This window comes from Intrasporangium sp. (assembly GCF_039812505.1).
Taxonomy (GTDB): domain Bacteria; phylum Actinomycetota; class Actinomycetes; order Actinomycetales; family Dermatophilaceae; genus Intrasporangium_A.
Window position 1 is genome coordinate 1 of record NZ_JBDIAQ010000016.1, and the last position, 41,691, is coordinate 41,691.

33 protein-coding genes are annotated in these 41,691 nt (G+C 72.0%); 12 read left to right on the forward strand and 21 right to left on the reverse strand.

Going from position 1 to position 41,691, the window contains the following annotated elements; all coding sequences use genetic code 11:
- Positions 1 to 186 precede the first annotated feature (186 nt).
- On the reverse strand, positions 187 to 945 hold the full coding sequence (locus tag WMI84_RS04025; protein WP_347350724.1) for an SDR family oxidoreductase: 759 nt from the start codon (positions 943 to 945) through the stop codon (positions 187 to 189).
- 43 nt (positions 946 to 988) lie between these two features.
- Here WMI84_RS04025 and WMI84_RS04030 point away from each other — a divergent pair, with 43 nt between their 5' ends.
- Positions 989 to 1,777: an exodeoxyribonuclease III gene (locus WMI84_RS04030; RefSeq protein WP_347350725.1), complete on the forward strand. Its 789-nt coding sequence runs from the start codon at positions 989 to 991 to the stop codon at positions 1,775 to 1,777.
- 25 nt (positions 1,778 to 1,802) lie between these two features.
- On the opposite strand, the gene cynS is transcribed toward WMI84_RS04030, so the two are convergent.
- The gene (gene cynS / locus WMI84_RS04035) at positions 1,803 to 2,252 is read right to left on the reverse strand and encodes a cyanase (RefSeq protein ID WP_347350726.1); all 450 of its coding nucleotides are present in this window, start codon (positions 2,250 to 2,252) and stop codon (positions 1,803 to 1,805) included.
- Between the two features lie 115 nt (positions 2,253 to 2,367).
- On the opposite strand from cynS, the gene WMI84_RS04040 reads away from it, so the two are divergent.
- Positions 2,368 to 4,425 (forward strand): transglycosylase domain-containing protein, encoded by a 2,058-nt coding sequence (locus tag WMI84_RS04040; protein ID WP_347350727.1) that lies wholly within the window; start codon positions 2,368 to 2,370, stop codon positions 4,423 to 4,425.
- Here the strand turns inward: WMI84_RS04040 and WMI84_RS04045 are convergent.
- Positions 4,379 to 6,088 carry an MFS transporter gene (locus tag WMI84_RS04045; protein WP_347350728.1) on the reverse strand — a complete coding sequence of 570 codons (1,710 nt, stop codon included), beginning with the start codon at positions 6,086 to 6,088 and terminating at the stop codon, positions 4,379 to 4,381. The genes WMI84_RS04040 and WMI84_RS04045 overlap by 47 nt on opposite strands.
- Before the next feature lie 12 nt (positions 6,089 to 6,100).
- A complete protein-coding gene (locus WMI84_RS04050) occupies positions 6,101 to 6,814 on the reverse strand; it encodes an LppX_LprAFG lipoprotein (RefSeq protein WP_347350729.1) in 714 nt (237 codons plus the stop codon).
- Between the two features lie 102 nt (positions 6,815 to 6,916).
- On the opposite strand from WMI84_RS04050, the gene WMI84_RS04055 reads away from it, so the two are divergent.
- The 3 genes from WMI84_RS04055 to WMI84_RS04065 are packed head-to-tail and all read left to right on the forward strand — an operon-like array spanning position 6,917 to position 9,970.
- Entirely contained in the window at positions 6,917 to 8,107 is a 1,191-nt protein-coding gene (locus WMI84_RS04055) for a hypothetical protein (protein WP_347350730.1), read from the forward strand.
- Positions 8,104 to 9,060, forward strand: a complete 957-nt coding sequence (locus tag WMI84_RS04060) for an ABC transporter ATP-binding protein (protein WP_347350731.1) — start codon at positions 8,104 to 8,106, stop codon at positions 9,058 to 9,060. The genes WMI84_RS04055 and WMI84_RS04060 overlap by 4 nt, the downstream gene beginning before the upstream one ends.
- Positions 9,047 to 9,970, forward strand: coding sequence for an ABC transporter permease subunit (locus WMI84_RS04065; RefSeq protein ID WP_347350732.1), 924 nt, complete (start codon positions 9,047 to 9,049; stop codon positions 9,968 to 9,970). The genes WMI84_RS04060 and WMI84_RS04065 overlap by 14 nt, the downstream gene beginning before the upstream one ends.
- Positions 9,971 to 10,050: 80 nt before the next feature.
- Here WMI84_RS04065 and WMI84_RS04070 read toward each other — a convergent pair whose 3' ends face one another.
- Entirely contained in the window at positions 10,051 to 11,679 is a 1,629-nt protein-coding gene (locus WMI84_RS04070) for a long-chain-fatty-acid--CoA ligase (protein ID WP_347350733.1), read from the reverse strand.
- A gap of 178 nt (positions 11,680 to 11,857) precedes the next feature.
- Between WMI84_RS04070 and WMI84_RS04075 the strand changes: the two genes are divergently transcribed.
- Positions 11,858 to 12,463: a hypothetical protein gene (locus WMI84_RS04075; protein ID WP_347350734.1), complete on the forward strand. Its 606-nt coding sequence runs from the start codon at positions 11,858 to 11,860 to the stop codon at positions 12,461 to 12,463.
- A gap of 665 nt (positions 12,464 to 13,128) precedes the next feature.
- Here WMI84_RS04075 and clpB read toward each other — a convergent pair.
- From clpB to WMI84_RS04100, 5 genes are all read right to left on the reverse strand, one after another.
- Positions 13,129 to 15,687 carry an ATP-dependent chaperone ClpB gene (clpB, locus tag WMI84_RS04080; RefSeq protein ID WP_347350735.1) on the reverse strand — a complete coding sequence of 853 codons (2,559 nt, stop codon included), beginning with the start codon at positions 15,685 to 15,687 and terminating at the stop codon, positions 13,129 to 13,131.
- Between the two features lie 247 nt (positions 15,688 to 15,934).
- Positions 15,935 to 17,395 carry a glycoside-pentoside-hexuronide (GPH):cation symporter gene (locus WMI84_RS04085; protein WP_347350736.1) on the reverse strand — a complete coding sequence of 487 codons (1,461 nt, stop codon included), beginning with the start codon at positions 17,393 to 17,395 and terminating at the stop codon, positions 15,935 to 15,937.
- A gap of 4 nt (positions 17,396 to 17,399) precedes the next feature.
- Positions 17,400 to 18,260 (reverse strand): sugar phosphate isomerase/epimerase, encoded by an 861-nt coding sequence (locus WMI84_RS04090; RefSeq protein ID WP_347350737.1) that lies wholly within the window; start codon positions 18,258 to 18,260, stop codon positions 17,400 to 17,402.
- Positions 18,261 to 18,356: 96 nt separating this feature from the next.
- On the reverse strand, positions 18,357 to 19,409 hold the full coding sequence (locus WMI84_RS04095; RefSeq protein ID WP_347350738.1) for a Gfo/Idh/MocA family oxidoreductase: 1,053 nt from the start codon (positions 19,407 to 19,409) through the stop codon (positions 18,357 to 18,359).
- Complete coding sequence (locus WMI84_RS04100) at positions 19,406 to 20,233, reverse strand: sugar phosphate isomerase/epimerase family protein (protein WP_347350739.1); 828 nt, start codon at positions 20,231 to 20,233, stop codon at positions 19,406 to 19,408. The genes WMI84_RS04095 and WMI84_RS04100 overlap by 4 nt, the downstream gene beginning before the upstream one ends.
- A 180-nt stretch (positions 20,234 to 20,413) precedes the next feature.
- On the opposite strand from WMI84_RS04100, the gene WMI84_RS04105 reads away from it, so the two are divergent.
- Positions 20,414 to 21,583 carry a Gfo/Idh/MocA family oxidoreductase gene (locus WMI84_RS04105; protein WP_347350740.1) on the forward strand — a complete coding sequence of 390 codons (1,170 nt, stop codon included), beginning with the start codon at positions 20,414 to 20,416 and terminating at the stop codon, positions 21,581 to 21,583.
- Positions 21,584 to 21,667: 84 nt separating this feature from the next.
- On the opposite strand, the gene WMI84_RS04110 is transcribed toward WMI84_RS04105, so the two are convergent.
- The 5 genes from WMI84_RS04110 to uxaC form a co-directional block, all read right to left on the reverse strand.
- The gene (locus WMI84_RS04110; protein WP_347350741.1) at positions 21,668 to 23,095 is read right to left on the reverse strand and encodes a glycoside-pentoside-hexuronide (GPH):cation symporter; all 1,428 of its coding nucleotides are present in this window, start codon (positions 23,093 to 23,095) and stop codon (positions 21,668 to 21,670) included.
- 46 nt (positions 23,096 to 23,141) lie between these two features.
- The gene (locus tag WMI84_RS04115; protein ID WP_347350742.1) at positions 23,142 to 23,786 is read right to left on the reverse strand and encodes a cytidylate kinase-like family protein; all 645 of its coding nucleotides are present in this window, start codon (positions 23,784 to 23,786) and stop codon (positions 23,142 to 23,144) included.
- 83 nt (positions 23,787 to 23,869) lie between these two features.
- Positions 23,870 to 25,450 carry a gluconokinase gene (locus WMI84_RS04120; RefSeq protein WP_347350743.1) on the reverse strand — a complete coding sequence of 527 codons (1,581 nt, stop codon included), beginning with the start codon at positions 25,448 to 25,450 and terminating at the stop codon, positions 23,870 to 23,872.
- Positions 25,447 to 26,904: a mannitol dehydrogenase family protein gene (locus WMI84_RS04125; protein WP_347350744.1), complete on the reverse strand. Its 1,458-nt coding sequence runs from the start codon at positions 26,902 to 26,904 to the stop codon at positions 25,447 to 25,449. The genes WMI84_RS04120 and WMI84_RS04125 overlap by 4 nt, the downstream gene beginning before the upstream one ends.
- The gene (uxaC, locus tag WMI84_RS04130) at positions 26,901 to 28,319 is read right to left on the reverse strand and encodes a glucuronate isomerase (RefSeq protein ID WP_347350745.1); all 1,419 of its coding nucleotides are present in this window, start codon (positions 28,317 to 28,319) and stop codon (positions 26,901 to 26,903) included. The genes WMI84_RS04125 and uxaC overlap by 4 nt, the downstream gene beginning before the upstream one ends.
- Before the next feature lie 97 nt (positions 28,320 to 28,416).
- On the opposite strand from uxaC, the gene WMI84_RS04135 reads away from it, so the two are divergent.
- The 5 genes from WMI84_RS04135 to larB all read left to right on the forward strand — a co-directional run bounded on the left by WMI84_RS04135 (position 28,417) and on the right by larB (position 34,910).
- A complete protein-coding gene (locus WMI84_RS04135) occupies positions 28,417 to 29,718 on the forward strand; it encodes a lactate racemase domain-containing protein (RefSeq protein WP_347350746.1) in 1,302 nt (433 codons plus the stop codon).
- 137 nt (positions 29,719 to 29,855) lie between these two features.
- Entirely contained in the window at positions 29,856 to 31,634 is a 1,779-nt protein-coding gene (uidA, locus tag WMI84_RS04140; RefSeq protein WP_347350747.1) for a beta-glucuronidase, read from the forward strand.
- A 57-nt stretch (positions 31,635 to 31,691) separates the two neighbouring features.
- Positions 31,692 to 33,122: an NADP-dependent phosphogluconate dehydrogenase gene (gndA, locus tag WMI84_RS04145; protein WP_347350748.1), complete on the forward strand. Its 1,431-nt coding sequence runs from the start codon at positions 31,692 to 31,694 to the stop codon at positions 33,120 to 33,122.
- A gap of 176 nt (positions 33,123 to 33,298) precedes the next feature.
- Positions 33,299 to 34,162: an ATP-dependent sacrificial sulfur transferase LarE gene (locus tag WMI84_RS04150; RefSeq protein ID WP_347350749.1), complete on the forward strand. Its 864-nt coding sequence runs from the start codon at positions 33,299 to 33,301 to the stop codon at positions 34,160 to 34,162.
- Positions 34,163 to 34,211: 49 nt separating this feature from the next.
- Positions 34,212 to 34,910 (forward strand): nickel pincer cofactor biosynthesis protein LarB, encoded by a 699-nt coding sequence (gene larB, locus WMI84_RS04155; RefSeq protein WP_347350750.1) that lies wholly within the window; start codon positions 34,212 to 34,214, stop codon positions 34,908 to 34,910.
- Between the two features lie 472 nt (positions 34,911 to 35,382).
- On the opposite strand, the gene larC is transcribed toward larB, so the two are convergent.
- From larC to dnaK, 6 genes are all read right to left on the reverse strand, one after another.
- Complete coding sequence (gene larC / locus WMI84_RS04160; RefSeq protein WP_347350751.1) at positions 35,383 to 36,654, reverse strand: nickel pincer cofactor biosynthesis protein LarC; 1,272 nt, start codon at positions 36,652 to 36,654, stop codon at positions 35,383 to 35,385.
- A gap of 38 nt (positions 36,655 to 36,692) precedes the next feature.
- Positions 36,693 to 37,379 carry a GPP34 family phosphoprotein gene (locus WMI84_RS04165; protein ID WP_347350752.1) on the reverse strand — a complete coding sequence of 229 codons (687 nt, stop codon included), beginning with the start codon at positions 37,377 to 37,379 and terminating at the stop codon, positions 36,693 to 36,695.
- 84 nt (positions 37,380 to 37,463) lie between these two features.
- Positions 37,464 to 37,934, reverse strand: coding sequence for a helix-turn-helix transcriptional regulator (locus WMI84_RS04170; RefSeq protein WP_347350753.1), 471 nt, complete (start codon positions 37,932 to 37,934; stop codon positions 37,464 to 37,466).
- Between the two features lie 44 nt (positions 37,935 to 37,978).
- A complete protein-coding gene (locus WMI84_RS04175) occupies positions 37,979 to 38,977 on the reverse strand; it encodes a DnaJ C-terminal domain-containing protein (RefSeq protein ID WP_347350754.1) in 999 nt (332 codons plus the stop codon).
- Positions 38,978 to 39,054: 77 nt separating this feature from the next.
- Entirely contained in the window at positions 39,055 to 39,762 is a 708-nt protein-coding gene (locus WMI84_RS04180) for a nucleotide exchange factor GrpE (RefSeq protein ID WP_347350755.1), read from the reverse strand.
- Positions 39,759 to 41,663, reverse strand: coding sequence for a molecular chaperone DnaK (gene dnaK, locus WMI84_RS04185; protein ID WP_347350756.1), 1,905 nt, complete (start codon positions 41,661 to 41,663; stop codon positions 39,759 to 39,761). The genes WMI84_RS04180 and dnaK overlap by 4 nt, the downstream gene beginning before the upstream one ends.
- Positions 41,664 to 41,691 lie beyond the last annotated feature (28 nt).

The following is a 41,691-nucleotide window of genomic DNA, read 5'->3' on the forward strand; positions in this document are numbered from 1 at the left end:
CAGAGTGGCCCAGGACGAGTTGGCGGCACCGGCGTCATCCACAGGCCACTGCCCACGACACCTGCAACCGGTCCCACCTCTCGAGGCCTGCACCCGTGCAACCCCACGACACCTGCAACCGGTCCCACTTCCCGAGGGCCGGTCAGTGGGACTCGGTCAGCGGGGCTCCGGGCGGTGGACCTGGACCTACCGGGCCCGGGCGCGTACGAGCGATCTCGGCACGACACGGAGCAGCCCGACGATGGCCTTGTACTGCGCTCCCGGCACCGAGAGGACCCGGCCCTTCTCGACATCCGCGAGCGCGTCGGCGACCAGGCGCCGAGCGTCGAGCCACATGAACCCCGGCGTCGAGTCCATCCGGATCCCCGCCCGCTGGTGGAACTCGGTGTGCGTGAAACCCGGGCAGAGCGCCGTCGCCGTCACCCCGGTGCCGGCCAGCTCGCTCGCCAGACCCTCGGTGAAGGTCGTCACCCAGGCCTTCGCGGCCGAGTACGTCCCGGAGGCGATGAACCCCGCGACCGACGAGACGTTGACGATGCGGCCCCGCCCCCGTGCCGTCATCGCCTGCGCCCCCGCATGGGACAGCACCAGGACGGCTCGCACCAGGACGTCGAGGTGCCGCTCCTCGTCGGCGATGTCGTTCTGCAGGAAGCGGCCCTTCAGGGCGAACCCGGCGTTGTTGACGAGCACGTCCACGGGTCGGTCCGGGTCGGCCAGCCGGTCGGCCACCCGCTGCAGCTCGGCCCGCACCGCGAGGTCGGCCGGGAGCGTCTCGACGTGGGCGGCATACCTGTCGGTCAGCTCGGCGGCCACGCGCTCGAGGCGAGCGGTGTCGCGGGCGACGATCACGAGGTCGTGGCCCCCGGCGGCGAGCTGGCGGGCGAACTCGAGGCCGATCCCGGACGTTGCGCCGGTGACGAGGGCGGTGGGCTTGGGCAGTGGCATGCCGCCACCCTAGGCGCCCTGCCGGGCAATATGGTTGGGGGCCATGCGCATCGCCACCTGGAACGTCAACTCCATCCGCTCCCGGATCGACCGGGTCGCGGCGTTCCTCGAGCGGAGCGACGTGGACGTCCTGGCGATCCAGGAGACGAAGGCGCGCGACGACCAGTTCCCCTTCGACCGGTTCACCCGGCTGGGCTACGAGGTCGTGCAGCACGGGGTCAACCAGTGGAACGGCGTGGCGATCGCCTCGCGCGTCGGCCTCGAGGATGTCCGCACCGGGTTCGAGGGTATGCCGGGCTGGGGCGACCCGCTCGCGCCGGAGGCCCGCGCGCTCGGGGCCCGGTGCGATGGGGTGCGCATCTGGTCGCTCTACATCCCCAACGGGCGGTCCCTCGAGGACCCGCACATGACCTACAAGCTCGAGTGGCTCGCCGCCCTCACGACCGCCGGGCGGGCCTGGCTGGCGGCCGATCCCACGGACCAGATCGCGCTGCTCGGCGACTGGAACGTCGCGCCCTTCGACGAGGACGTCTGGAGCGTCGAGTACTACGAGGGCAAGACCCACACCTCGCCGGGTGAGCGGGCCGCGTTCCAGGGCGTGCTCGACGCGGGTTTCACGGACGTGGTGCGCCCGTTCCTTCCAGGCCCGGGCGTCTACACCTACTGGGACTACACGCGGCTCGCGTTCCAGAAGCGGCGCGGCATGCGGATCGACTTCGCGCTCTGCTCCCCCGCCCTCGCAGCACGAGTCACCGGCGCCTCCATCGACCGCGAGGAACGCAAGGGCAAGGGCGCCTCCGACCACGCGCCGGTCGTCATCGGGGTGAGCTGACCGGTCGAGGTGCAGGCCGACCCGCTCACCAGCTGTAGTCGAGGAACTTTCCGTCGAACGTGACGACGACCCGGTCACCGCCGGGGTCAGCGCGACGGGAGACGTCGATCTTGAAGTTGATCGCGCTCATGATGCCGTCGCCGAACTCCTCGTGGATCAGCTCCTTGATGGTCGGGCCGTAGACAGCGACGGCCTCCAGGAAGCGGTAGATCGTCGGGTCGTTCGCAGCGTCGCCCAGCCCGGTCCGGTAGGGCTGCGCCTGCAATGCGGCGACCGCCTCGTCGTCGAGGTCCAGCAGCGCACCGAGACGCTCGGCGTCCCGCTCGGCGACCGGGTGCTGCCCGAGCAGGGCCGCGGTGGTCCACTCGACCGGCCGGTCGATGTGTTCGGCCAGCGCACGCCAGGTCAACCCGGCCCGGTTCTTGGCCGTGCGCACCTGCTCGGCGGCCCGCTCCTTCGCGGCGTTCATCGACATGGTCACTCCTCAGGATCCGGAAACCGACCTCCCGTCGGCGGACCCCCAACCCTAGCCGGGCGTGCGCCCTCGGACGTCCAGCAGACGTCCAGACTGTCGGCCTACGGTCGAGGGAATGGCTCACCGGAACGCAGCGACCCGGACCGTCACGTTGCTGACCGCCTTCGTCGGCGTGGCGGTCCTGCTCGGTGTCCTCGCCGCCGGGGTCGCCGCCCCGCCGGTAGCCGCGCTCGGCCGGCTCGCGCAGGCCGGGGACGACGCGTTCAACTCGCTGCCGAGCTCGTTCACCGTCAACCCGCTCGCGCAGGGGTCGCGGATCCTGGCTGCTGACGGCTCGGTCATCGCCACCCCGCAGGACGAGTACCGCATCGTGGTCCCGCTTAGCAAGGTCGCCCCGATCATGCGCCAGGCCCAGGTCGCCATCGAGGACAGCCGGTTCTACGAACACGGGCCGGTCGACCCGGAGGGCATCGGGCGGGCGCTGCTGGAGAACCTGCGCACCGGGGCGGCGACCCAGGGCGCCTCCACCCTGACGCAGCAGTTCGTCAAGCTGAGCCTGCAGGCCCAGGCCCTCGCGGCGGGCAACGACGAGGCCGCCCAGGCCGCCACCGCCAAGACCCTCGTGCGCAAGCTGATCGAGCTGCGCTACGCGATCGGGCTCGAGCAGACCTGGACCAAGGACCAGATCCTGCAGGGCTACCTCAACATCGCCTACTACGGCGACGGCGCCTACGGCGTCGAGGCCGCGTCCCGGCACTACTTCGACGTCCCGGCCAGCCGGCTCAGCCTGACCCAGGCCGCCACCCTCGCCGGGCTGGTCCAGAGCCCGAGCACCACCGACCCGGTGCACCACCCGAAGGCCGCCCAGGCCCGTCGCGACGTCGTGCTGGATCGGATGCACGAGCTCGGGATCATCAGCGACACCGCGTGGGCCAAGGCCAAGCGGCGCCCCATGAAGAAGGACCTGCACGTCACCGAGCCCCCGAGCACCTGCGCGGCGTCCCCGGATCCGTACTTCTGCCAGTTCGTCATCGCCTGGCTCATGCAGCAGCCCGCCCTGGGCCGGACCGAACAGGCCCGCCACGACCTGCTCTACCGCGGTGGGCTGACCATCCGCACCACCCTCGAGCCCAAGGTCCAGCAGATCGTCGACAAGTCGATCCGCGAGGTCGCTCCGGAGCGGAACGGAATCGGCGTCTCGGCCGCGGCCTACGTCACCGAGCCGGGCACCGGCAAGGTCCTCGCCTTCGGCCAGAACACCCAGTTCGGCCTGACCTCGAAGAAGGGCGTCACCGCGATCGACTACTCGGTCGACAAGGCGTACGGCGGGTCCGGCGGGTTCCAGTTCGGCTCCACCGCAAAGGCCTTCGCGCTCGTCACCGCCATGAAGCAGGGCCTCGGGCTGCACGCCACGGTCGACGCCCCGCACGCGGACGCCCACGACTACGCGACGTTCACACCCGACCAGTTCCCCCAGCCGTGCGGCCTCTACCAGCCGTGGCACGTCTACAACGACACCCCGGGCGGCGGGCGCATGTCGCTGATGAACGCGACCGCGATGTCGACCAACACCGCCTTCGTGGCGCTGGCCGAACGGCTCGGAGTGTGCCACATCCGGGACACGATGCTCGCCTTCGGCATGCACGACGCGAACGGCGCGCCGATCGGCAAGTACCCCCCGCAGGTCATCCTGGGCGCCCAGACGGTCTCGCCGCAGACGCTCGCCAACGCGTATGCCGCCATCGCCGCGGACGGCACGCTCTGCCAGACCTACCCGGTCACCGAGGTGCTGCGCGGCGGCAAGCCGATGTGGCAGCCGAAGCCGTCGTGCCAGCAGGTCGAGCCGTCCGGGCCGGTGAAGCAGGCGACGCAGTACCTCATGTACAACATGACCAACGGCTCGGGCATCCGCAACCAGCTCGACGGCCGCCCCTCCGCCGGCAAGACGGGGACCGCGGACGGCAACTCCCAGTCCTGGTTCGTCGGCTTCACGCCGCAGCTGGCGACCGCGGTGTGGGTCGGCAACCCGACCGACCCCACGCGCCGGATGTTCGACGTGTCCATGGCCGGCAAGTTCTGCGCGTCGATGACCGGAGCCTGCTACGCCGCGCCGATCTGGAAGCGGATCATGAACCGGACCCTGGACGGCGAGCCGGTGCTGCCCATGCCGTAGTGCCGAGGGTCAGCGCCAGCACCGCACCGAGCAGCGCCGCGACCGCCCCGCCGAGCAGGACCGTCTGCACCTGCACGACCCCGGCGCCGATGAGCGCCTCGGTGTCGAACGGGTCGGGCAGCCGGCGCACCGCCTCGTAGTATCGCCGCAGCCCGAGCGAGGTGAGCAGGGCGAGCCCGACGATCATGCCCACCATGCGGGCGACGACGACCAGGGCACTGGCGACGCCGTGCGCCGACGGCGGCGCGTCGGCCAGGGCGGCGTCGTTGACCGGCGCGATCGCCAGCCCCATCCCCAGGCCGACGACGACCAGCACGACCGTTGCCCCCACGGCGTCGTCCAGCGAGTGCGGTCCCCACCGTGACATCGCCACCAGGCCGGCGCCGGCGAGCGCCAACCCGACCGCGGCGACAGGCCCGTCGCCGAACCGCCGAGTAGCCAGGCCCCCGAGCAGCGCGCCGACCGGGACGGCGAGCAGGAAACGGACCAGTACGAGCGCCGCGCCGGTCTCGTCCCGGGACAGGGTGAGCCTGGCCAGCAGCGGGACGTCGACGATCACCGCGACGAGGGCTGCGCCCACCAGCAGGCTGACGGCCTGGGCACGCAGGCCCAGGCCGTGGACCACGCCCCTGGGGACGAGCGGGCTGGGGGCCCGGCGGTGCCACCACGCCAGAACGGCGAGGGCGAGCGCGCCGACCGGGAGCAGGACCAGCCCGAGCGACCCGACGACCTCGCGCTCCGGGTCGGCACTCGCGAAGCTCAGCACCAGCGCGCCCAGCGCGACGGCGACGAGCACGGCCCCGAGCAGGTCCGCTCGGCGCAGCACCGGCCACCAGCGTCTCGCCGTCAGGCCCGCCCCGACCACGAGGAGACCGAGTGACACCAGCCCGGCCGGGGTCAGCACCCGGGACTGCCCGACGAACGGGACGAACGGCACCCCGAGCGTGACGTCGGTGACGAGCCGCTCGGGCGCGGCCAGCGCCAGGCCTCCGAGGAGCAGCCCGAGCCCGGCCGACGTGGCGGCCGCGCTGCCCGAGGCCCGCCGGACACCCGAGGCCCGCCGGACACCCGAGGTTCGGCGGCCCCCGAAGGCCAGGACAGCGGCATACAGGATGACCCCGGCCACCACGTTGGCCCAGAAGATGGCCCGCCACCCCGACCAGGCCAGGATCGCGGCACCGAGCAGCGGGCCGAGCACCGACCCGAGCTCCTGCACCGCCCCGACGACACCGAGCGGGGCGCCCCGCGCGCCGACGGGCCACAGGTCGGCGACGAGCGCCAGCGTCGCGGGCACCAGCCCCCCGCCGCCGACGCCCTGCAGGACGCGACCGCCGACGAGGACCGACAGGTCGACCGCGAGCGCGGTCACGGCCGACCCGACCACGAACACCGCCAGGCAGGCGAGCAGGACCCGCTGCCGGTCGAGCAGGTCCGAGAGCCGGCCGACCAGCGGGAGCACCGCGACGTAGCCGAGCAGGAACCCCGAGATGATCGGGGTGGCCTCCTGCAGCGCCTCGATCCCGATGCCGACGCCGGCCATCATGTCGGTCAGTGCCAGCACGACGACGTAGCTGTCGGCCGCCGCGAGAGCCACCGCGACCGACGCCACCGCGAGCAGCGCGCGGCGCGGCTCCGAGCCGGCAGTCCCGAGGGCGACGGTCACGGACGCACCGGGTCAGGTGGGTCTGGTGATGGTGACCGGCTCGCCGTAGCGGTCCAGCACGAGGCTGTACGTCGAGGGCGTGCCGTCCTCGAAGAAGGGCCCCTCGATCGAGACCTGGCGCAGCTGGTTCGCCTCGGTGAGCAGGTAGGTGGCGCGGTAGGCAGCGGACCTGTCGCCGGTGCGCAGCAGATCGAACACCGCGGTGCCCGGCAGGTCGCCGGTGATCGTCATGAGGACCTCCGCGCCCCTACGGGTCTGCGCGCCCAGCACCGGTGCGCCGGTCGCCGTGACCAGGGTGGTCAGGCCGCGGTCCGGCGAGAGCAGCAGACCCGGGTCGGGAAGCCCGTAGTCGGCGGGGTCGATCCGGTGGATCCCCGGCACGAACGGCAGCCGGGCCCAGACCTCGCCGTCGACCGAGGTCACCTCGGCGTCGGCCGGCACGCCGGCGACGGCGATCTTGAAGCTGCCCTTGAACGCCGGCGGGTGGGCCCCCCAGCCCTCGCCGGCGAGCAGGCCGCTGGCGTCGTCGGGGACGCCGGAGCTGGTCAAGGTCACGTGCACCGACGTCGCGGCGTCGAGGCCGGAGCGAGCGGCGGCGAGCCGCTGGGCCGGGGTCAGCTCGGCCTGCTGGGTCGGTCGGGGTGTCGCGTCGCCGGTACAGGCGGCCGTCCCGACCAGGCACAGGCCGCTGAGGAGGGCGGCCACGACCCGGCCCGACGTTCGCATTGGTAGAGGGTATGCCGCTGGGCTCGGGTGCGCTCGCCACGTGGCCGGAACCGCGCCGATCCGGATTCCCGATCCGGGGCGTCGAGGGCGCACCATAAGGACATGACGTTCTTCGGCGCGCACCCGTGGACCCGCTGGGTCGTCCCCGTGGCGGCATTGGGGGTCATCGGCGCGTCCGCGGTGGTCACGAACCAGCAGGCCGACGCCGACCCCGGCCTGCCCCCTCGCACCGCCGCGCAGCTGCTCGCCGCCGTCCGCTCGGCCGACGTGGACGCCCTGTCCGGGACGGTCGTGCAGACCGCCGACCTCGGCCTGCCCCAGCTGCCCGGGCTGACCGGTGGCGCCGGTCCTGCCGCCGGGTCGAGCAGCCCCGCCTCCGGCGACGGGACCTTGTCGATCGCCGCCCTGCTGACCGGGTCGCACACGTGGCGGGTCTGGTTCGACGGCCCGAGCCGGCAGCGGCTCGCGCTGCTCGACGGCTCGAACGAGACCGACCTGATCCGCGACGGGCACGAGCTCTGGCTCTGGTCCAGTGCGGACCGCTCCGCGGTCCACCGCCGGATCCCCACGCTGATGCACCCGGTGGCCCCCGGCCCGGACGCCCGCCCCCCCGCGGACCTGTCGCCCACGGTGCCGCACACCCCGGGCCAGGCGGCAAGCCGGGCCTTGGCCATGATGGGAGCCGACACGACCGTCACGACCAGCGCCACGGCCACCGTCGCCGGCCGCCCCGCCTACGAGCTGGTCCTGACCCCGAAGGACTCGGCCACGCGGGTCGCCTCGGTCCGGATCGCGATCGACGGGCAGCGCCATGTCCCGCTGCGGGTGCAGGTCTACTCGACCAAGCTCGCCAACCCGGCCTTCCAGGTCGGGTTCACCTCGGTCGACTTCGGTCGTCCCGACCCCAGCATCTTCGCCTTCACCCCGCCACCCGGCACCACCGTCACCGACAAGGGCACCGTGACGCTGCCGACCGCTCCGCCGCGGAAGGGCACCACCAACCCGGCCCCGACCGCACCCGGCGGGTTGCAGGGGGTCAAGGTGGTCGGCTCCGGTTGGAGCACGGTCCTGGTCGGGCGCCTTCCGCTCGACGCTGCCGACCGCGGCACCGCCGGTGACCCACGGGCCTGGCTGGACGGCATACGCTTCGCGCTGCCGCGTGTCATGGGCAGCTGGGGGCGGGGCCGGCTGCTCGAGGGCACGCTCTTCTCGGTCGTCTTCTCCGACAGCGGCCGGGTGGCGGTCGGCGCGGTCGCACCGGACCGGCTGTATGCCGCTCTGGCGGCGGCGTGACGCAACCGCTCGTCGCGCCCCGGCCGCGTCCCGCGATCGAGACGCGCGGGCTGACCAAGCTGTTCCGGGGCAAGGCCGCCGTCGACGGCATCGCGCTGTCGGTGCCGAACGGCAGTGTGTACGGCTTCCTCGGACCGAACGGCTCGGGCAAGACGACGACCATCCGGATGGTGCTGGGTCTGGTACGCCCGTCGGCGGGCACCAGCAGCCTGCTCGGCGAGCCGATGCCGGGTGCGGCGCGGCGGGTGCTGCCGAGGGTGGGATCGCTCGTCGAGGGGCCGGCGTTCCACCCCTACCTGTCCGGCCGGAGCAACCTCGCGCGGCTCGACTCGGCCGACCTCACGGCCGACCCCCGCACCAGCCGGCACCGGATCGACGCGGCGCTCGACCGGGTCGGGCTGCTGGCCGCCGCGGGCAAGCGCTACCGCGCCTACTCGCTCGGGATGCGCCAGCGACTCGCCATCGCCGCTGCCCTGCTCATGCCACGGGACCTGCTGGTGCTGGACGAGCCGACGAACGGCCTCGACCCGCAAGGGACTCGCGAGGTGCGGCATCTCGTGGGCGACCTGGCCTCGGACGGCACGACGGTCTTCGTCTCCAGCCACCTGCTCGCCGAGGTCGAGCAGATGTGCACCCACCTCGGGGTGATGAGCGAGGGCCGGCTCGTCGCCCAGGGCCCCGTCGCAGAGGTGCGCGGCGGCGGCGCATCGGTCGCGTTCGTCCGCACCCGGCAGGCCACGGAGGCGGTCGGGGTGCTGACCCGTCTGGGGCTCGGCGGCATCGAGCGCGTTCCCGGTGGGGTGCGGGCCGACCCCGGCGAGGTGGAGCCCGAGCGGATCGTCGCCGCGCTGGTCACCGACGGCGTCGGGGTGCGGGAGTTCACGGTGTCGCGCCGCAGCCTCGAGGACCTGTTCGTCTCGCTGACCGGGGAGGGCTTCGATGTCAGCGGCTGACCCGGCCGGTGGTGCCGACCCGGGGGCCGGCAGGAGGCCCGGCGCGCGGGACGTCCCGGCGGCGGCATCCCCGGTGGGCTCCGGACCGGGCACCTGGTCGCGCCACCTGCGGCTGCTGCGCTCCGAGCTGCGCCTGATCGCCGGCCGCCGGCGCAACCAGATGGGGCTGCTCGTGCTCGCCGCGGTCCCGGTGCTCATGGCCGTCGCCGTGAAGCTCAGCTCGCCCGGCGACCAGGGCGGACCGGACCTGTTCGGGTCGATCACCGCGAACGGGCTGTTCGTCCCGCTCGCGGCGCTCGGCGCCGAGGTGGGCCTGTTCCTGCCGCTCGCGATCGCGATGCTGTCCGGCGACGCCGTCGCGGGCGAGGCACACACCGGCACCCTGCGCTACCTGCTCACGGTGCCGGTCGGGCGCACCCGCCTGCTCGTGACCAAGTACGTCTCGCTCTGCGTCGGGGCGCTCTGGGGGGTCGCGGTCATCGTCGTGCCGGGTGCGATCGTCGGCATCGCGATCTTCGGCACCGGGCCGCTGCCCACGCTCTCCGGCACCGCACTGCCGTTCGGCAGCGCGGTGTGGCGGGTGGTGCTGGTCAGCCTCTACCTCGCGGCGGGCCTGGCCGCCCTGGCCGCCGTCGGCCTGTTCATCTCGACCCTGACCGAGCAGCCGCTCGCGGCCACGGTCGCCCTGATGATCTTCACGATCCTGTCCTGGATCCTCGACACGGTGCCGCAGCTGGACTGGCTGCACCCCTGGCTGCTGGTCGACCGGTGGATGGCGTTCGTCGACCTGCTGCGCGACCCTCCGTTCCTGGACACCATCGGGCCGGGCCTGCTGGTCGACCTCGGCTACGCGGTCGTCTTCTGGCTGCTCGCCTGGGCCCGGTTCGCCGGGAAGGACGTCACGAACTGACCGGTCGGCCAGGGCGCGCCGATGCCGGCCACCGGACCCGGACTTCGGTGTCGGTCAGGGAGCCTTCATGCGGGGCCCGGTCACCCCTTGATCCGGCTGGTGTGGCCGGCCCACTCCCGCTCGCGCAGGTTGTACTTCTGGATCTTGCCGGTCGAGGTCTTGGGCAGCTCGGGGATGATCTCGACCTCTCGCGGCGCCTTGAAGTGGGCGATCTGGTTGCGGACGTGTTCGACCAGCGCCGCCGGCTCGACGGTCTGGCCGGCCCGGACCACGACGAAGGCCTTGGGACGCTCACCCCACTTGTCGTCGGGGGCGCCGATGACAGCCGCCTCGAGGACCGCGGGGTGCGAGAGCAGGGCCCGTTCGACCTCGACGGTCGAGATGTTCTCCCCACCCGACACGACGATGTCCTTGGCGCGGTCGCGCAGCTCGACATAGCCGTCCGGATGCAGCACCCCGAGGTCTCCGGAATGGAACCACCCACCCCGGAACGCCGTGGCCGTCGCCTCCGGGTCGTTGAAGTAGCCGGTCATGACGTTGTTGCCGCGCATCACGATCTCACCCATCGTCAGGGCGTCGCCGGGAACGTCGTCCATGGCCTCGTCGACCACGCGGATCCGGTCGGCGCACACCATGCCGACCCCCTGCCGGGACATCAACCGGGCAAGCTCCGCGACCTCGAGCTCGGACCAGCCGGGCTGTCGCTCGCAGATGGCGTACGGCCCGTACGTCTCGGTGAGGCCGTAGACATGCACGATCGTGGCGCCGAGGCGCGCCATCTGCTCGATGATCGTCGGGCTCGGCGCCGCGCCGGCCGTCGTCACCACGACCGGGCGCTCGAGCGGGTGGGCGCCGGGATGGTTCGCGATCGTGCTCATCACGACCGGGGCACCGTCCAGGTGGGTGACCCCTTCCGTGTCGATGAGCCGCCAGATCTCGGCGGCGTCGACCGACCGCAGGCATACGTGGGTCCCACCCGCGCCGGTCACCCCCCAGGTGGTGCACCAGCCGTTGCAGTGGAACATCGGCAGGGTCCACAGGTAGACGCTGTCCGTGCCGAACCCCGAGTGGATCTGCTCGCCGAGCGAGTTCAGGTAGGCGCCCCGATGGTGGTACATGACGCCCTTGGGTCGGCCGGTCGTCCCGGACGTGTAGTTGAGCGTGATCATCGCGGTCTCGTCAGGGACCGTCCACGGGAGCGGCTCGTCCGTGCCGCGGGCCAGCAGCCCGTCGTAGTCGGGGCCGGTCAGGGCGGGGGTGTCCGGGCCGGGAGCGGCCGGGTCGGTGACCGTCACGACCTCCTCGACCGACTCGGGCAGCTGGAAGCCCAGAGTCCCGAGCGGGACCGCGAGCTCGGCATCGACGACGAGAATGCGTGCGCCCGAGTGCTCCAGGATGTAGGCGACCTCCTCCGGCGACAGCCTGGTGTTGATGGACACCAGCACGGCCCCGGCGAGCGGAACCCCGAAATGGGCGATGAGCAGCTCGGGCAGGTTCGGCATGAGGTAGGCCACGCGGTCGCCAGGCTCGATCCCGGACGCCTGCAGGGCGCGAGCCAACCGCGTCGCTGCTGCCGCGAACTCGCGGTAGGTGAGTCTGCGGTCGCGATACACGACAGCGTCCTTGTCCGGGAAGACGTCCGCCGAGCGGGCGAGCAGCGAGAGTGGCGTGAGTTCCGTCCGGAAGACCGCCTGGGACCCAGCGTTCATCGTTGACCTCCAGATCGTGGCTTGTTCTCGTCATCCTGCCACTCGCGGTGCACACGGGCGGTGCCGCGCGGCGAGGGCTCGGGGCCGGTCGCCACCGGCGGCCGGTCAGCCGGTACGACGGGTCGCTAGGCTCGTCACACGAGACACCCGTTGGTGCAGACGCCTGGAGGGAGACGGCATGGTCCTGGCCGGCCTCATCCTGATGGCCCTGGGCGTCCTGGTGGGCGCCGTGTCGATCGTCGCCGCCAAAGGTGCGGCCGGTCCCGTGCACGTGGACGCCTTCGGCCTGCAGCGGGACGCGTCCGCGCTCGAGCTGGTCATCGTCGGCGGCGTGGCCGTCCTGCTCTTCTGCCTCGGATGGGCCGCCATCGCCGGCCGGGCGCGGCACCGCACGCGGATCCGGCGCCAACAGCGCGAGGAGGAGCGCCTGGCCGACGTGGAACGGGCGGCGAGCGCCGAGCGCACCGAGCACGAACGACGCATGCAGGAGGGCGGGGTCCGGGACGAGGACCTGAAGCGGCGCGAGGCCGAGCTGGTCGCCCGCGACAAGGCGCTGGTCGCCCGGCAGGACCAGCTGGACCTCCGCGAGCAGCACCTCGACCGGCGCGAGACCGAGTGGCGCTCGCAGGTGCGCCCGTCCGTGGCCGACGTCGTGACCGGCCGCGCCAAGGGCAGTGTCGCCGAGGGCACCGCGCAGTGGGTGGACGACAGCGCCGGAGGGCCGGACCCCGCCCACCCGGCGAACCCAGACCACCCAGACCATCCCGCGGACCCACGTCCCTGACTCCCTCGACAGTGCAGCAACCCCGATCGACAGCCTGACTCCCTCGACAGTGCAGCAACCCCGATCGACAGCCTGACTCCATCGACAGTGCAGCAACCCCGATCGACAGTGCAGTTCACTGCGCTCTCGATCAGGAGGAGTGCACTCTCGAATCGAACGGCTGCGCTCTGGCACGCCGCCGCCGTCGGCCGGACCGACCCACGGCGCGTCGACGAGGCCGCCGGTCATGCGTGCCATTCATTCGGAGCGCGGTGCCGAGATGGTCGGCGAGGACCGGTGAGATGAAGGCAGACGCCGGCCCGGTCTGGGCACGCGCCGCGAGGAGCGACACCTCGGAGTCCGGACGGAAGCGGGAGACGGCGCGGTCCAGCTCGGCCAGGTACTCCCGGACGATGCGACCGGCGGTCGGTGCGCAGTGCGGGTCGGTCGTCAGGATCGTGTGTGTCGAGCTGATCGCTCGGAACGAGACACGTCCGAGGATCGGTGAAAGTCCGGCGCCACTCCGTGAGAGGCCGACGGCCGGGACCGCTCGATGCCGAAAGGTGCACTCTCGACGAGGAATCGTGCACTCTCGATGCCGAAAGGTGCACTCTCGACGAGGAAACGTGCACTCTCGATGAGTAGGGGACGGGCCCGAGGGACGGACTCAGACCGTCAGCCCCGCATCAGCCCAGCGTCAGCGCACCGCCGGTGGGGTCCACGTCGACGGTGACGGTCTGCCCGTCGCGCACCTCGCCGGCCAGCAGCGACCGGGCGAGCCGGTCGCCGATCTCGCGCTGCACCAGCCGACGCAGCGGCCGGGCGCCGTACGCGGGGTCGTAGCCGCGCTCGGCCAGCCAGGCACGCGCCGCGTCGGTGACCTCGAGCACGATCCGACGGTCGCGCAGCCGGGACCCGAACAGGCGCACCTGCAGGTCGACGATGTGGGCCAGGTCCTCCTGCGAGAGCGCATCGAAGACGATGACCTCGTCGAGCCGGTTCAGGAACTCCGGCTTGAAGGCTGCCCGCACCGCGGCCATGACCGAGGCGCGCTTCTGCTCGTCGGACAGCAGCGGGTCGACGAGGAACTGCGACCCGAGGTTGGAGGTCAGCACCAGGATGACGTTGCGGAAGTCGACGGTGCGGCCCTGGCCGTCGGTCAGGCGCCCGTCGTCGAGCACCTGCAGCAGGATGTCGAACGTCTCCGGGTGGGCCTTCTCCACCTCGTCGAGCAGCACCACCGAGTAGGGCCGGCGCCGCACGGCCTCGGTGAGCTGGCCGCCCTCCTCGTAGCCGACGTAGCCGGGAGGCGCGCCGATCAGCCGCGCCACCGCGTGCCGCTCGGAGTACTCGGACATGTCGATCCGGACGATGGCCCGCTCGTCGTCGAACAGGAAGTCGGCCAGCGACTTCGCCAGCTCGGTCTTGCCGACGCCCGTGGGCCCGAGGAACAGGAACGAGCCGGTTGGCCGGTCGGGGTCGGACACGCCCGCGCGGGTCCGGCGGACGGCGTCGGAGACGGCGCGGACCGCCTCGGTCTGGCCGACCAGCCGCGCCCCGATGACCTGCTCCATGTGCAGCAGCTTCTCGGTCTCTCCCTCGAGCAGCCGCCCTGCGGGGATGCCGGTCCACGACGAGATGACGTCGGCCACGTCGTCGGCCCCGACCTCGTCCTTGACCATCGGCCCGTCGCCGGAGGGTGCGTCGGCACCCTCGCGCTCCTGGGCCGCACGAAGCTGCTTCTCGAGCGCCGGGATGTCGCCGTAGAGCAGCTTCGAGGCGCCCCCGAGGTCGCCCTCGCGCTGCAGCCGGTCGGCCTGGGTGCGCAGGTCGTCGATCTGCGCCTTGATGTCGCCGACCACGTTCAGGCCGGCCTTCTCGGCCTCCCAGCGCGCGGTGAGGGCGGCCAGCTCCTCGGACCGGTTGGCCAGGTCCTCGCGCAGCCGGGCCAGCCGTTCCCGCGAGGCCTCGTCGGTCTCCTGCTGCAGGGCGAACTCCTCCATCCTGAGCCGGTCGACGGCCCTCTGCAGCTCGTCGATCTCGACCGGCGAGCTGTCGATCTCCATGCGCAGCCGGGAGGCGGCCTCGTCGATCAGGTCGATCGCCTTGTCCGGCAGCTGCCGGCCGGAGATGTAACGGTCGGACAGCGACGCGGCGGCCACCAGAGCGGCATCCGCGATGGTCACCTTGTGGTGCGCCTCGTAGCGCTCCTTGAGGCCACGCAGGATCGCGATGGTGTCCTCGACGGAGGGCTCGCCGACGAAGACCTGCTGGAACCGCCGCTCGAGCGCCGCGTCCTTCTCGACGTGCTCGCGGTACTCGTCGAGCGTCGTGGCCCCGACCAGCCGCAGCTCGCCCCGGGCGAGCATCGGCTTGAGCATGTTGCCGGCGTCCATGGCGCCTTCACTGCCGGCGCCGGCGCCGACGACCGTGTGGATCTCGTCGATGAAGGTGACGACCTGCCCGTCGGAGCCCTTGATCTCCTCGAGCACGGCCTTGAGCCGCTCCTCGAACTCGCCGCGGTACTTCGCGCCGGCGAGCATCGCCCCGAGGTCGAGGCTGATCAGGCGCTTGTCGCGCAGGCTCTCCGGCACGTCGCCGGCCACGATCCGCTGGGCGAGGCCCTCGACGACGGCGGTCTTGCCGACGCCCGGCTCGCCGATCAGCACCGGGTTGTTCTTGGTCCGCCGGGACAGCACCTGCACGACCCGGCGGATCTCGGTGTCGCGGCCGATCACCGGGTCGAGCCGGCCCTCCCGGGCCATCTCGGTCAGGTCGGTGCCGTACTTCTTCAGCGCCTCGAAGGTGCCCTCGGGGTTCTCGGAGGTGACCGGTCGGCCGCCTCGCAGCTCCGGGATGGCCTGCTCGATGGCGTCGGCGTCCAGACCGAACTGGCCGCTGCGGGCGAGCGCGAGCAGCAGGTGGTCGGTCGAGACGTAGCTGTCGCCCATCGCCGTCATGTACTGCTGGGCCTGCTGGATCACCGCGGCGGTCGTGCGCGACAGCTGCGGCTGCGCGCCCCCGGTCACCTGCGGCAGCGCCGCCATCGCCCGCTCGGCCGTGGTGCGCGCCGCGGCCACCGACGAGCCCGCCTTCTCGAGCAGCGTGGGGGTGGTCGTGCCCTGCTGGGCGGTCAGCGCGAGCAGCAGGTGGGCCGGCTCGACGTTGGGCGAGTGCTTTGCCGCCGCGGTCGTGGCGGCCTGCGCCAACGCCTCCTGGGCCTTGTTGGTCAGCTGAAGGTCCATGGGTCCTCCTGGTCAAGGGACGAGATCAGTCGATACAACCATGTCAAAGTTGAGCCTATTCCACTCAACTACAGCCCTCCCGTATGCCGCTCAGCCCACTCCGGCGCGAGCCCGGCCGCACGCGCGGGGCGGGTGCTCGACGAGATGCTCGCCCGACGAAAACCCCTGGCAGCCCGGCCGCACGCGGGGGGCGGGTGCGCTGCGCCCGGATCCGCGCGCCCGGCGGCCGACGGACACCGTGCTCCCGTCAGTCGACGGCCCGGCCGTCGGAGGCGGTCGCCCGTCCCCGGGCCGCCTTGCGGGCCTCGGTCTCGTCGCGGATCTCGCGGAACCGCCGGTCGGTCAGCGGGTACCGCCAGAACACCGCCATCGCGACGAGCGCGGCGACCGCGGGGATCAGACCCATCGTGACCCGGATCGCGGTGACGGCCGACTCCGGCTGGACCGGGTCGGGCACGGCCGCCGTGGCGGACAGGTAACCGCCGAGGGCGAGCGCCGCGGCGCCGAGAGCGCCACCGATCGACTGGGTGATCTTGCGGGTGAACGAGAAGATCGCGTAGGTCGCCCCCTCGGACCGCTTGCCGGACTTCCACTCGCCGTACTCGACCGTGTCGGCCTCGAGGCCGAACATCACCGTGTTGATCAGCGCCGCGCCGATCCCCTTGACCCCGAGGAAGACCAGCGCCGGAGCGACCGCACCGGCCGGGGTGAGGAAGAGTGCGACGCCGCCGGCGACGGTGAACAGGCCGCACCACTGGAACAGCGCCGTCTTGCCCCACCGCTCGACCGCCGACGGGATGAAGGGCGCGGCCACGATCGAGATGCCGCTGTTCACCAGCACGATCGGGCCCATCCACCTGATGTCGCCCATGACGTACTGGGCGTAGTAGGCCGAGGCGCCGCCGACCGCGAACAACCCGGTCAGGTAGCAGAAGCTCGCCGCGCAGAGCAGGGCGAGCGCGGTGTTGTGGCGCAGGGTCTGCCAGGTCTCGCGCAGCGAGACCCGCGGCTGGGTGCGCACCACCTGCTCCCGGCACCAGAGGAAGGTCAGCAGGTAGGCGCCGGTGCCGACGAGCACGAAGGCGAGGGTGGTGTGCGTGAAGACGGCCTGCACCTGCGCCTGGTAGCGGCCCGGGGTCAGCGTGCCGCGCTGCGCCTTCAGGGCGGAGATCTGCGGGGCGATCACGTAGGTCAGCACGATGCCGCCCGCCGCGGCGCCGAAGAACCGGGCAGCGACGAGCCTGGCCCGCTCGCGCACCGACTGGGTCATCGCCGAGGCGAGCGAACCGTACGGGATGTTGACCAGGGAGTAGGCCAGGCCCAGGACGGCATAGGTCAGGTACGCGTAGAGCAGCTTGGTACCCAAGTCGAACGAGGCGGGCACGTGGAAGGTGAGGAAGCTGAGCAGCAGCAGGGGCACCGCGCCGAAGAGGATGAACGGGCGGAACTTGCCCCACCTGGTCATGGTCCGGTCGACCAGGCGGCCGGCGGCCACGTCGGCCACGGCGTCCCAGAGGCGCACGACGAGGAACATCGTCGCCACGGCCGCCGCCGACAGGCCGGCCACGTCGGTGTAGTAGTAGAGCAGGAAGGACGTGCCGAGCGAGAAGGCGAGGTTGTTGGCAAAGTCGCCGGAGGCGTAGCCCACCACCGCGCGCTTGGGCAGCGGCTCGTGGACGCCCTCGCGCGCTGGCGGGACCTGGCTCACCCGCTCACAACAGCGCTTCGTAGCCCGCCGCGACGAGGTTCTCCCGGGAGGTCACGAGACAGTCGAACGGGTCGCGCCCGTACTGGTCGTCCTGCTCGATGAACAGGTACTTCGCCCCGGCGGCGATGGCGGTGTCGATGATCTCGGGCCAGTCGAGCGTGCCCTCCCCGACCTCGGCGAACTGCACGATGCCGGTGAAGGCGGACATGAAGGCCGCGACGTCACCGGCCCGGAGCGCGTCGAACGCCGCGGGGTCCATCGGCCCGATCCGGTAGTCCTTGAGGTGGACGAGGTCGACGAGCCCGGCGTACTTCTGCAGCGTCCGCACGGGGTCACGACCGCCGCGCTGCACCCAGTGCACGTCGATCTCGAGGCGCAGGTTCGGCGCCTGCTCGCGGATGATGTCGAGGACCTGCACGCCGGCGACCTTGGCGAACTCGATGTGGTGGTTGTGGTAGTACAGCCCGATCCCGGCGTCGGCCAGCCGCGCGGCGATCTCGTCGGCCTGCCGGCAGAACCGCAGCAGCTCGTCGTACGAGGCCATCGCCTCGAACGGCATCATCCCGATGCGCACCATGTCCGCGCCCAGTGTGCGGGCGTCGCCGACCACCTTGTCGAAGTGGCTCGTCAGCGAGTCGTTCGGCGCCCCCTCCGGCGCCTGGACCGCTGCCGACAGGGCCCCGAAGTCGACGCCGAGGTCGTCGCGCGCGCGCCGCATCTGCGCGACGTTCTCCGGCGTCATGGGGATCTGCGAGACCTCGACGGCTCGGAAGCCGATCTCGGTCAGGCGCCGCAGCGTCTCGTAGGGCCCCGCCTGCTCGACCTTGGAGCGCAGCATCATCATCTGGACCCCGATGGTTGCCATCACATCCCCTTCTGTTCGCGAGTTCGATCGACTCTGTGTCTCGAGTTCGACAGGTTTCGAGCTCGACGCCGGTCCGGCATCGTGCCGCGTCGGCCGTCACGACCCGCCGGCCGGTGGCGTGGCACGCGACTGGGCGTAGACGTCGGTGACGATCCGCAGGGACTTCAGCGCCTCGGCCGGGCTGATCCAGAACGGCTCCGGGTCGTCGAGCCGGTCGTAGAAGTCGGCGATCAGCACCTCGTGCGAGACGCCCCAGTAGGTGCGCCCGGCCGACGGGGCGGCCCGCTCGGTGACGTGCTCGACCCGGCCGTCGGCGTAGGCGATCCTCAGGTCCCGGTTCAGCGACAGGGTGCCGTGCTCGGCGGTCACCTGCAGCGTCACCGGGTGGTTGGCGACGGCGCACAGGGTGCCGAAGAACACGCTGCGCGCGCCACCGTCGTGGTGCAGCACCATCTCGGCGGTGTCCTCGACCTCGATGACGTCGCCGTACAGGCGGGTCGCGGCCCGGCCGGACACCTCGACGACCTCGCCGAGCAGCCACTGCAGCAGGTCGATCGTGTGCAGGGCCTGGTTGATCAGCAGGCCGCCGCCGGCCCGGTCCCACCTGCCGCGCCACGGCTTGACCCGGTAGTACTCGGGCGCGCGGGTCCACATGACCGTCGCCGTGGCGCCGACGACCCGGCCCAGCTCACCGGAGTCGAGCACCGCGCGGGCGGCCTGCGCGGTGGTGTTGTAGCGGTTCTGCAGGCACACGCCCACCTTCGTCGAGCCGGTCTCGGCCGCCCGGACCAGCTGCTCGGCGGCGGCGACCGTGTGGGCCAGCGGCTTCTCGACGAGCACGGGCGTGTCCAGGTCGAGGCAGGCCAGAGCCACCGGCACGTGCTCGTCGTGCGGGGTGCACACGTGGACCACGTCCGGCCGCACCTGACGGACCATCGCCTCGACGTCGGCGAAGCCCGGGACGCCTTGCGCGGCAACGGCGCCGGCCAGCGTCTCGGGGTCACTGTCGCAGACCGCCACCAGCTCGATCCCGGCGATGGCCTCGATCGCCTCGAGGTGGACGGTGGCCACGTCGCCGCAGCCGACGACCGCCGCCCGACGCGGCCGTGTGCCGGTCGTGGCCCCGCCCGGCTGCTCGGTGGCCGTCACCGGTACTCGATGCCCTCGGCCTGCAGCAGGCCGGTGAAGGCCTTGAACGCCTCGGTGAACAGCTCCGGGCCGGAGAACCCGCCGAGCGCGTGCGCCTGGCTCAGGTGCGGCTCGAGCGAGAAGAACCCGTCGAACCCGTCCGCGCGCAGCGCGCGGATCGTCTCGACCAGCTCGCCGTCACCCCGGCCGGCGGCGACGACCTCGCCGGTGGCCAGATGCGCGTCCTTGATCTGGACGTACTCGAGCAGCGGCCGGATCTGCGCGTACGCCTCGGTGAAGGGGCGCACCCCGACCTGCACGAAGTTCGCGGCGTCCCAGGCCGCCCGCAGGTTCGGAGAGCCGACGGACTCGAGGATGTCGACGCAGCGGCGCGGGATGTCGCCGTAGATCTCCTTCTCGTTCTCGTGGAGCATCACCACGTCGCCCTCGGCCGCGACCTGTGCCAGCACCCGCATCCGGCGCAGCACCTCGTCGCGGTGGACGTCGGGGTCGTCACCGGGGCTGATGAAGAACGAGAAGACCCTGATGTACCTGGCCCCGAAGTGGTGTGCGACCTGCACCGCGTGCTGCGCCCGCGCCACGTGCGGCTCGAACGGCTCGTCGATGCGGATCTTGCCGATCGGCGAGCCGATGCTGGACACCTTCAGGCCGTGCGAGTCGAGGATCTGCCTGGCTCGCGCGAGCTGGTCGTCGTCCAGGTCGAGGACGTTGGTCCGCCACGCACTGCGAAACTCCAGGTACGAGAGCCCGAGCCGGGAGACCAGCTCGCACTGCTCCTGCAGGTCGGGTGAGATCTCGTCGGAGAATCCCGAAAGCGTCCACATGACGATGCGCTCCTTTGTCGAGACCTCGGCACGGTCGCGGATATGGCCCTCTGGCAATGTTGTTGACACTATAGCCAGAGCCGGAGCCTCGACAGAGGTCGGGAGCGACGCACCGGGAAGGCCCGTACGTCAGGCCCTTCCGGGAGCGCCGGCACACACCCCAACGAGAGGCTTTCGGCAATGGCAGACCTGGTCAGGCTCGGCATCATCGGGTTCGGCGCGCAGGGATCGATGTACGCGCAGCTGATCTCCACCGGAGCGGTCCCGAACATGGCGATCGGGGCGGTCGCGGACATCGACGCGGCGGCGCTGGACCGCGCCGCGAGCGCCTACCCGGACGTGCCCCGGTACGAGGACTATCACGCGTTGCTCGCCTCGGGACAGGTCGACGCCGTGGTCACCACGGTGCCGCACTACCTGCACCCCGAGATCGGCATCGCCGCCCTCGACGCGGGGCTGCACGTGATGATCGACAAGCCGGCCGGCGTCTACACCGCCCAGGTGCGCCGGCTCAACGAGTTCGCGGCGGCCAGGCCCGGGCTGACCTTCGCGATCATGTTCAACCAGCGCAACAACCCGCTGTACCAGCGGATCAAGCAGATCGTCGACGCCGGCGAGATCGGCGCCATCCGGCACACGAACTGGGTGATCACGACCTGGTGGCGCCCGCAGGCGTACTACGACCAGTCCGCGTGGCGCGCCACGTGGGGCGGCGAGGGTGGCGGCGTGCTGGTCAACCAGGCGCCCCACCAGCTGGACCTGTGGCAGTGGATCTGCGGCACGCCGAAGTCCGTGACCGCCAAGGTCGCCTACGGGTTCCGCCGCGACATCGCGGTCGAGGACGAGGTGACCGCGGTGGTCGACTACGGCGACGGCGCGACCGGCGTGTTCGTCACCGCCACCCACGACCTGGTGGGCACCGACCGCTTCGAGATCCTCGGCGACAGGGGCAAGATCGTCGTGGACGGCTCGAAGACCGCCACCGTGACCCGGCTGGTCAAGGACGAGCGGGAGCTGTCCGACGAGCTGGACGCCGACGCGGTGCGGCGGCTGTTCATGGGCGAGCTGGACGTGTCGCGCTTCTACCAGCAGGAGATCGTCGAGCTCGACTCACCGTGGGGCGTCCAGCATGCCGGGGTCCTGGAGAACTTCGCCGCGCACATCCTCGACGGCACCCCGCTGCTCGCGCCCGGGCACGAGGGCATCAACGGCGTGCGGCTGGCCAACGCCATCCACCTGTCCTCCTGGCTCGGCACCGAGGTCCCCCTCGACCTCGACGAGGCAGAGTACCTGCGCCAGCTGAACGCCCGGATCCGGGCCGAGGGGCGGTTCCCCGAGCGGGTCGACTGACCGGCGAGACGACCGACCCGGCCGGCCCGAAGCCACGTCGCAGCTTCAGGCCGGCCGGGTCGCAGGTTGTCGGCCGGTGCCGGCTCAGGTCGCCGAGTCGGCACCCCGCTTCACGGCGATCTCCTGGGTGATCTCGAGGAACTTCGCCTCGGTCAACGGGTAGCGGGCCATCACGATCAGGGACAGCAGCACGAACCCGGCCACCAGGCCTCCGGACCAGTACTGGATGTTCTGGGCCACGCCGGGGGCCTGCGCGCCACCGGTCGAGGCCACCTCGGAGTTGAACCCGGCATAGGTCAGGGCGAGCCCGCCGACCAGCCCGCCGAGCGCCTGCCCCATCTTGCGGGTGAAGGAGAACACCGCATACGTCGTGCCCTCGGTGCGCTTGCCGCTGGCCCACTCGCCGTACTCGACGCAGTCGGCCTCGAGCGCCCACATCAGGGTGTTCACGCCGTTGATGCCCATGCCGATCAGGAAGAAGGCGAGCAGGCCGAACAGCGGGACCGTGCCGAGCGGAGCCAGCCCGAGCACGATGGCGCCGGCGATGCCGATGCCGCCGAGGATCAGGTAGCCGGTGCGCTTGCCGATCGTGCGCACGACGGTCGGGATGAACGGCCCGACGACGAACAGCGCGACGGTCTGGGCCAGCGTGTTCCAGGCGATGAACTGGGCGTTGCGCTGGACGTAGATGGCGATGTACGCCCCGAGCGTGCTGAACGCGGTCAGGCCCGTCAGGAACAGCACGGCACCACTGGACAGCCACACGAGCGGCTTGTTCGAGACGAGGGTGTGCAGGCTGTCCTTCAGCGAGACCTTCGCGTCCGACCGGGTCACCTGCTCCTTGGTGGAGAACACCAGGAAGAGGTACAGGGCCATGCCCACCACCACGAAGGCGGCCGTCGTAATGAACAACGAGTGCTGCAGCGCGTCCGGGTCCTTGATGTTGGCCTTGATCTGCGGGGCGATGATGAAGGCGAGCGCGAGCACGGCGATGGCCGCACCGTAGCTGCGGAACGTCGCGAGCTTGCCGCGCTCGGCCGGGACCTGGGTCAGCGAGGGCGCCATCGAGCCGTAGGGGATGTTCACCAGCGTGTAGAACAGCGAGCCCATCAGCAGGTACGTGACGTACATGTACAGGACCGCGGCCCCGCCGGAGATGTCCGGGAAGAGGACCTTGGCCGAGTAGATCAGCATGCTCGTCACGAGCAGCGGCAGCGAGAACCACAGGATGAACGGGCGGAACTTGCCCATCTTCCCCGGCTGCCGCGCGTCGATGATCCGCCCGGTGGCCACGTCGGTGAACGCGTCGATGAAGCGCACGACGAGGAACATCGTCCCGATGACCGCTCCCTCGACCCCGACCACGTTGGTGTAGTAGAGGATCAGGAACATCCCGGCCATCGTGAAGGTCAGGTTGTTGGCGGCGTCTCCGGCCGCGTACGCCAGATAGGTCTTCAGCGTGAGCGGCTTGTGCTGGACGGCGGTTCGGGTGCTCGATGCGGCGACGGACATGCGGGGCCTCACGCTCGGGGTAGTAGGGCTGCGCTCGACCTCTGGCTCATGAGAGGGTCGCGCGGATGGCGTTGACGATGGCGCTGACGGCCGCTGCGGCCGGGATGCGGCTGGTGTTCAGGACGAGGTCGTAGTGGTCCGGCTGGTGCGGGTCCCACCCGTAGAGCACCCGGGACATCTCCGCCCGGACGTCGTCCTCGCGGACCTGGCGCTTCTTGGCCTGCTCTACCGGGATGCCGGCTGCCGCGGCGGCACGAGCGACCCGGTCGGCCACCTCGCCGGTCAGCAGGACGTGCAGCGTGCGCGGCCGGTCGGCGAGGATGACCGTGGCGTTGCGGCCCACGATGACCCCGCCCTCCTGCGCGGACTGCCGCACAGCAGTGTTGTTGGTCGTGATGAGGTCGCGCCGCTCCTGCTGGGTCGTGACGATGTCGCGCCCCTCGAAGCCGCCGTAGGCACCGCCCATCGTCCGCAGGACGGTGGTCAGCACGGCCCGGTTCTCCAGCGAGGACTCGGGGTGCTCCAGCTCGTCGGAGCTGAACGCCTGCGCGTGGTACGGCAGCCCCAGGCTTCGCGCCACCTCCCGGCCGATCTCCTCCGCGCCGGCACCGTACTGCTCCCAGAGCGTCACGACCGGCTTGACCGTCTGCGCCGTACCGCCGGGTGCGTCGACCCCCGCTTGTTCGGACATCCCAACCTCCTGATCGATGCCGGTGACGCCACCGTAGCCCCATCCGTCTCACGCGACAATGCGCTGCGCGCAACCGGCTGAGGTCAGGGCGTTGCCCCCGTCTGGCCGGCCAGCAGGTCGGCGGACGCGCGCAGGTCCTCCAGCCGCCCCTTCGCCGAGACGCGGGCAGCTCGGTATGCCGCCGAGTCGGCTTCCGCGGCAACGATCCTCGCGTGGTGGCCGGCCTCGTCGAGCAGCCCGGGGGACAGCGTCTCGACGGCCTGTTCCAGCGTCGTCGCCCGGCCCACCGCGAGCAGACCGAGGGCGGCGGCTCCGAGCGCCGACCCTTCGGCACCGGCGGTGACGACCAGCGGCCGGCCGAGCACGGCAGCCAGGATCTCCCGCCACAGGTCGCTGCGGAAGACCCCGCCGGTGCCCCGGATCGAGGTGACCGGCGTGACCTCGTCGAGGCCGTCGAGGATCGTCGCGAGCTGGAAGGCGACGCCCTCGACGGCGGCCCGGATGAAGTGTCCGCGGGTGTGGTGCTGGCGGATGCCGAGGAACGCGGCGCGCACGTCCGCGTCCCACAGCGGGCCGCGTTCGGCGAGCAGGAAGGGCAGCATGACCAGCCCCTCGGAGCCGGGCGCGACGGCGGCGGCCAGCGCGAGGACGTCGGCATCCGTGACCGCCGGGGCAGCCTCGGGCGGCGGGACGCCGGGGCGGTCGGCCACGAACACGTCTCTGGCCCAACGCACCACGGCGCCGCCGTTGCTGATCGGCGTGCCGACCACCCAACGCTCGTCGGTGAGCGCGTAGCAGAAGAGTCGTCCGGAGGGGTCGGCGTAGGGCCCGTCGACGACGAGGCGCAGGGCGCCGCTGGTGCCCAGCGAGAGCCCGGCGACGCCGGGCTGCAGCGCCCCGGTGCCGAGGTTGCCCAGCGGGCCGTCTCCGGCGCCGACCACGACCGGGGTCCCCGGGGCCAGCCCGACCTGCGCGGCGACGGTCTCGGCGAGGGGCAGCGCCGCGGTGGTCGCCAGGATCGGTGGCAGCTGCTCCAGCCGGATCCCGGCGAGGTCGACCGCCTCGGGGTCCCAGGCCCGCGCCGCGATGTCGAGCAGACCGCTGCCGCTGGCGCAGGACAGCTCGGTGGCCAGGCGCCCGGTCAGGGCATGCAGGACGAGGGCCTTCAGGTCGGCCCACGAGGCCGCTCGGGCGGTCAGGTCCGGCTCGTGCCGGGCGAACCAGCGCAGCTTGGTCAGTGGCGCCATCGAGTGGACCGGGGTGCCGCTCGAGGCCTGCAACCGCGCTGCCAGCGGAGTCGCGCGCAGCTCCCGGGCCACGTCGCGGGCCCGTGCGTCGGCCCAGGTGACGATGGGCGTCAGCGGCTGGCCCTGCTCGTCCAGGGCGATGACGGCGTGCATGGCCGTGCTGACCGAGAGCGCCAGGACCTCGGCGTCGCCGATACCGGCCACGCAGTCGCGCAGTGCGGCGACGACGCCGGCCGTCACGTCCCCCGGGTCCTGCACCCGCCAGCCGGACTGGGGCCGGATCAGGGGGTACTCCCGGATCCCCCGGCTGACCGGCTCGCCGCGGACCGCGGGCCCGACCTCGAAGGCGACCACCTTGGCCGCCGTCGTCCCGACGTCGATCCCGATGACCACCTCCCGCCGGTCGACCCCGCTCATGCGCGCGACTCGAGGTCCACGAGCTGGGCCCGCACCGTGGCGGCGAGCGCCCCCTGCCGGGCCTCGGCATCGAGCCCGAGCCAGGTCAGGGTCGCGCGCACCGCGTCGGTCGGGCTGCCCGCACCGAGCGGTCTGACCTCGTCGGCGTGCGCGTCGGTGACCGGGGCGCCGTGCGCCCGCAGGTGGGCGATCCAGGCCGCGACCGTCCGGGTGGCGCCCTCGGCAACCCGGCCCTCGCCGAGCTCGGCCCGGATGACCGGCACCGCCCGGATCGGGACCTTCTGCGACCCGTCCGCGGCGATCTGGGCCAGCAGGTGGCGGATCTGCGGGTTGCGGTAGCGGTCCAGCAGCGCCTGCCGGTACGAGTCGACCTCCGCCGCGGGCAGGGGCAGGTGGATGGCGGCCGCGTCCCACCACTGCTGCACCCAGCCGAGCACCTCGGGGTCGGCGATCGCGTCGGCGACCGTCTCGTGGCCGAGGATCGAGGCGGCGTAGGCCATCAGCGAGTGCGAGCCGTTCAGCAGCCAGAGCTTGCGCTGCTCGAACGGCCGGACGTCGTCGACGAAGCGGGCGCCCGCGGCCTCCCAGGCGGGCCGCCCGCCCGGGAACCGGCCGGCGATGACCCACTCGGCGAAGGGCTCGGTCGGGACCGTCTCGGGGTCGTCGACGCCGGTCTGGCGCAGCACCTCTGCACGGTCGGCGTCGGTGGTCCGGGGCGTGATCCGGTCGACCATGGTCGTGACGAACGAGACGTTCGCGTCGATCCACGGCAGCAGCGTCGGGTCCACCAGCCGGGCGAGGTCGTGCACGACCCGGGAGACCATCTCGCCGTTGTCCGGGACGTTGTCGTTGGGGCAGAAGGCGATCGGTGCCTCGCCACCGGCCCGTCGGGCGAGCAGGCCGGCCACGAGACGGCCCGGCGTCGTGGTGACGACACCGCCCTGCGGGTCGGCGGTCAGCGCCGCCACGTCGGCCTGCACGTCCGCCGCCGCCGTGTCGAGCCCGCCGGAGGCGTCGCGCCGGTAGCCGGCCTCGGTGACCGTGCTCGTCACGACCGCCACGGCCGGGTCGGCGAAGTAGCGGCGCAGGGCGACCAGGTCGTCGGCCGGGTGGACGGCGGACAGCGAGGAGATCACCTCCGGCGTCGAGCCCTGCGGGCCGCGGACGAGCAGCGTGTAGAGGCCGTCCTGCGCGGCCAGCGCCTCGGCGACCGCCGGCGAGCGGCCGGTGAACGCGGCGATGCCCCACCCGTCCGCGTCGGGGGCGTGCTCGGTGTACCAGGCGGCGTGGGCGCGGAAGAAGTTCCCGACGCCGAGGTGGACGTGGCGCACCGGCGCGGCGGGCCGCCCGTCGGTCCGCCGGGACAGCCGCCGCGGGGCGGGCGACCCCGCCCCGGCGGGGAGGTCGCTCCCGTCGGGGGCGGGCTGGGCGGCATACGGCTGGTTCGGGCTCACAGCTTGAACACCTGCTTCGGGACGGAGGTGACCAGGTCGACGACGGTCTGCAGCGCCTCGTCCTCCTCGAGCCGGTGCTCGGCGACGAGCTGGGCGAGGTAGGCGCTGTCGAGGCGGCGGGACATGTCGTGGCGGGCCGGGATCGAGCAGAAGGCGCGGGTGTCGTCGATGAACCCGGAGGTGCGGTAGAAGCCCGCGGTCTCGGTGACCGCGCCGCGGAAGCGGCGGATCGCCTCGGGCGCGTCGATGAACCACCAGGGCACGCCGAGATAGACCGCGGGATAGTAGCCGGCCAGGGGCGCGAGCTCGCGCGAGTAGACCGTCTCGTCGATGGTGAACACCACCAGGTGGAAGCCGGCGCTGTTGCCGAACCGGTCGAGCAGCGGCTGCAGCCCGCGGGTGAACTCCATGGCCGTCGGGATGTCGTGGCCGGTGTCGGGGCCGAACCGCTGGGCCGTTGCGGTGTCGTGGTTGCGGTAGACGCCGGGGTGCAGGGTCATCACCAGGCCGTCCTCGGTGGCCATCCGGGCCATCTCGACGAGCATGTGGCGCCGCAGCGCGGTCGCCTCCGCTTCGGAGGCCTCGCCGGCGAGGGCGGCCGCGTAGATGCGCCGTGCCTCCGCGTCGTCGAGCGTCAGTGTCACGACGTCGGCGTGGCTGTGGTCGGAGGAGACCGCCCCGTGGTCCTTGAAGTAGCGGCGCCGGTCGGCCAACGCGACGAGGTACCCGGCGTAGTCGCCGGTGTCGGTGTCGGCTGCGCCGGCCAGTGACGTCATGAGCTCGGGGAAGTCGGGCCGGCCCGGCTCGAGGTACCGGTCGGGGCGGAAGGTCGGGACCACCCGGCGGGTGAAGGTGGGGTCGTTCGCGATGGCCTCGTGGTGGCGCAGGTCGTCCGCCGGGTCGTCGGTCGTGGCCAGGAACTGGATGTCGAACCGGTCCATCAGCGCGCGGGGCCGGAAGTCGGGTGAGGCGAGGTGCTCGGCGATCCGGTCGTAGATCCGGTCGGCGCTCTGCGCCGACGGCCGCTCGGTCACCCCGAAGATGTCGACCAGCTCGCTCTCCATCCAGAACCGGACCGGGGTGCCGCGGAACGCGCTCCAGTGCTCGCAGAAGTGACGCCAGGCCGCCCGTGCGCCCGCCGCGTCGAGCGGCGAGCCGCCGGCGCCGACCGCCTCGAGCGGGACGCCCTCGGCGTGCAGCAGCCGGAAGATGTAGTGGTCCGGCGACAGCAGCAGCGAGGTCGGGTCGCCGAACGGGGTGTCCTCGGCGAGCCACTGCGGGGGCACGTGCCCGTGCGGCGAGATGATCGGCAGGTCCCGGACCTCGGCGTACAACCGGCGGGCGATGTCGCGGACGCCTGGTTCCGCGGGAAAGAGCCGGTCGGGGTGCAGCGTGAGGTTCGTAGTCGGGGTCATGCGGTCGTCCTCTCCACGTGTGGTTCTCCTGGCCTATGTTCGCCTGCTGTTGTCGCCCACCCTTGCCCGCCGTGCCGGACGACGCAAGAGTGGACCCATGACGACGACCAGCGAGAAGCCCTCCCCCACTGCCACGGGGCAGGCCGTACGCGTCGGCGGGGCCGACGGGATCCTCGAGGCCGAGCAGGTGCGCGGCTTCATCCGCGAACAGCTCGCCGGGGTGGACGTCGACGGCCGCAGCGTGTGCGTCCTGGTGCCCGACGGCACCCGCACCTGCCCGATGCCGCTGCTCATGGGCGCGGTCCACGAGGCGCTGCACGGGCGGGTGTCGCGACTGACGGTGCTGATCGCCCTCGGCACCCACGCCGCGATGAGCGAGGCGCACCTGGGCCGGCACCTCGGCTACCAGCCGGGCCACCTCGAGGAGACCTACCCGGGCATGACCGTCGTCAACCACGAGTGGTGGAAGCCGGAGACGTTCGCCAACCTCGGCACCATCCCCGCCTCGCGGCTCGAGGAGCTCTCCGAGGGGAGGCTCTCGGTCGAGGTCCCGGTGCTGCTGAACAAGGCGGTCGTCGAGCACGACATCGCGCTCGTGGTCGGGCCGGTGCTGCCGCACGAGGTCGTCGGCATCTCGGGCGGCAACAAGTACTTCTTCCCGGGGGTCGCCGGACAGCAGATCATCGACGTGTCGCACTGGCTGGGGGCGCTGATCACCTCGGCCGAGATCATCGGCACGACCGGCCTGACCCCGGTGCGCGCGCTCATCAACGAGGGCGCCGCGCTGATCCCGGCCGAGAAGCTCGCCTTCTGCGTCGTGGGCGGGACCGGCTCGTACGCGGACTCGCTGCACTCGGTGTCGTTCGGCGACACGATCGCCTCGTGGGCCGATGCCGCCGAGGTCTGCGCGGCGAGCCACGTGACCTACCTCGACGAGCCGGTGCACACCGTGCTCTCGCTCGTCCCGCGCATGTACGAGGACATCTGGACCGGCGCCAAGGGCTTCTACAAGCTCGAGCCGGTCGTCGCCGACGGCGGCGAGGTCATCCTCTACGCGCCGCACATCACCCAGATCTCGGCGATGCACCCGGAGATCAACGAGATCGGCTACCACTGCCGCGACTACTTCGTGAAGCAGTGGGACCGCTTCAAGCACGTCCACTGGGGCACGCTGGCCCACTCGACCCACCTGCGCGGCGCGGGGACCTACGACGCCCAGACCGGCGAGGAGCGACTCCGGGTCCAGGTGACCCTCGCGACCGGCATCCCGGAGGAGGTCTGCCGGGCGGCCAACCTCGGCTACCGGGACCCCGCCTCGATCGACGTCGCCGCGGCCGAGGCCGACCCCGACGTGTTCGTGGTCCCCCGCGCCGGGGAGGTGCTCTTCCGGCTGCGCTGATCCGAGGCCCGCCCGGTCGGCCGGTGTCCCCTGCCCACCGCGCGAGTCCGGACCGCTCCGTCCAACCCCGACCGCCCCACCCGCAGAACCGAACCACCCTGCAGAACCGAACCACCGGCAACCGAAAGGTGTTACCAATGCTCCGCCCCCAGGACACGGCCACCCGCGAGACGAAGCGCCTCGACGGGATCTGGGCCTTCCGGCTCGACACCGACTCCCGTGGCCGGGCCGACTCCTGGTATGCCGCCCCCCTGCCCGACGCAGGCGAGATGGCGGTCCCCGCGAGCTTCAACGACGTCTCGGCCGACGCGGCGGTGCGCGACTACGTGGGCGACGTCTGGTACCAGCGCACGGTCCGCGTCCCCCGGGGGTGGGCGGGCCAGCGAGTCGTGCTGCACTTCGAGTCGGCGACCCACCGCGCGACCGTGTGGGTCGACGACCACGAGGTGACGAGCCACGAGGGCGGCTACACGCCGTTCGAGGCCGACGTCACCGAGCTGGTCACCCCCGGCTCGGAGGTCCGCGTCACCGCGTGCGTCAACAACAGCCTGAGCTTCCAGACGATCCCGCCCGGCGTGATCGAGCAGACCCCCGCCGGCCCGGCGCAGCGCTACTGGCACGACTTCTTCAACTACGCCGGTCTGCACCGGTCGGTCTGGCTCACCGCAAGGCCCCAGGCGCACCTGACGGACATCACGGTCGTCACCGACTACGCGGGCACCACCGGCAGCGTGCGCTACACGGTCGAGGCAGACGCCGCCGACGGCCTCGAGGTTCGCACCGTCCTGCGCGACGCCACGGGCACCGAGGTGGCCACCGGCTCTGGTGCCGCCGGCACGCTGACCGTGCCGGACGTGACGCTGTGGCAGCCGGGTCGCGGCTACCTCTACGCCCTGGAGGTCCGGCTCGTGCGCGGCGATGAGGTCCACGACAGCTACGTGCAGACCGTGGGCATCCGCACGGTCGAGGTTCGCGGTGCAGAGTTCCTGATCAACGGCGAGCCCTTCTACTTCAAGGGGTTCGGCAAGCACGAGGACATCCCGGTCACCGGCAAGGGACACGACAACGCGTGGATGGTCCACGACTTCCGCCTGTTCGGCTGGATCGGCGCCAACTCCTTCCGCACCTCGCACTACCCCTACTCCGAGGACGTGCTCGACCACTGCGACCGGCACGGCATCGTCGTCATCGACGAGACCGCCGCGGTGGGCCTCAACATGGGTCTGGGTGGCGGGATCTTCGGCTCGCAGGGCTACACCACCTTCAGCCCGGAGACGGTCAACGACACGACGCAGCAGGTGCACGCCCAGGCGATCCGCGAACTGGTCGCCCGCGACAAGAACCACCCGTGCGTGGTGCTCTGGTCGATCGCCAACGAGCCGGAGAGCGACACGCAGGGCGCCGAGGACTACTTCCGTCCGCTGTTCGACGTCGCCCGCGAGGCCGACCCGACGCGGCCGGTCGGCTTCGTCAACGTGATGCTGGCGCCGTACGGCAAGTGCCGGGTCTCGCAGTTCGGCGACGTGCTCATGCTCAACCGGTACTACGGCTGGTACGTCAACACCGGCGACCTCGCCAACGCCGAGATCGCCTGGCGCACCGAGCTCGAGGGCTGGGCGAGCGAGAACAAGCCGATCATCATCACCGAGTACGGCGCCGACACGCTCACCGGGCTGCACGCGGTCGCTCCCCAGCCGTGGGACGAGGAGTACCAGATCGCGTACCTCGAGATGAACCACCGCGTCTTCGACTCGATCCCGGCGGTCGTCGGCGAGCACGTCTGGAACTTCGCCGACTTCCAGACCACACCCGGCATCATGCGGGTCGACGGCAACAAGAAGGGCGTCTTCACCCGGGAGCGCGACCCGAAGTCCGCCGCGTTCTACCTGCGCAAGCGGTGGCGTGAGGACGCCTGACACGCAAGCCGGCCGAGCGGCATACCCTCGAACAGCCCCACCCAGCAAAGGAGCAACGTGAGCAACCTCGCCACCATCGGTGTCACCGGAATGGCAGTCATGGGCAGCAACCTGGCCCGCAACTTCGCACGCAACGGGTACCGCGTCGCGCTGCACAACCGCACGTACGCCAAGACCCAGGCGGTCATGAACGACCACGGCAGCGAGGGGGACTTCGTGCCGTCCGAGTCGACCGCCGACTTCGTCGCCTCCCTCGAGCGGCCCCGTCGGATCATCATCATGGTCAAGGCCGGTGGGCCGACAGATGCGGTCATAGACGAGCTGGTCCCGCTGCTGGAGGAGGGTGACATCGTCGTCGACGGCGGCAACGCCAACTTCGAGGACACCCGCCGGCGTGAGGCGGCGCTGCGGGAGCGCGGGCTGCACTTCGTCGGTGTCGGCATCTCGGGCGGCGAGGTGGGCGCGCTCGAGGGTCCGTCGATCATGCCGGGGGGCTCGAAGGAGTCGTATGCCGCACTCGGGCCGATGCTCGAGAGGATCTCCGCGCACGTCGACGGGGAGCCGTGCTGCGCCTGGATGGGGCCGGACGGCGCGGGGCACTTCGTCAAGATGGTGCACAACGGCATCGAGTATGCCGACATGCAGTTCATCGCCGAGTCCTACGACGTGCTCTCGGCGGCCGGGATGAGCGCCGCCGAGATCGCCGAGGTGTTCCGGGGCTGGAACACCGGCGAGCTCGACTCCTTCCTCGTCGAGATCACCGCGGACGTGCTCGCCCAGGTCGACGCGCGCAGCGGCGGCCCGCTCGTCGAGGTGATCGTCGACGCCGCCGAGCAGAAGGGCACCGGTCGCTGGACCGTGCAGACGGCTCTCGAGATGGGCGTGCCGGTCTCCGCGATCGCCGAGGCGGTGTTCGCCCGGTCGGCATCGGGCGACGCGACGATCCGGCAGGCGTGCCGGGGCGTGCTGAGCGGCCCGGAACGCCACGTCGGTGCCGAGCGCCAGCAGCTGGTGGACGATGTGCGGCAGGCACTGTGGAGCTCGAAGGTGGTCGCCTACGCCCAGGGCCTCGAGCAGATCCGCCGGGCCAGCGAGGACTACGACTGGGGCGTCGACATCGCCGCCGTCGCGCGCATCTGGCGCGGCGGCTGCATCATCCGTGCCCGGCTGCTCAAGCAGATCAGCGACGAGTATGCCGCCGGCCAGCTGGCCACCCTCCTGGTGGCCCCGAGCATCCGGCAGGGTCTGGCCGACCGGCAGGACGCGTGGCGTCGCGTGGTGGCGCAGGCCACCGCGGCCGGCGTGCCGGTGCCCGGCTTCTCCAGCGCCCTGGCCTACTACGACACGATGCGTGCCGAGCGGCTGCCCGCGGCCCTCGTGCAGGGGCTGCGCGACAACTTCGGCGCGCACACCTACCGCCGCACCGACGTGACCGGGACGTTCCACACCCTGTGGGCCCAGGACCGGTCCGAGGTGCAGACGGACTGACCCGCTCGTCGTGGCTTGCGCTCGTGGGTGAGACTGGGGCCATGAGCGCAGCCCCCGACACCCGATCGACAGTGCAGCATTCCTCCTCGACAGTGCAGCACTCCCCCTCGACAGTGCAGCATTCCTCCTCGACAGTGCAGCATTCGTCGTCGACAGTGCAGCTTTCGTCGTCGACAGTGCACCTCGGGGACGAACTGCCTCCGGGGCTGGTCGAGCTTGCCGACGAGGTCGGCCGGCTGTTGCACGCCGCGACGCCCACCGGCCGGCTCGGGGTCGCCTTCTCCGGCGGGGTCGACTCCGGGCTGCTGCTCGCCCTGGCCGTGCGATACCTCGGCCCCGCCCGCGTCCTGGCCGTCATCGGGGTCTCCCCCAGCCTGGCCGCCGACGAGTTGCGCGCGGCCCGCGCGGTGGCCGCCGCCATCGGCGCGCCGGTCGTCGAGGTGGCGACCCACGAGGGCGACAACCCGCTCTACCGGGCCAACGGGCCGGACCGGTGCTTCCACTGCAAGGACGAGCTGTTCACCCGGATCTCCGACGAGGTGGCCGCAGCGCACGGGCTCGGCGCGGTCGCGTACGGGGAGAACGCCGACGACGCCCGACGCCCGGACCGGCCCGGAGCCAGGGCCGCGGCCAACCACGCGGTGCTGCGCCCACTCGCCGACGCGGGGCTGGCCAAGGCCGACGTGCGTGCGCTCGCCCGCGCGCTGGGCCTGCCCAACGCCGACAAGCCCGCGGCACCCTGCCTGGCCTCGCGCATCCCGCACTTCTCCCGGGTCGAGCCGGCCAAGCTCCGGCAGATCGAGGCGCTCGAGCGGGTCGTGCACGGGCTGGGCTTCCCCGACTGCCGCGTGCGCCACCACGGCGAGATCGCCCGGATCGAGCTGCCCGAGGACGACATCGCACGAGCCATGCAGCCCGGCAGCCGGGTCGCCCTGCAGCAGGCGGGCATCGCGGCCGGCTTCCGCTTCGTCGCCGTCGACGTCGCCGGCATCCAATCGGGCGCCTTCACCCTGCCCCTGGTCGAGGCCGGACATGCCTGAGGCACCGCCGCCGGCCCCGAGCGGGACGGATTCCGACGAACCCACGGCGGTGAGCGGCATACCGATCGATGTCGCGGACCTCGACGGGATCGCCGAGCTCGATCTCGGGCGTGCGGCCCGACGCGGCTTCCCCGAGGCGGTCTTCTGCGCGGGCAAGACGGTCGCCCAGGTCCGCGCGATCGCGGCCCGGCTCCGACGGGCCGTGGCAGCTCGAGAGACGAGCGGAGCTGTCCTGTTCACCCGCGCCTCCGCCGAGCAGGCCGCCGCCATCCGGGAGGTGCTGCCCGAGGCGCTGCACGACGAGACCGCTCGGCTGCTCGCGTGGCCGCCGACCGCGCCCGAGCCGAGCGGCGGGCTCGTCGCGGTCTTCTGTGCCGGCACCTCGGACCTGCCGGTGGCGCGCGAGGCGCTGCTGACGCTGACCTACCTGGGCCGGCCGACCGAGCTCGCCGTCGACGTCGGCGTGGCCGGGCTGCACCGCATCCTGGACCGCATCGACCTGATCGACCGCGCCCGCGCGATCGTCGTCGTGGCCGGGATGGACGGGGCGCTCGCGAGCGTCGTCGCCGGCCTGGCCCGTGCCCCGGTCGTGGCGGTGCCGACCTCGGTGGGGTACGGCGCCGCGTTCGGCGGACTGGCCCCGCTGCTGACGATGCTGAACGCGTGCGCACCCGGGGTCGGCGTGGTCAACATCGACAACGGGTACGGCGCCGGCCATCTCGCCGCCCAGATCGCGGCGCCGGCCTGACTGGAGCTTCCGGCCGCCGAGGGCTGTCTGTCCGGAGGCTGTCCGAGAGGCTCTTTGCCTGTCCGTAGGACCCTCTACCCGTCTCAAGGCTCGCTGACGGTTCGAGCGCGAAGGGGAGCCCAGTCAGGTCGCACGTCATGTCGCGCCCTTGGACCGACCTGAGCACGAGGCCAGAACGTCCCTGCGACATGACCCGTGACTTGCTCGGCCGCAGCAACACCCTGCGACATGACCCGTGACTTGGTTGGCGACCGGACCACGTCGGGCCAGGCCTGCGACATGACCCGCGACCTGGCCGGCGACCGGACCACGTTGGGCCAGGCCTGCGACATGACCCGCGACCTGGCTGGCGACCGGACCACGTCGGGCCAGGCCTGCGACATGACCCGCGACTTGGCTGGAGACCGGACCACGTCGAGCCAGGCCTGCGACATGACCCGTGACCTGGCCGGCGACGGCGCGGGCGCCACCCTCAGTGCATCAGACCGGGCGGCACCTCGGCGTCGCTCACGAGACCGGCCTGAACGGCCGCTGCCCGGGCGGCGTCCAGCACGTCACGGACCGGACGACCGAGCGTCTCGGCCGCGGACTCGACATCCCGGAACTCGGGTGTCGCCTGGACGACCCGCCCGTCGCGATGGGCCAGCTTGACGCCGATCTCGCGTCCCTCGACCTCGACCGTCACCCATCCCCGCGGCAGCTCCCAGCGCCGGACCTCGCTCTGCCGCAGGCCGATCGTGCTGGTCAGCGACAGGACGAGGTCGCGCAGCCCCGGCCCGTCGTCGGGGCGGGCGAGGACGGAGAGGACCTGGGCCGGGCGTCCGCGCTTCATGACGACCGGGGCGAGCCAGGCATCGGCTGCCCCGGCAGCGAGCAGCGCCTCGATGACCGTCGGCCACACCCGCGGGTCGAGGTCGTCGACGTTGGCCTCCAGCAGAGTCATCCACCGCTCGACGAGTCCGGGCGGCCCCCCGGCGGACGCAGAGCGGGCCGGCTCGTCGCCGGTCACCCGCTCTCCCAGGACCACCCGCACGACGTTGGCGCGCCCCTCGACCTCCCGGGTCCCGGCCCCGACACCGGTGCCGACCAGCCGCATCGCGGGCAGCGGGCGCTGCGCCGAGGCGAGAGTCGTCACGAGCGCCATCCCTGTCGGCGTCGCCAGCTCGCCCTGCCCTCCGGCCTCGACCTGCCATCCCCGCGCGAGCCCGACGACCGCCGGCACCGGCACCGGCAGGCGTCCGTGCGAACCGCGTACCCAGCCGCTGCCCACCGCGATCCGGCTCACGACGACCTCGTCGACGCCGAGATCCTCCAGGCCGGCACAGACCCCCACGACGTCGGCGATCGAGTCCCACGAACCGACCTCGTGGAACTCGACCTCGTCGACCGCGACCCCGTGCGCGACCCCTTCGACCCGCGCCAAGGCCTCGAACGCCGCGAGCGCCCGGGAGGTCGTCCGCTCGGGCAGGTCGGCGCCCGCGATCCGAGCCCGGATCTCGGCCCACCGGCGGTGGTGCTGGTCCGGCGCGACGAGGCCCACGTGGGCCTGGGCAGCTCGCAGCCCGGCGCGCCGCGCCTCCGTCACGCTGATCCGGACCGTGCCGGGGACCACCGCGTCGACCCACCGTTGGATCGCCCCGAGGTCGGCGCCGAGATCGAGCAGGGCACCGAGCAGCATGTCGCCGGCCAGCCCGGCCGACGCGTCGACCCAGGCGACGACACGTCCTCGGCCACGAGAGTGCATGTCCCACAGGCTAGCCAGGAGCCGAACCGAGGCTCGGGTCAGCTGCTCGCCCCGGCGGCGCCTGCCGCGACGACCGCCGCGACGACCGCTGCCTCGACCTCCTGGATCGCCGTGGCGACCGCTTGGCCGCCCCACTGCCCGGCACTGATCTCCTTGGCCCTGGCGGCGAGAACTCGCTTGTCCTGCTCGGGCAGGACCTTGCGCAACAGACCGGTCGCGCTGAGCAGCGAGACGAGGACGGCCGTGCGCGTGTCGGGCTCACCGGTCGCCCGCACCGCGTTTCGCAGACGCTCGACGATCTCCCGCTCGACCGCCGGGTCCTGCTCGCGCCAGACCTTCCGGTGGAAGACGCCGAGAACCGTCTGCTCGCCGCGTACGCCGACACCTGCCCCCTCGAGGCCGGCGAGGGTCGCCGCCTCGAGGTGACCCGCCCGGTCGCGCCAGCTGCGGCCACCGCCGATGCGCGCCACTGCGTCCTTGGGCGACCGGCCGTCTGCGCGAGCCAACGCCTCCTCGAGCTCGGGAGCGACGGCCCGACCGGTGGCGTGCAGCCGGGCGGACCGTCCGTCCCCCTCGAGGCGCAGCGCTTCCTGCAGGGTCAGCTCGGTGACGGCAGCGCCGGCCAGCCCGGCCTTCAGATGCGTGCTGTCGATGAGCGGCCGCCCGCTCCGGTCGTCGTGTGCCAGCAGCAGGAACTCGGCGTGCAGGGGCAGCCGGGACGTCATCCCCAGAGCGTAGGCGCACCAGCGGCGGTATGCCGCGCCGCTGTCGAACGGGAACGTCGACCGGCGGTCACCTGCGGCGAGCCGTCAGGACGATGCGCGCCGCCGGTCCGGTCGCCAGACGACGAGTGCCTGGGAGTGGACCGGTCGAGGCGGGCGACGTCCCGGCGCCATGGCGACCACGTCGCCGCGTGCACCGGCCGCGAAGACCCGGCCGACCTGCATCGCCGCGGCCTGGGCCGACTCGAGCTGCTCGGCGAGCTGCTGGACGTGGGAGCGCAGCGCCTCGACCTGCTGCTCGAGCTCGAGGATCCGTTGGATGCCGGCGAGCGAGACCCCCTCGTGGGAGAGACGCTGGACCTCGCGCAGCAGCTCGACGTCGCGGCTGCTGTAGCGTCGCCCGCCACCGCGGGTCCGCGAGGGCGTGACGATGCCCATCCGGTCGTACTGGCGCAGGGTCTGGGCGTGCATCCCGGCCAGCTGTGCCGCGACGGAGATGACGAAGACCGGGGTGTCGTCGCCGGGACCCGCGCCCAGGCCTACGCTCTGTCGTGCCATCCGTCTTCACCTCCTGGCTCTCATGATCCGCACGCCCGGGCCGCTCAGGTGCGCGCCTTGACGAACAGCTCCGCGCGCGGGTCGAAGCCGTTCTCGGCCGCCGCCATCTTCTCGATCGCCGCACGCGCCTCGTCGGTCAGCCGCTGCGGGACCACGACCTGTACCTTGGCGAGCAGGTCCCCGGTCCGGTCGCCGTGCCGGACACCACGGCCCTTCAGCCGCAGCACGCGTCCGCTCGGTGTGCCCGCCGCCACCTTGACCTTGACCGACTTGCCGTCGAGCGTCGGCACCGGCACGGTCGCGCCGAGCGCCGCCTCGGCGAAGGTCACCGGCAGGTCGACGGTGAGGTTGTCGCCGTCGCGCCCGAAGACGGGATGCGGGTCGACCGTCACCGTCAGGATGAGGTCGCCCTTGGGCGCCCCCGGGTCGCCGGTGCGGCCCTTGCCGCGCAGCTTGATCTTCTGGCCGTTGCGCACGCCGGCCGGGATCCGGACGTTGATCCGGCCCAGCTCGGGCGACTGGAGGGAGACGGTCGAGCCCTCGACGGCGTCGCGGAAGCCGATGTGGGTGGCAGCCTGGACGTCGGCGCCCGGCCGAGGGCCGCGGGGCGCGCCGAAGCCGCCGTACCCGGCTGCGCCCCCACCGCCGAACAGCCCGCCGAGCAGGTCCTCCAGGCCGGGCCCGGCCCCCTGCCCGCCGGTGCCGAAGCGCATGCCCTGGCCGCCGGTGCCGAAGGCGGAGAACAGGTCCTCGAAGCTGGCCCCGCCCGCGCCGCCGGGCCCACCGGCCGTGAAGCGCGCGCCGCCGTGGGCCATCGCCCGGATCGCGTCGTACTCCTTGCGCTGGTGGGGGTCGGACAGGACCGCGTAGGCCTCGCCGATCTCCTTGAAACGCTCCTCGGCCCGCGGGTCGCCCTGGTTCTGGTCAGGGTGCATCTTGCGGGCGAGCTTGCGGTAGGCCTTCTTGATGGTCGCCTCGTCGGCGTCCTGCGGCACGCCGAGGATCGCGTAGAAGTCCTTCTCGAACCAGTCCTGGCTAGCCATTCCGGCGCACCTCCTCGTTACTGATCACAGTCTCATGTATGCCGCTGGGCCGGCTGCCCGGCCCAGCGGCACGGCACTCAGGCGGGGTCGGCGACCGAGACCCGCGCGGCCCGCACGAGCCGCTCGCCGTTGCGGTAGCCCGGCTGGAAGACCTGCACGACGGTCGTGTCGGTCGCTCCCTCCGGGACCTCGGCCTCGACGTGCATCAGGGCCTCGTGCACGTTGGGGTCGAACTCCTCGCCGACCTCGCCGACCCGCTCGATGCCGAACCGTCCGAGGGTCTCCTCGAGCTTGTCGGCGATCGCGGCGAAGGGGCCGTCCGCGAGGTCGCCCGCCTGCCGGGCGAAGTAGATGTCGTCCAGGACCGGCAGGAGCGCCTCGACGACACTGCTGACCGCGTTGGTGCGGATCAGCTCGCGGTCGCGGTCGACCCGCTTCTTGTAGTTGACGTACTCGGCCTGCAGGCGTTGCAGGTCGGCCAGCAGCGACGCGGCCATGTTGTCCTCCTCGGCCAGGTCGGCGGAGGAGGGCGCGTGGTCGTACTCATCCTCGCCGCCGGGCTCGGCCGACGCACCGGCGCCTCCGTCGGCGTAGAGCGGGCCCCGGCCGCCGGCAGCCGCATCCGGGGCGCCGGGGGTGCCGGCGCCCTCGGTCGCATCGGGACCGGTACCCGCGGCCGGGTCGGCACCTGCTCCCCCGGTCGCGGCCGGGCCGGCGCCCTCGGGGTCGCCCACCACGCGTGGGACCTCCCCTGCTGCGCTGGTCTCGGGGTCCATCTGGCTCACTTGGCTTCCTGGTCGTCGTCGATGACCTCGGCGTCGACCACGTCCTCGTCGGCACCCGACTGGTCACTCGCACCCGAGGCCTTGCCGTCCGACGACCCGGCCGACGCGCCGGCGCCGCTTGCCGCAGAAGCCTGCTCAGCGGCATACACCGCCTGGCCCATGGCCTGGGACTTCTCGTTGAGCGCGTCGACCTTCGCACGGATGTCGGCGGCGCTGGCCTCGGAGTCCTTGGCGATGGCGGACTTGAGGTCCTTCAGCGCCTCCTCGACCGGGGTCTTGGCGTCGGCCGGGACCTTGTCGCCGGACTCCTTGAGGAAGTGCTCCGTCGAGTAGACGAGCTGCTCGGCCTGGTTGCGGACCTCGGCCTCCTCGCGGCGCTTCTTGTCCTCCTCGGCGTGCGCCTCGGCGTCCTTGACCATCCGCTCGATGTCCTCCTTGGACAGGGCCGAGCCGCCGGTGATCGTCATGGTCTGCTCCTTGCCGGTGCCCTGGTCCTTGGCGGAGACGTTGACGATGCCGTTGGCGTCGATGTCGAAGGTGACCTCGATCTTCGGGATGCCACGCGGCGCCGGCGCGATGCCGGTCAGCTCGAACGTGCCGAGCGACTTGTTGTGCTGGGCGATCTCGCGCTCACCCTGGAAGACCTGGATGAGGACGGAGGGCTGGTTGTCGTCGGCGGTGGTGAAGATCTCCGAGCGCTTGGTCGGGATCGCGGTGTTGCGCTCGATCAGGGTGGTCATCAGGCCGCCCTTGGTCTCGATACCGAGCGAGAGCGGCGTGACGTCGATGAGCAGCACGTCCTTGCGCTCGCCCTTCAGGACGCCGGCCTGCAGCGACGCGCCCACGGCGACGACCTCGTCGGGGTTGACGCCCTTGTTGGGCTCCTTGCCGGCGGTCAGCTCCTTGACGATGGCCGTGACGGCGGGCATGCGGGTGGAGCCGCCGACCAGCACGACGTGGTCGATGTCGGACAGCTTGATGCCGGCGTCGTCGATCACCTTGTGGAACGGCGCCTTGCACCGGTCGAGCAGCGACTTGGTCATCTCCTCGAACTGGGCCCGCGAGAGCGTCTCGTCCAGGTGGATGGGGCCGTCGGGCGTCATCGAGATGTACTGCGCGGAGATGTTGGTCGACGTCGCCGAGGACAGCTCCTTCTTGGCGCGCTCGGCCTCGTCGCGCAGCCGCTGCATCGCGATCTTGTCCTTGGACAGGTCCTGGCCGGTCTTGTTCTTGACCTGCTGGATGAGCCACCGGACGACCACGTCGTCCCAGTCGTCGCCACCGAGCTTGTTGTCACCGCTGGTGGCCCGCACCTGGATCGTGGAGAAGTTGTCCTCCGGGTCCTTGCCGACCTCGAGGAGGGACACGTCGAAGGTGCCGCCGCCGAGGTCGAAGACGAGGATGAGCTCGTCCTGCTTGCCCTTGTCCAGGCCGTAGGCCAGCGCCGCCGCGGTGGGCTCGTTGATGATGCGCAGCACGTTCAGGCCCGCGATCTCGCCGGCCTCCTTGGTGGCCTGCCGCTCGGCGTCGTCGAAGTACGCGGGGACGGTGATGACGGCGTCGGTGACGCTCTCGCCGAGGTAGGACTCCGCGTCGCGCTTGAGCTTCTGCAGGATGCGGGCGCTGATCTCCTGCGCGGTGTAGCGCTTGCCGTCGATCTCGGGGCTCTTCCAGTCGCTGCCCATGTGCCGCTTGACCGACCGCACGGTGCGGTCGACGTTGGTGACGGCCTGGCGCTTGGCGACCTCGCCGACGAGCACCTCGCCGTTCTTGGCGAACGCGACGACGGACGGGGTGGTGCGGCCGCCCTCGGCGTTCGCGATGATCGTCGGCTCGCCGCCCTCGAGGACGGAGACTGCCGAGTTGGTGGTACCGAGGTCGATGCCGACCGCACGTGCCATGAGTGGTTCTCCTTGGTTCTTCGTTCCG

Bases quoted from the DNA above. Each gene is read 5' to 3' on its own strand.
- WMI84_RS04025 (WP_347350724.1), bottom strand. From the start codon at position 945: ATGCCACTGCCCAAGCCCACCGCCCTCGTCACCGGCGCAACGTCCGGG.
- WMI84_RS04030 (WP_347350725.1), top strand. From the start codon at position 989: ATGCGCATCGCCACCTGGAACGTCAACTCCATCCGCTCCCGGATCGAC.
- cynS (WP_347350726.1), bottom strand. From the start codon at position 2,252: ATGTCGATGAACGCCGCGAAGGAGCGGGCCGCCGAGCAGGTGCGCACG.
- WMI84_RS04040 (WP_347350727.1), top strand. From the start codon at position 2,368: ATGGCTCACCGGAACGCAGCGACCCGGACCGTCACGTTGCTGACCGCC.
- WMI84_RS04050 (WP_347350729.1), bottom strand. From the start codon at position 6,814: ATGCGAACGTCGGGCCGGGTCGTGGCCGCCCTCCTCAGCGGCCTGTGC.
- WMI84_RS04055 (WP_347350730.1), top strand. From the start codon at position 6,917: ATGACGTTCTTCGGCGCGCACCCGTGGACCCGCTGGGTCGTCCCCGTG.
- WMI84_RS04065 (WP_347350732.1), top strand. From the start codon at position 9,047: ATGTCAGCGGCTGACCCGGCCGGTGGTGCCGACCCGGGGGCCGGCAGG.
- WMI84_RS04070 (WP_347350733.1), bottom strand. From the start codon at position 11,679: ATGAACGCTGGGTCCCAGGCGGTCTTCCGGACGGAACTCACGCCACTC.
- WMI84_RS04075 (WP_347350734.1), top strand. From the start codon at position 11,858: ATGGTCCTGGCCGGCCTCATCCTGATGGCCCTGGGCGTCCTGGTGGGC.
- clpB (WP_347350735.1), bottom strand. From the start codon at position 15,687: ATGGACCTTCAGCTGACCAACAAGGCCCAGGAGGCGTTGGCGCAGGCC.
- WMI84_RS04090 (WP_347350737.1), bottom strand. From the start codon at position 18,260: ATGGCAACCATCGGGGTCCAGATGATGATGCTGCGCTCCAAGGTCGAG.
- WMI84_RS04100 (WP_347350739.1), bottom strand. From the start codon at position 20,233: ATGTGGACGCTTTCGGGATTCTCCGACGAGATCTCACCCGACCTGCAG.
- WMI84_RS04105 (WP_347350740.1), top strand. From the start codon at position 20,414: ATGGCAGACCTGGTCAGGCTCGGCATCATCGGGTTCGGCGCGCAGGGA.
- WMI84_RS04110 (WP_347350741.1), bottom strand. From the start codon at position 23,095: ATGTCCGTCGCCGCATCGAGCACCCGAACCGCCGTCCAGCACAAGCCG.
- WMI84_RS04115 (WP_347350742.1), bottom strand. From the start codon at position 23,786: ATGTCCGAACAAGCGGGGGTCGACGCACCCGGCGGTACGGCGCAGACG.
- WMI84_RS04120 (WP_347350743.1), bottom strand. From the start codon at position 25,450: ATGAGCGGGGTCGACCGGCGGGAGGTGGTCATCGGGATCGACGTCGGG.
- uxaC (WP_347350745.1), bottom strand. From the start codon at position 28,319: ATGACCCCGACTACGAACCTCACGCTGCACCCCGACCGGCTCTTTCCC.
- WMI84_RS04135 (WP_347350746.1), top strand. From the start codon at position 28,417: ATGACGACGACCAGCGAGAAGCCCTCCCCCACTGCCACGGGGCAGGCC.
- uidA (WP_347350747.1), top strand. From the start codon at position 29,856: ATGCTCCGCCCCCAGGACACGGCCACCCGCGAGACGAAGCGCCTCGAC.
- larC (WP_347350751.1), bottom strand. From the start codon at position 36,654: ATGCACTCTCGTGGCCGAGGACGTGTCGTCGCCTGGGTCGACGCGTCG.
- WMI84_RS04165 (WP_347350752.1), bottom strand. From the start codon at position 37,379: ATGACGTCCCGGCTGCCCCTGCACGCCGAGTTCCTGCTGCTGGCACAC.
- WMI84_RS04170 (WP_347350753.1), bottom strand. From the start codon at position 37,934: ATGGCACGACAGAGCGTAGGCCTGGGCGCGGGTCCCGGCGACGACACC.
- WMI84_RS04175 (WP_347350754.1), bottom strand. From the start codon at position 38,977: ATGGCTAGCCAGGACTGGTTCGAGAAGGACTTCTACGCGATCCTCGGC.
- dnaK (WP_347350756.1), bottom strand. From the start codon at position 41,663: ATGGCACGTGCGGTCGGCATCGACCTCGGTACCACCAACTCGGCAGTC.